At 36.6% G+C, this 57671-nt stretch carries 47 protein-coding genes, 4 tRNA genes and 2 pseudogenes (2 of these 53 cut by a window edge); 29 read left to right on the top strand and 24 right to left on the bottom strand.

Annotated elements, in window-relative coordinates; translation table 11 throughout:
• On the bottom strand, positions 1–211 hold the 5' end (the start) of the coding sequence (gene queA, locus H3T56_RS04690; RefSeq protein ID WP_034900861.1) for a tRNA preQ1(34) S-adenosylmethionine ribosyltransferase-isomerase QueA. It extends 821 nt beyond the left edge of the window; the window shows 211 of its 1032 coding nt (coding positions 1–211); its start codon is at positions 209–211; its stop codon lies off the left edge, out of view.
• A gap of 156 nt (positions 212–367) precedes the next feature.
• Between queA and H3T56_RS04695 the strand changes: the two genes are divergently transcribed.
• Positions 368–1126: a M48 family metallopeptidase gene (locus tag H3T56_RS04695; RefSeq protein ID WP_086320762.1), complete on the top strand. Its 759-nt coding sequence runs from the start codon at positions 368–370 to the stop codon at positions 1124–1126.
• 190 nt (positions 1127–1316) lie between these two features.
• Here H3T56_RS04695 and H3T56_RS04700 read toward each other — a convergent pair whose 3' ends face one another.
• Positions 1317–2534, bottom strand: a complete 1218-nt coding sequence (locus H3T56_RS04700) for a pyridoxal phosphate-dependent aminotransferase (RefSeq protein WP_198192147.1) — start codon at positions 2532–2534, stop codon at positions 1317–1319.
• Between the two features lie 143 nt (positions 2535–2677).
• On the opposite strand from H3T56_RS04700, the gene H3T56_RS04705 reads away from it, so the two are divergent.
• The 11 genes from H3T56_RS04705 to nusG all read left to right on the top strand — a co-directional run bounded on the left by H3T56_RS04705 (position 2678) and on the right by nusG (position 11742).
• The gene (locus H3T56_RS04705; RefSeq protein WP_086357127.1) at positions 2678–2947 is read left to right on the top strand and encodes an ACT domain-containing protein; all 270 of its coding nucleotides are present in this window, start codon (positions 2678–2680) and stop codon (positions 2945–2947) included.
• Positions 2948–2982: 35 nt separating this feature from the next.
• On the top strand, positions 2983–4338 hold the full coding sequence (locus H3T56_RS04710) for a PFL family protein (protein WP_198192148.1): 1356 nt from the start codon (positions 2983–2985) through the stop codon (positions 4336–4338).
• A gap of 387 nt (positions 4339–4725) precedes the next feature.
• Positions 4726–5520: a tRNA cyclic N6-threonylcarbamoyladenosine(37) synthase TcdA gene (tcdA, locus tag H3T56_RS04715; protein WP_065578305.1), complete on the top strand. Its 795-nt coding sequence runs from the start codon at positions 4726–4728 to the stop codon at positions 5518–5520.
• A gap of 298 nt (positions 5521–5818) precedes the next feature.
• Complete coding sequence (gene adhE, locus H3T56_RS04720) at positions 5819–8521, top strand: bifunctional acetaldehyde-CoA/alcohol dehydrogenase (protein WP_198192150.1); 2703 nt, start codon at positions 5819–5821, stop codon at positions 8519–8521.
• Between the two features lie 368 nt (positions 8522–8889).
• Positions 8890–8965, top strand: a tRNA-Thr gene (locus H3T56_RS04725).
• Positions 8966–8997: 32 nt separating this feature from the next.
• Positions 8998–9082 (top strand) — tRNA-Tyr (locus H3T56_RS04730).
• A 55-nt stretch (positions 9083–9137) separates the two neighbouring features.
• Positions 9138–9212: transfer RNA gene (locus H3T56_RS04735), tRNA-Gly, on the top strand.
• A 3-nt stretch (positions 9213–9215) separates the two neighbouring features.
• Positions 9216–9291: transfer RNA gene (locus H3T56_RS04740), tRNA-Thr, on the top strand.
• Between the two features lie 183 nt (positions 9292–9474).
• Entirely contained in the window at positions 9475–10659 is a 1185-nt protein-coding gene (gene tuf / locus H3T56_RS04745) for an elongation factor Tu (RefSeq protein WP_034900851.1), read from the top strand.
• Positions 10660–10793: 134 nt separating this feature from the next.
• The gene (gene secE, locus H3T56_RS04750) at positions 10794–11195 is read left to right on the top strand and encodes a preprotein translocase subunit SecE (protein ID WP_065577660.1); all 402 of its coding nucleotides are present in this window, start codon (positions 10794–10796) and stop codon (positions 11193–11195) included.
• Position 11196: 1 nt separating this feature from the next.
• Positions 11197–11742, top strand: coding sequence for a transcription termination/antitermination protein NusG (gene nusG / locus H3T56_RS04755; RefSeq protein ID WP_034900847.1), 546 nt, complete (start codon positions 11197–11199; stop codon positions 11740–11742).
• An 83-nt stretch (positions 11743–11825) separates the two neighbouring features.
• Here nusG and H3T56_RS04760 read toward each other — a convergent pair whose 3' ends face one another.
• Positions 11826–13748: an ABC transporter ATP-binding protein gene (locus H3T56_RS04760; RefSeq protein ID WP_198192151.1), complete on the bottom strand. Its 1923-nt coding sequence runs from the start codon at positions 13746–13748 to the stop codon at positions 11826–11828.
• Between the two features lie 90 nt (positions 13749–13838).
• Between H3T56_RS04760 and H3T56_RS04765 the strand changes: the two genes are divergently transcribed.
• The gene (locus tag H3T56_RS04765; RefSeq protein ID WP_065577679.1) at positions 13839–14999 is read left to right on the top strand and encodes a sugar diacid recognition domain-containing protein; all 1161 of its coding nucleotides are present in this window, start codon (positions 13839–13841) and stop codon (positions 14997–14999) included.
• An 86-nt stretch (positions 15000–15085) separates the two neighbouring features.
• Here the strand turns inward: H3T56_RS04765 and garD are convergent, their stop codons facing one another.
• The gene (gene garD, locus H3T56_RS04770) at positions 15086–16624 is read right to left on the bottom strand and encodes a galactarate dehydratase (protein ID WP_370545510.1); all 1539 of its coding nucleotides are present in this window, start codon (positions 16622–16624) and stop codon (positions 15086–15088) included.
• A gap of 454 nt (positions 16625–17078) precedes the next feature.
• On the opposite strand from garD, the gene H3T56_RS04775 reads away from it, so the two are divergent.
• The 6 genes from H3T56_RS04775 to H3T56_RS04800 all read left to right on the top strand — a co-directional run bounded on the left by H3T56_RS04775 (position 17079) and on the right by H3T56_RS04800 (position 24111).
• A complete protein-coding gene (locus tag H3T56_RS04775) occupies positions 17079–18410 on the top strand; it encodes an MFS transporter (RefSeq protein WP_065577658.1) in 1332 nt (443 codons plus the stop codon).
• A 39-nt stretch (positions 18411–18449) separates the two neighbouring features.
• Positions 18450–19787: an enolase C-terminal domain-like protein gene (locus H3T56_RS04780; protein ID WP_065577657.1), complete on the top strand. Its 1338-nt coding sequence runs from the start codon at positions 18450–18452 to the stop codon at positions 19785–19787.
• A gap of 42 nt (positions 19788–19829) precedes the next feature.
• On the top strand, positions 19830–21164 hold the full coding sequence (gene gudD / locus H3T56_RS04785; RefSeq protein ID WP_034900842.1) for a glucarate dehydratase: 1335 nt from the start codon (positions 19830–19832) through the stop codon (positions 21162–21164).
• 47 nt (positions 21165–21211) lie between these two features.
• Positions 21212–21982 carry a 2-dehydro-3-deoxyglucarate aldolase gene (gene garL / locus H3T56_RS04790; RefSeq protein WP_034900840.1) on the top strand — a complete coding sequence of 257 codons (771 nt, stop codon included), beginning with the start codon at positions 21212–21214 and terminating at the stop codon, positions 21980–21982.
• Between the two features lie 36 nt (positions 21983–22018).
• Complete coding sequence (garR, locus tag H3T56_RS04795) at positions 22019–22900, top strand: 2-hydroxy-3-oxopropionate reductase (RefSeq protein ID WP_065577656.1); 882 nt, start codon at positions 22019–22021, stop codon at positions 22898–22900.
• A 62-nt stretch (positions 22901–22962) separates the two neighbouring features.
• Positions 22963–24111, top strand: coding sequence for a glycerate kinase (locus H3T56_RS04800; RefSeq protein ID WP_065577655.1), 1149 nt, complete (start codon positions 22963–22965; stop codon positions 24109–24111).
• Positions 24112–24159: 48 nt separating this feature from the next.
• Here the strand turns inward: H3T56_RS04800 and H3T56_RS04805 are convergent, their stop codons facing one another.
• A complete protein-coding gene (locus tag H3T56_RS04805; RefSeq protein WP_065577654.1) occupies positions 24160–26163 on the bottom strand; it encodes an OPT family oligopeptide transporter in 2004 nt (667 codons plus the stop codon).
• A 226-nt stretch (positions 26164–26389) separates the two neighbouring features.
• Between H3T56_RS04805 and mazG the strand changes: the two genes are divergently transcribed.
• Together mazG and H3T56_RS04815 are read left to right on the top strand one after the other, a co-directional pair.
• The gene (gene mazG, locus H3T56_RS04810; protein WP_198192153.1) at positions 26390–27193 is read left to right on the top strand and encodes a nucleoside triphosphate pyrophosphohydrolase; all 804 of its coding nucleotides are present in this window, start codon (positions 26390–26392) and stop codon (positions 27191–27193) included.
• Complete coding sequence (locus tag H3T56_RS04815) at positions 27186–27626, top strand: hypothetical protein (protein ID WP_065577652.1); 441 nt, start codon at positions 27186–27188, stop codon at positions 27624–27626. The genes mazG and H3T56_RS04815 overlap by 8 nt, the downstream gene beginning before the upstream one ends.
• Before the next feature lie 78 nt (positions 27627–27704).
• On the opposite strand, the gene H3T56_RS04820 is transcribed toward H3T56_RS04815, so the two are convergent.
• Positions 27705–29117 carry an FAD-dependent oxidoreductase gene (locus H3T56_RS04820; RefSeq protein WP_198192154.1) on the bottom strand — a complete coding sequence of 471 codons (1413 nt, stop codon included), beginning with the start codon at positions 29115–29117 and terminating at the stop codon, positions 27705–27707.
• 14 nt (positions 29118–29131) lie between these two features.
• Entirely contained in the window at positions 29132–33589 is a 4458-nt protein-coding gene (gene gltB, locus H3T56_RS04825) for a glutamate synthase large subunit (RefSeq protein ID WP_198192155.1), read from the bottom strand.
• A gap of 395 nt (positions 33590–33984) precedes the next feature.
• On the opposite strand from gltB, the gene H3T56_RS04830 reads away from it, so the two are divergent.
• The gene (locus tag H3T56_RS04830; RefSeq protein ID WP_198192156.1) at positions 33985–35172 is read left to right on the top strand and encodes an NAD(P)/FAD-dependent oxidoreductase; all 1188 of its coding nucleotides are present in this window, start codon (positions 33985–33987) and stop codon (positions 35170–35172) included.
• On the opposite strand, the gene H3T56_RS04835 is transcribed toward H3T56_RS04830, so the two are convergent.
• Positions 35173–36606: a sigma-54-dependent Fis family transcriptional regulator gene (locus tag H3T56_RS04835; RefSeq protein ID WP_198192157.1), complete on the bottom strand. Its 1434-nt coding sequence runs from the start codon at positions 36604–36606 to the stop codon at positions 35173–35175. It lies immediately after the preceding gene.
• Positions 36607–36864: 258 nt separating this feature from the next.
• Here H3T56_RS04835 and lysA point away from each other — a divergent pair, with 258 nt between their 5' ends.
• Genes lysA through H3T56_RS04855 form a run of 4 tightly spaced genes read left to right on the top strand, consistent with a single transcriptional unit; the run spans position 36865 to position 42307 of the window.
• Positions 36865–38262 carry a diaminopimelate decarboxylase gene (lysA, locus tag H3T56_RS04840; RefSeq protein ID WP_198192158.1) on the top strand — a complete coding sequence of 466 codons (1398 nt, stop codon included), beginning with the start codon at positions 36865–36867 and terminating at the stop codon, positions 38260–38262.
• A gap of 55 nt (positions 38263–38317) precedes the next feature.
• Complete coding sequence (locus tag H3T56_RS04845) at positions 38318–39730, top strand: APC family permease (RefSeq protein WP_034900800.1); 1413 nt, start codon at positions 38318–38320, stop codon at positions 39728–39730.
• A gap of 18 nt (positions 39731–39748) precedes the next feature.
• Positions 39749–40855, top strand: coding sequence for an alanine/ornithine racemase family PLP-dependent enzyme (locus H3T56_RS04850; protein ID WP_034900798.1), 1107 nt, complete (start codon positions 39749–39751; stop codon positions 40853–40855).
• A gap of 54 nt (positions 40856–40909) precedes the next feature.
• On the top strand, positions 40910–42307 hold the full coding sequence (locus tag H3T56_RS04855; protein WP_198192159.1) for an amino acid permease: 1398 nt from the start codon (positions 40910–40912) through the stop codon (positions 42305–42307).
• Between the two features lie 110 nt (positions 42308–42417).
• Here the strand turns inward: H3T56_RS04855 and H3T56_RS04860 are convergent, their stop codons facing one another.
• The 13 genes and pseudogenes from H3T56_RS04860 to aas form a co-directional block, all read right to left on the bottom strand.
• Complete coding sequence (locus H3T56_RS04860) at positions 42418–43023, bottom strand: MarC family protein (protein WP_198192160.1); 606 nt, start codon at positions 43021–43023, stop codon at positions 42418–42420.
• A 157-nt stretch (positions 43024–43180) separates the two neighbouring features.
• Positions 43181–43531 (bottom strand): 50S ribosomal protein L19, encoded by a 351-nt coding sequence (gene rplS, locus H3T56_RS04865; protein ID WP_034900792.1) that lies wholly within the window; start codon positions 43529–43531, stop codon positions 43181–43183.
• Between the two features lie 31 nt (positions 43532–43562).
• A complete protein-coding gene (gene trmD / locus H3T56_RS04870; protein ID WP_065577644.1) occupies positions 43563–44315 on the bottom strand; it encodes a tRNA (guanosine(37)-N1)-methyltransferase TrmD in 753 nt (250 codons plus the stop codon).
• 16 nt (positions 44316–44331) lie between these two features.
• Positions 44332–44862, bottom strand: a complete 531-nt coding sequence (gene rimM / locus H3T56_RS04875) for a ribosome maturation factor RimM (protein WP_198192161.1) — start codon at positions 44860–44862, stop codon at positions 44332–44334.
• Positions 44863–44881: 19 nt separating this feature from the next.
• Positions 44882–45130, bottom strand: coding sequence for a 30S ribosomal protein S16 (rpsP, locus tag H3T56_RS04880; RefSeq protein ID WP_034900786.1), 249 nt, complete (start codon positions 45128–45130; stop codon positions 44882–44884).
• A 274-nt stretch (positions 45131–45404) separates the two neighbouring features.
• Positions 45405–45773 (bottom strand): DUF956 family protein, encoded by a 369-nt coding sequence (locus H3T56_RS04885; RefSeq protein WP_198192162.1) that lies wholly within the window; start codon positions 45771–45773, stop codon positions 45405–45407.
• Positions 45774–45922: 149 nt separating this feature from the next.
• The gene (locus H3T56_RS04890; RefSeq protein WP_065651528.1) at positions 45923–46834 is read right to left on the bottom strand and encodes a PTS system mannose/fructose/sorbose family transporter subunit IID; all 912 of its coding nucleotides are present in this window, start codon (positions 46832–46834) and stop codon (positions 45923–45925) included.
• A gap of 16 nt (positions 46835–46850) precedes the next feature.
• Positions 46851–47651, bottom strand: a complete 801-nt coding sequence (locus tag H3T56_RS04895) for a PTS mannose/fructose/sorbose transporter subunit IIC (protein ID WP_065577640.1) — start codon at positions 47649–47651, stop codon at positions 46851–46853.
• 21 nt (positions 47652–47672) lie between these two features.
• Positions 47673–48212: pseudogene (locus H3T56_RS11735) on the bottom strand (PTS system mannose/fructose/N-acetylgalactosamine-transporter subunit IIB); the annotation flags it as partial.
• A 65-nt stretch (positions 48213–48277) separates the two neighbouring features.
• Positions 48278–48644, bottom strand: a pseudogene (locus H3T56_RS11740) (PTS sugar transporter subunit IIA); the annotation flags it as partial.
• Between the two features lie 223 nt (positions 48645–48867).
• Positions 48868–49767, bottom strand: coding sequence for an N-acetylmuramic acid 6-phosphate etherase (gene murQ, locus H3T56_RS04905; RefSeq protein ID WP_199283280.1), 900 nt, complete (start codon positions 49765–49767; stop codon positions 48868–48870).
• Positions 49754–50941: a lysophospholipid transporter LplT gene (gene lplT / locus H3T56_RS04910; protein ID WP_198192164.1), complete on the bottom strand. Its 1188-nt coding sequence runs from the start codon at positions 50939–50941 to the stop codon at positions 49754–49756. The genes murQ and lplT overlap by 14 nt, the downstream gene beginning before the upstream one ends.
• Positions 50942–50956: 15 nt before the next feature.
• Positions 50957–53104, bottom strand: a complete 2148-nt coding sequence (gene aas / locus H3T56_RS04915; protein ID WP_198192165.1) for a bifunctional acyl-ACP--phospholipid O-acyltransferase/long-chain-fatty-acid--ACP ligase — start codon at positions 53102–53104, stop codon at positions 50957–50959.
• Between the two features lie 200 nt (positions 53105–53304).
• On the opposite strand from aas, the gene H3T56_RS04920 reads away from it, so the two are divergent.
• Positions 53305–54279 carry an ornithine cyclodeaminase family protein gene (locus H3T56_RS04920; protein WP_086361594.1) on the top strand — a complete coding sequence of 325 codons (975 nt, stop codon included), beginning with the start codon at positions 53305–53307 and terminating at the stop codon, positions 54277–54279.
• 251 nt (positions 54280–54530) lie between these two features.
• Here the strand turns inward: H3T56_RS04920 and gpsA are convergent, their stop codons facing one another.
• The 3 genes from gpsA to H3T56_RS04935 are packed head-to-tail and all read right to left on the bottom strand — an operon-like array spanning position 54531 to position 56535.
• Complete coding sequence (gpsA, locus tag H3T56_RS04925; RefSeq protein WP_198192166.1) at positions 54531–55544, bottom strand: NAD(P)H-dependent glycerol-3-phosphate dehydrogenase; 1014 nt, start codon at positions 55542–55544, stop codon at positions 54531–54533.
• 42 nt (positions 55545–55586) lie between these two features.
• Positions 55587–56069: a protein-export chaperone SecB gene (secB, locus tag H3T56_RS04930; RefSeq protein WP_086320457.1), complete on the bottom strand. Its 483-nt coding sequence runs from the start codon at positions 56067–56069 to the stop codon at positions 55587–55589.
• A 25-nt stretch (positions 56070–56094) separates the two neighbouring features.
• Positions 56095–56535 carry a rhodanese-like domain-containing protein gene (locus H3T56_RS04935; RefSeq protein WP_065651523.1) on the bottom strand — a complete coding sequence of 147 codons (441 nt, stop codon included), beginning with the start codon at positions 56533–56535 and terminating at the stop codon, positions 56095–56097.
• Positions 56536–56665: 130 nt separating this feature from the next.
• Between H3T56_RS04935 and H3T56_RS04940 the strand changes: the two genes are divergently transcribed.
• Both H3T56_RS04940 and glnA read left to right on the top strand, forming a co-directional pair.
• The gene (locus H3T56_RS04940) at positions 56666–57169 is read left to right on the top strand and encodes a DUF4952 domain-containing protein (RefSeq protein ID WP_198192167.1); all 504 of its coding nucleotides are present in this window, start codon (positions 56666–56668) and stop codon (positions 57167–57169) included.
• Between the two features lie 269 nt (positions 57170–57438).
• Positions 57439–57671, top strand: partial view of a glutamate--ammonia ligase gene (gene glnA, locus H3T56_RS04945; protein ID WP_198192168.1) — the start only. Its footprint extends 1177 nt past the window's final position; 233 of the gene's 1410 nt are visible here — the first part of the coding sequence; its start codon is at positions 57439–57441; its stop codon lies beyond the right edge, outside the window.

Raw genomic sequence — 57671 nt, forward strand, 5'->3', positions numbered from 1 at the left:
TTCCATATAACCGTGCAGGAATCACTTTAGTATTATTGAAAATGAGTAAATCACCAGCATTGATATAATCAACAATATCTGTAAATACTTTATCTTCAATTTTACCTGTATGTCCATCAAGTGCTAATAATCGACAAGAACTTCTTGTTTTTGAAGGGTATTTTGCTATCAGTTCTTTGGGGAGAGTAAAATTGAAATCAGACAGTTGCATAATTATGTTCCTCAAAAAATGAGGCACTAGTCTAAATGGCTAATTATCTCTAAGCAAGTAATTATTTGTTGATTATTATTAAAGTTGCGTTAAAATTCAATTTATCTAACATTTATGTTAGAAGAAAGTAAAGTCTGTTAATATAAGGAAAATATTATGAAAAAACATCAAAAAACATTGCTTGTTGCACTACCTTTAGTTGCAGCTATGTCTTTAGCTGGCTGTAAAAATATGAGTGCTAGTGATTTAACTAGTCTTGGTATGAAAGGTTTAAAAGCAGCAACACTCAGTGATAATGATGTGAAATCATTAAGCCAACAATCATGTGCGCAAATGGATGCTCAATCAAAAATTGCTCCAGCTAAAAGTGCTTATACTAAACGCTTAAATAAAATTGCTAAAGCTCTTGGTAATAATATCAATGGAACTCCAGTTAACTATAAAGTGTATATCACTAAAGATGTTAACGCTTGGGCAATGGCTAATGGTTGTGTTCGTGTTTACAGTGGTTTAATGGATATGATGACTGATAACGAAATTCAAGGCGTTTTAGGTCACGAATTAGGTCACGTAGCTTTAGGTCATAGTAAAAAAGCAATCCAAGTTGCTTATGCAACAGAAATTGCTCGTGATGCAGCGGCGGCATCAGGTAACAGTACTGTTGCAGCATTATCTAAATCTTCTTTAGGTGCTTTAGCTGAAGCTGTTATCAATGCTCAATTCTCTCAATCACAAGAACAAGACGCTGATGATTTCTCTTTTAATTATTTAGTTAAGAAAAAAATCAATCCAGCTGGTCTTGCAACTGCATTTGATAAATTAGGTGGTGGTGATGCATCAATTTTAAGTAGCCATCCATCTTCAGCAAAACGTGCTGAAAATATTCGTAATAAATTAGCTGAATTAAAAAGATAATTCATTTAAATAATTTATTAGAAAAAAAGCGCCTTTTTGGCGCTTTTTTATTGGTTACTGTTTATGATTAATAATCATAAATAACAAGCTTAAGCAACGATTAAGCAATTTAATACTTTGTTGAAATAAAAAATAGTTTTTAATAGTTGAATATCCCCCTATTGATAATTAGAGGGATATAGGAATTAAATTATGCTTGTTTATAGTTAGATAAAAAGTGTGCGAATCGAGCTATAGCGTCTTGTAGTTCTCCAGTATGAGGTAAAGCAACAATTCTAACATGATCTGGTTTATGCCAATTAAATCCACTTCCCTGAACTAACAGTACTTTTTCTTGTAACAAAAAGTCTAAAACTAATTTTTGATCGTTATGAATATTAAATTTTTTCTGATCCAGCTTAGGGAATAGATATAAAGCACCCTGAGGTTTGGTACAAGAAACGCCGGGAATATCATTTAATAAACGCCATGCCAACATACATTGATCATAGAGTCGACCGCCAGGCACAATAAATTCGTTAATACTTTGATAACCACCCAATGCACCTTGAATTGCATGTTGCAGTGGTACATTGGCACATAAACGCATTGAAGCTAACATATTTAGACCTTCAATATAGCCTTTAACATGTTGTTTGGGTCCACACAGTGCCATCCAACCTTGCCTAAAACCAGCAACTCGATAAGTTTTCGATAAACCACTCATAGTAATAACAAATAGATCTGGCGTTAAAGCTGCTATTGAATGATGTACTGCATCATCATATAAAATTTTATCGTAAATTTCGTCAGCAAAAATAATTAAATTATTTTGGCGTGCGATTTCCGCTATTTCGAGTAAAACTTCTTTACTATAAACTGCGCCAGTAGGATTATTTGGGTTAATAATCACAATTCCTTTTGTTTTAGGGGTGATTTTTTGTTTGATATCTTGTAAATCAGGTGACCAATTAGCTTCTTCATCACAAAGATAGTGAACCGCGTTACCACCAGATAAACTAACGGCAGCAGTCCAAAGTGGATAATCAGGCATTGGTACTAATATTTCATCACCACTATTAAGTAATGCTTGCATTGATTGAACAATTAACTCAGAAACACCATTACCAATATAGATATCTTCTACATCTAAATTAGTAATTCCTCTGGATTGATAATGCTGCATAATCGCTTTACGAGCAGAATAAAGACCTTTTGAATCACAATATCCTTGTGATGTTGGTAGGTTGCGAATAACATCCACTAATAGTTCATCTGGAGCAGTAAAACCGAAAGGGGCGGGATTTCCAATATTAAGTTTAAGAATGGTTTGACCTTCTTCTTCAAGCTTTTTTGCATGTTCAAGAATTGGTCCACGAATGTCATAACAAACATGATCCAATTTATTGGATTTTTGAAAATTCACCATAATAACGCCCTTTCATTTTATCTTTTTGTTTTTTATTTTGATTAAAAAAACAATCTACTCCTATTTAGATAATTTTTGAAGGTGTTATTATAAACAACTTAATAAATATTTTTTAAGTGTATAAAATTTGTGCGGAGAGTGTGATGAAAACAATTTTAACGGTAATAGGTAAGGACCAAACAGGAATTATTGCAGGGATAAGCCAAAAGTTATATGAATTAAATATTAATATTTTAGATGTTAGCCAAACTATCATGGATGAGTATTTTACCATGATTATGTTATTAGATTTATCTAAAATTAACACCACTTTTGATGAAGTTAAAAATACTTTAGTACATACCGGTGAGCAGTTAAAAGTTAAAGTGAATATACAACGAGAAGAAATTTTTGATGCAATGCATCGTTTATAAGCTCAATTTCATATTTTTACGAAAGGATAGAACTAATGGAAACAAAACAGATCCTCGAAACAATTAAAATGATAGAGGAAGAAAAACTTGATATCCGCACAATAACCATGGGTATATCTCTTCTTGATTGTATTGATAGTGATGGTGCAAAAGCGCGTCAAAAAATCTACGATAAAATTACGCGATTAGCGAAAGATTTAGTTAAAGTTGGCGATCAAATTACTTCTGAATTTGGTATCCCTATTATTAATAAGCGTATTTCGGTTACGCCTATATCATTGATTGCAGGTGCAAGTGACGATAAAGACTATGTTGCTTTTGCTAAAACACTCGATGAAGCAGCCAAAGCGGTTGGTGTTAATTTTATAGGTGGATTTTCTGCATTAGTGCAAAAAGGTTATCATAAAGGCGATGAAATTCTTATTAAATCAATCCCACAAGCATTAGCACAAACAGAACGAGTTTGTTCATCAGTTAATGTCGGTTCTACTCAAACTGGTATTAATATGGATGCAGTAAAGCAAATGGGACAAATTATTAAAGAAGCCGCAGCTTTAACCGCCGATAATAGTAGTATGGCTTGTGCGAAATTAGTGGTATTTGCTAATGCAGTTGAAGATAATCCATTTATGGCTGGTGCTTTTCATGGTGTTGGTGAAGCTGACTGTGTGATTAATGTCGGTGTGAGTGGACCGGGTGTAGTTAAGCTAGCGTTGGAAAAAGTTAAAGGTCAGCCTTTTGATGTTGTTGCTGAAACCATAAAAAAAACTGCCTTTAAAATAACTCGTATGGGGCAACTGGTAGGTAAAGAAGCGTCAGAACGTTTAGAGGTTAAATTTGGGATTGTTGATTTATCATTAGCACCAACTCCAGCTATCGGTGACTCAGTAGCACATATTTTAGAAGAAATGGGACTAGAAGTTGTTGGAACACATGGAACTACCGCTGCGCTAGCGATGCTGAATGATGCCGTGAAAAAAGGTGGCGTAATGGCTTGTGGCCATGTAGGTGGATTAAGTGGTGCATTTATTCCTGTCTCAGAAGATGCAGGTATGATTGATGCGGTAAACAATGGGGCACTAAACCTTGAAAAATTAGAGGCCATGACTTGCGTTTGCTCAGTGGGGCTAGATATGATTGCTATTCCTGGTGATACACCAGCTGAAACTATTTCAGCAATTATTGCTGATGAAGCAGCAATTGGCGTAATTAATCATAAAACTACGGCGGTCAGAATTATCCCTGCGGTAGGTTTGAAAGTAGGCGATAATATTGAATTTGGTGGTTTACTTGGCCATGCGCCAGTAATGCCTGTAAATAAATTTAGTTCATGTGATTTTATTAGTCGTGGTGGGCGTATTCCAGCTCCAATTCACTCCTTTAAAAATTAAGTTATTATGATTCTGCCTTAAATATTTATTTAGGGCAGAGTTACAAATTATTTCTCATCATAAAACATATCGATAACATAGATTCAATGTTTAGTGTGCTTATTCTAAATTGTTCATATATGCAATATTATTTGCTAATTAATTCTCGCTCTTGATTTATATTATAAAAAAACAACTAGTTAAACCAAATGCCATCAGGTTAATTGTCAATTATAGGGATGCCAATTAATATCAATAATTCTAAAGAAATTAATGTTTCACTCTTGAAAAGGTATAATAGGAATAATATTAATGGATAAGTTATCAATAAAAGAGAATAAATATTCTCATCTAAAAAGGTTTGAGGAGTATATGGTGTTTAAACATAAACACTATCAATAAATAATGATGAAAACAGAACTCTATTTTCAACGCTTTAGTGGTATCGCTAGACTTTATGGTGAACAGGCATTACAACGTTTCTCTCAAGCCCATATCTGTGTCATTGGTATTGGTGGTGTGGGGTCTTGGGTCGCTGAATCGCTTGCTCGAAGTGGTATTGGACAAATTACTTTGATAGATATGGATGATGTTTGTATTACCAATACTAATCGTCAAATTCATGCTTTAAAATCTAATATAGGTAAAGCAAAAACCTCGGTGATGGCAGAGCGAATCTTACAGATTAATCCTGAATGTATTGTTAATGAAATAGATGATTTTATTAATGCCGATAACGTTAATGATTATTTGGGGTCTAAACAACACCCTCGTTATAACTATATTATCGACGCAATTGACAGCGTCAAAGATAAAGCTGCTGTTTTGGCTTATTGTAAGCGACAAAAATTAAAGGTCATTACAATCGGGGGCGCGGGGGGGCAAAAAGATCCTACACAAATTAAAATTGCTGATTTAGCGAAAACAATACAAGATCCTTTAGCGGCTAAATTGCGTGAGCGATTGAAAAATGATTATAAACTTAACAAAGATAGTAAAGGCAAATTTACTATTCCATGTGTTTTTTCAACTGAACAATTGACTTATCCGGCATCTAATGGCCAAACTTGCTTAATGAAAAGCCAAGCACAAGGTGCAAAAAAAATGGATTGTGAATCAGGTTTTGGGACAATCACAACTGTTACGGCAACATTTGGTTTTGTGGCGGTTAGTTATGTGTTAAATAAGTTAAGTATTACATAATATTTATTATGTATTTACGCTAAAAAAATATATTTTTTTACTTTGTTGTAAATTGTTTTTTCTTGAAATGCTTTGATATTAAATTAATAGAATTTTGAATTTTAATCAGCAAAAAAACAATAAAAATATTTGCTCTTTTAAATAACATTCATTTTTTGTGAATATCTTATTGTGTAAAGTAAAAAACTGATTTACGATATCCAACAATTTCGTTTTGCTATTATAAATATGCTTTAAATATGTTCAAGGAAGACGCCAAACGATCCAAGTTTATTTTTTAATTTTCAAGGAGAAATCTATGGCAGTAACCAATATGAATGAGTTAAATGAGTTAATGACTCGAGTTAAAAAAGCTCAGGAAACTTATTCTACTTATACTCAAGAGCAAGTTGATAAAATCTTCGTGGCAGCAGCAACAGCCGCAGCCGCAGCTCGAATCCCTCTTGCACAGCAAGCTGTTGCTGAATCAGGAATGGGGATTGTAGAAGATAAAGTTATTAAAAACTTATTTGCTGCAGAGTATATTCTTAATAAATATCGCAATGACAAAACTTGTGGTGTTGTTGCTGAAAATGAGTCTTATGGTACCATTACAATAGCGGAGCCATTAGGGATTATTTGTGGAATCGTGCCAACTACAAACCCGACTTCAACCGCAATTTTTAAATCATTAATCAGTTTAAAAACTCGTAATGCTATTGTCTTTTCGCCACATCCACGCGCTAAAAAATCAACTATCGAAGCAGCCCGTATTGTATTAGATGCAGCAATTAAAGCTGGTGCGCCAAAAGATATCATTGGTTGGATTGATGAGCCATCTATCGAATTATCAAATGCTTTAATGCATCATGATGATGTTGCTGCAATTTTAGCAACTGGTGGTCCAGGTATGGTTAAAGCGGCTTACAGTTCTGGTAAACCAGCATTAGGTGTTGGAGCAGGTAATACCCCTGTAATTATCGATGAAACTGCCGATTTAAAACGTGCTGTTGCATCAGTACTTATGTCTAAAACTTTTGATAATGGTATGATCTGTGCTTCTGAGCAAGCTATCGTTGTTGTTGATTCAGTTTATGATGAAGTACGTAATTTATTGACTCAATATGGCGCTTATGTTTTAAATGCTAAAGAAACAAAAGCTGTTCAAGGTATCATCTTAAATGATAAAGGCGCTTTAAATGCTAATATCGTAGGTCAACCAGCAACTAAGATTGCAGAAATGGCCGGCATTAAAGTTCCTGCCGGTTCGAAAGTACTTGTTGGTGAAGTAAGTAAAGTGGATTTATCTGAACCATTTGCTCACGAAAAACTTTCACCAACATTAGCTATGTTTAAAGCTAAAGACTTTAAAGAAGCAGTAGATAAAGCTGAAAAACTTGTTGAAATGGGTGGTATGGGACATACCTCAGTACTTTATACTGATCAAGATAGCAATCGTGATCGTGTTGCTTATTTTGGCAGTAAAATGAAAACATGTCGTATTTTAATCAACCAACCAGCTGCTCACGGTGGTATCGGTGATTTGTATAACTTTGATTTAGCACCATCTTTAACATTAGGATGTGGTTCTTGGGGTGGTAACTCGGTCTCAGAAAATGTTGGTCCGAAACACTTAATTAACAAGAAAACAATCGCTAAGAGAGCAGAAAACATGTTATGGCACAAATTACCAAGTTCTATCTATTTTAAACGTGGCTCACTTCCAGTTGCTTTAAATGAAGTGATTGAGCAAGGTGCCAAACGAGTATTTTTAGTAACTGATAAATTCTTATTTAATAATGGTTACTCAAAACAAATTACTGATCAACTTGAAGCACAAGGTGTGATTTGTGAAACCTTCTTTGATGTTGAAGCTGACCCAACATTAAGTGTCGTCCGTAAAGGTACTGATTCAATGATAGCATTCCAACCGGATACTGTTATTGCTTTAGGTGGTGGTTCACCAATGGATGCGGCGAAAATTATGTGGGTTCTTTATGAACACCCAGAAACTAAATTTGACGAATTAGCATTGCGTTTTATGGATATTCGTAAACGTACTTGTCATTTCCCTAATATGGGTAAAAAAGCAAAACTAATTTGCGTGACAACCACATCAGGTACTGGTTCTGAAGTGACACCGTTTGCGGTAGTTACTGATGATGCAACTGGTCAAAAATATCCATTAGCTGATTACGCAATTACACCAAACATGGCAATTGTCGATGCTAACTTAGTTATGAATATGCCAAAATCACTTTGTGCTGCAGGTGGTTATGATGCGGTAACTCATGCTTTAGAAGCTTATGTGTCAATTATGGCAAGCGAGTTTTCTGATGGTCAAGCATTACAAGCATTAAGTTTATTAAAAGCTTACTTGCCAACAAGCTACAAAGAAGGAGCAAAAAATCCTATCGCTCGTGAAAAAGTGCATAATGCTGCAACTTTAGCTGGTGTTGCGTTTGCTCAATCATTCTTAGGTGTTTGCCACTCAATTGCCCATAAAATTGGTGCGGCATTCCACATTCCTCATGGTGTAGCGAATGCGATGTTAATTAGTAATGTTGTTCGCTTTAATGCAACGGATAAACCGACTAAACAAGGTACATTTAGCCAATATGGTTATCCTCAAGCTGTAAGACGTTATGCTGAGATTGCTGAACATCTTGGCTTAACTGTAGCAACAGATAAAGACGAGAAGAAAGTTGAGAAACTAATTGCTTGGTTAGATCAATTAAGAAAAGATCTAGATATTCCTTTCTCTATCAAAGAGTTTGGTGTAGATGAGAAAACTTTCTTAGCTCAAGTTGATCAACTTGCAGTTGATGCATTTGATGACCAATGTACTGGTGCTAATCCTCGCTATCCTTTAATTGCAGAATTAAAACAAATTCTACTTGATACTTACTATGGTCGTGCGTATCAAGATAAAGGTGATATTAGTGAAGATTTAGCTGTTCACACTGCCGCTAAAGGTGCAGCAGCAACGACAACTAAGAAAAAAGCGCCAAAAAAGAAATAATTTAAATATTATTCTTGATTAGCAAAAGCCTGAGATAGTTTATATCTCGGGCTTTTTTATTGTTTAATTTTATTAAACTTATAAATTCTGCTTGAAATTCGTTATGGTATTGCGTCAATATAAGGGCAATATTCATAATAATTTTGCTATTAATACCGTTTTTAAACAGTAGTTTGTAACTAAAACCAAGAAAAAAGCGTAAAAAAAAGAAATAATTTAACATATATTTTTTGATTAAAAAAAATTCTAAAATAGTTTATATCTCAGTCTTTTTTGGTTTTTTTGATTTTTTTTTAAGCAAACAATAAAAAAAATGTTTTTTTTGCTTGCAAGCTTAAATGTTCTAGTACATAATGCGCAGCACTTAGGCCGGCTTAGCTCAGTAGGTAGAGCAACTGACTTGTAATCAGTAGGTCGCCAGTTCGATTCCGGCAGCCGGCACCATTTTCCTAAGTAAACAGTTTATAATGATTCGGGGTGGGGTTCCCGAGCGGCCAAAGGGAGCAGACTGTAAATCTGCCGTGTCACACTTCGAAGGTTCGAATCCTTCCCCCACCACCATTATCTAACATTAGCAATTGCTAATTGAAGCATTTAGGTAGCCGAGTTTGAACATGCGGGCATCGTATAATGGCTATTACCTCAGCCTTCCAAGCTGATGATGCGGGTTCGATTCCCGCTGCCCGCTCCAATTGCTGATATAGCTCAGTTGGTAGAGCGCACCCTTGGTAAGGGTGAGGTCGGCAGTTCAAATCTGCCTATCAGCACCATTCTTGTTACTTTCCTAAACCTTCTAAAAAAATTAGATTTGACTGCTTTAGAGCTTGTCACTTGACGGCTTTATCTGGTATCATTCAGAGCTAATTTTAAGTTAGTATTATGTTAAAACTAAATATGATACTTGGTTAATGTGGTGAATTACCACCGATTTGTATTACATTGAGGGACGATAAATGTCTAAAGAAAAATTTGAACGTACAAAACCCCACGTTAACGTTGGTACAATCGGCCACGTTGACCATGGTAAAACAACTTTAACTGCAGCGATCACATCAGTATTATCTAAAAAATACGGTGGTCAAGCTCGTGCATTCGATCAAATCGATAACGCACCAGAAGAAAAAGCTCGTGGTATCACCATCAATACTTCACACGTTGAATACGATACACCAACTCGTCACTACGCACACGTAGACTGCCCAGGCCATGCTGACTATGTTAAAAACATGATCACTGGTGCGGCACAAATGGACGGTGCTATCTTAGTAGTAGCAGCAACTGATGGTCCAATGCCACAAACTCGTGAGCACATTCTTTTAGGTCGTCAAGTAGGTGTACCTTACATCATCGTATTCTTAAACAAATGTGATATGGTTGATGATGAAGAGTTATTAGAATTAGTTGAAATGGAAGTACGTGAACTTCTATCTCAATACGATTTCCCAGGTGACGATACACCAGTAATTCGTGGTTCAGCGCTTAAAGCGTTAGAAGGCGATGCAGCATGGGAAGACAAAATTGTAGAATTAGCAGAAGCATTAGACAGCTACATTCCAGAACCAGAGCGTGACATTGATAAACCATTCTTATTACCAATCGAAGACGTATTCTCAATCTCAGGCCGTGGTACAGTAGTAACAGGTCGTGTAGAGCGCGGTGTAATCAAAGTTGGTGAAGAAGTTGAAATCGTTGGTATCAAACCAACAACTAAAACAACTTGTACTGGTGTTGAAATGTTCCGTAAATTACTAGACGAAGGTCGTGCTGGTGAGAACGTAGGTGTATTATTACGTGGTACAAAACGTGAAGAAATCGAACGTGGTCAAGTATTAGCAAAACCAGGTTCAATCACTCCACATACAGATTTCGAATCAGAAGTGTATATTCTAAGTAAAGATGAAGGTGGTCGTCATACTCCATTCTTCAAAGGTTACCGTCCACAGTTCTACTTCCGTACAACTGACGTAACAGGTACTATTGAATTACCAGAAGGCGTAGAAATGGTAATGCCAGGTGATAACATCAAAATGACAGTATCATTAATTCACCCAATCGCAATGGCAGACGGTTTACGTTTCGCTATCCGTGAAGGTGGTCGTACTGTTGGTGCTGGTGTTGTTGCTAAGGTTATTAAATAATTTCAGCAATCGCGATCATAGAAAGGGTATCTTTTGATACCCTTTCTTACCTAGTCTGTTTAGCAAAATGTTTTTAGAGAAAGAGCATTTTGGAAAATGGATAATATTATAAATAACATAATCATAGGTTTTATATGCTAGTAAGTAACGAGAGTCAAGATACAAGCACTGTTCTAGACAAATTTAAATGGGTTTTGGTTCTAGTATTAATTGCGTTAATTGTTTGGGGAAATTCTTATTTCTCTGTACCTAATGATATATATCAACCAAATGCGATCGTTCGAATTATTGCAGTTGTTGTGGTTTCGCTTTTAACCTTATTTATTGCATTTACAACCACTAAAGGAAAATCGTTTATAACATTTCTGCAAGAATCACGAAAAGAACTAAGAAAAGTTGTATGGCCTACTCGTAAAGAAACTGTACAAACAACCTTATTAATCGCTGTTATTACCGTTATTGTTGGTACTGCGCTTTGGGGAATGGATTCTTTGTTCCGTTCAATCATCTTTTATCTAACTTCAATAGGGCGTTAATATGAGTGAAACACAACAAAAACGCTGGTATGTGATCCAAGCTTATTCTGGCTATGAAGCACGTGTTGCACAATCATTACGTGAATATATTAAATTACATAATATGGAAGATTCTTTTGGCGAAGTTTTAGTACCAACCGAAGAAGTTGTAGAAATGAAAAGTGGACAGCGCCGTAAAAGCGAACGTAAATTTTTCCCAGGTTATGTTTTAGTTGAAATGACGATGAACGATGCAACTTGGCATTTAGTTAAAAGTGTACCAAGAACAATGGGATTCATTGGTGGGACATCAGATAGACCAGCGCCAATTAGCCAACGTGAAGTTGATGCAATTATGAATCGTCTACAACAAGTTGGTGATAAACCACGTCCTAAAACCTTATTTGAGCCAGGTGAACTTGTTCGTGTTAACGAAGGTCCATTTGCTGACTTTAATGGTGTAGTTGAAGAAGTGGATTATGAAAAGAGCCGCTTAAAAGTATCGGTTTCTATTTTTGGTCGTTCTACGCCGGTTGAATTAGATTTTAGCCAAGTAGAAAAAAGTTAATCTATTTGTCATCTAATTAAAAAAATCACAGCTATATGCTGTGATTTTTTGTTTTAGGTGTTTAAATTTTGCTAAATTGATGGTTAACTTCCCTCGAACTCTTCCAATTGTTGCTGTAGCTCTAGCCATTTTGATTCTGATTCATCTAATTCAGCCTTTAAATTACTTTGATTAAGTAATAATTGTGTTAATTCTGATTTTTTATCCGTTTCGTAAATCGATGAATCAGCCAATTGCTCTTCAATCACTTTTAACTGATCATTTAAACGAGCAATAGTTTGTTCCTCTCTATGCAACTGTTTTTTCAATGGTTGTATTTGCGCTCTGGCTTCCGCATCCTTTCGTTTCTGTTCTTTACGTTCTTGTGCAGAAACTTTAGGCAACACTTCTTTTTTTACTGGTTTATCTTTTTCTTGTGGTTGATTTTCGGCCTTTTGCTCATCAGTCAACCATTTATGATAGTCATCAAGATCACCATTAAAAGGTTCGACTTTATGATCATGAACTAAGTAAAACTCATCAGTAGTAGAACGCAATAAATGTCTATCATGCGAGACCACAACTAACGCCCCCTCAAAATCGATTAATGCTTCAGTCAATGCTTGTCGCATATCTAAATCTAAGTGGTTTGTTGGTTCATCAAGCAACAGTAAATTTGGTTTTTGCCAAACAATTAACGCTAAAACTAATCGAGCCTTTTCACCACCAGAAAATGTTTTTACTGGTTCACTAACTTTATCACCATGAAAATCAAAACCTCCCAAATAATTACGTAATTCTTGTTCGGTATTTTTCGGCTCAGCAAGTTGTTTTAAATGCCATAAAGCTGATTCATCTGCTCGTAAATATTCTAATTGGTGTTGAGCAAAATAGCCAAGTTGTACCCCTTTAGCCAAGCTAACTTGACCTTGCATTGGTGGTAATTCGCCAGCTAGCAGTTTAATCAGTGTTGATTTACCAGCACCGTTACGACCTAACAAACCGATACGTGAGCCAGGTACTAAATTAAGTTTAATCTGCTCTAAAACAACTTTATCACCATATCCTGCAACGATATTTTCCATGGTTAATAAAGGACTAGGTAAGAATTCTGGTCGTCTAAATTTAAAATGAAAAGGATTGTCAACATGAGCTGGGGCAATCAATTCCATTCTTTCTAACATTTTTATTCGACTTTGAGCCTGTTTTGCTTTGGTTGCTTTAGCCCTAAAACGATCGATATAGCTTTGCAAATGAGCAACTTTAAGTTGCTGACTTTCATACATGGATTGTTGTTGCGCCAGTTTTGCCGAGCGCTGTGTCTCAAATGATGAATAGTTACCGGTGTATTCAAATAATTTCTTCTGTTCAATATGAATGATTTTATTAACCAATGGATCTAAGAAATCACGGTCATGTGAAATTAAAATAAGTGTACCTTGATAATTACTTAACCATTTTTCTAACCACATCACTGCGTCTAAATCAAGATGGTTGGTAGGTTCATCAAGAAGCAGTAAATCAGAACGGCACATTAACGCTTGCGCTAGATTAAGTCGCATACGCCAACCACCAGAGTAGGATTTAACCGGTAACGTTAATTGTTCATTGGAAAAACCTAAACCATGTAATAATGTTGCCGCCCGAGAGCGGATAGTCCAAGCATCAATGTTATCAAGTTTTTCATGAATAAGCGCAATTTGCTCGCCGTTATTTTTTTCGTAAGCAATCTCTAAATCTTGCTCTAATTTTCGAAACTCTCGATCACCATCAATAACATATTCAATAGCCGCTGTATCTAATGCTGGAGTTTCTTGATTTACCCATGCTAATTGCCATTGGGCAGGAATAAAAACACTGCCTGCATCTGTTTGAATTTCACCTTTAATTAAAGAAAAAAGTGTGGACTTACCACAGCCATTTTTACCGACTAATCCAACTTTCTGTTTAGGATTTATTGTTGCAGAGGCATTATCTAAAAGTAGATTAATACCTCTACGAATTTGGATAGAATCAAACACTATCATGACGAAGTCACCTATGATTCAATATAAAATGTGTTATGCTAACAAAAAATAAAGCGTATGCAAAATGATAATAGGAAATTTAACATGGTAATGAATTCTTATTGCCTAACCCCAAAAATTGCTCAACAGATTGTTGAAAGAACCATGAAAATTATTGATTGTAATATCAATGTAATGAATGGGGATGGTTGTATTATTGGTAGTGGTGATTTAGAACGTATTGGAGAATTACATGAAGGTGCAATACTGGCTATATCTCAAAAAAGGACTGTTTCAATTGATGGCACAATGGTTAAACGTCTGAAAGGCGTTAAACCGGGTATCAATTTACCATTAAAACTTAATAATCGTATCGTTGGCGTTATTGGTTTAACTGGTGAACCATCCGATATTCGACAATTTGGTGAATTGGTTTGTATGTCAGCAGAAATGATGATGGAACAAACCCAATTATTACAAGAATTATCTTATGATAATCGTTTAAAAGAAGAATTAATTCTTACTCTAATTGAAAAAGAAGTTTTGCCTGAAAGTATGGTGCAATGGGTTAAACGATTAGATATTAATTTACAGTTACCGCGAGTAGTATGCATGATTGAAGTCGATAGTGGCCAATTAGGCATTGATACTGCTATGAGCGAATTACAACATCTACAAAATCAAATACAACATGTTAGCCAACATAATTTAGTTGCGATTAAATCTATTACTGAGTTAGTTATTTTAATTCCTGCTTTAAATCGTTATGGTCGATGGGATTTACTAGAGCACAAAAAGAAATTAGAACAATTAGTAATTACAATCAAAGATTCCACTCATTTAGATATTCGAATTTCATTGGGTAATTATTTTGAACAACATCCTTATCCATTAGTTAAATCTTATCAAACCGCTAAAACAACTATGTTAATTGGTAAGCAAAGAATGCCGAATATCCGTAATTATTATTACCAAGAACTTATTCTTCCCGTTTTATTACATGGTTTAAGTTATGATTGGCAAGCTGAAGAATTATTATTACCTTTGAAAAAATTGAGGATGGGTGATAATAATGGCGTACTGCAAAAAACATTGCAAACATGGTTTAAGAATAATGTACAAAATGGTGATACGGCCAATGAGCTGTTTATTCATCGTAATACATTAGAATATCGATTAAATAAAATTGCTAATTTGACCGGTTTAAATCTAGCCAAATTTGACGATCGTTTATTATTATATATTGGATTACAGTTGGACAGAAACGAATAAATTCTAAATACACTTTTTATTTTTTAATAATTAAAGTGTATTTAGAATCATAATTCATAACATATTTATATGTGTTTTATTGTTTTTTAGGTCACTGGCGCCGGATTAAAAATAGCTAGTGGATTGTATAATTTCCAATGATCTGACCATGGTTGTTTGCGCCCACTAGCCACATCTAGGATTAAATGGAAAAGTCGCCAACCAATATCCTCAATAGTAGCTTCGCCTAAAGCAATATCTCCAGCACTAATATCAATAAGGTCGAACCATTGTTCTGCGACAATATTACGGCTAGACATTTTAATGACAGGTACCATCGCTAATCCATATGGTGTTCCACGGCCGGTAGTGAAAACTTGTAAGGTAATACCTGATGCAACTTGTTGAGCACCACACACAAAATCACTAGCTGGCGTTGCAGCAAAAATTAGGCCTTTTTTGGTAGGTCTTTGACCAGGAGATAACACTTCTACAATTGGACTTGTGCCTGATTTTGCAATTGATCCCATTGCTTTTTCAACTATGTTATTTAAGCCACCTTTCTTATTGCCTGGTGTAGTATTGGCGCTACGATCAACTTTTCCGGCAGCAAGATATTCATCATACCATTGCATTTCTCTAATTAGTGCTTTACCGACTTCTTCATCAGCTGCTCTTGGCGTCAGCAAATGAATACCATCACGAACTTCAGTTACTTCAGAAAACATAACTGTTGCTCCACATCTTACTAATAAGTCAGAAGCAAAGCCAACTGATGGATTAGAGGTAACACCTGAGAATGCATCACTACCTCCACATTGCATTCCGACGATTAATTCTGCTGCCGGCACAGTTTCACGTTTGCGTTGGTTTAGACGTTGTAAGTGTTTTTCTGCCACACGCAAAATATGATCAACCATGGCTTTAAACCCATGTTCATCTTGTAAAGTAACAAGGTCATCATCTTCTAATTTTATTGGAATAGTATCGTGAGTACCTTTAAGTAGTCTTTCAGGTTGTAACTTTTCACATCCTAAACTGATCACCATAATTTCGCCACCAAAATTAGGATTCTTAGCTAAGTTATGGATAGAACGAATTGGTACAATAGCTGCTGGAGCGTCAATAGCTACACCACAACCATATAAATGGGTCAGTGGCACGACGCCATCTACATTAGGGTATTTGGGTAATAAATCACGTTCAATAATTTTGGCAACATATTCAACAACGCCCGAAACACAATTAACACTCATAGTAATACCAAGTATATTTCTAGTACCTACCGAGCCATCTTTGTTGCGATAACCTTCAAAAGTATAACCTTCTAAAGGTGGTAATGGATCCGCTTTTTTAGTTGCTATTTCTAATTCATGCAATTCTGGCGCAGTTGGCATTAGTGTTACAGCTTCATTTATCCAGCTACCTTGTTTAATGTCTTTTTTAGCGTAACCAATGGTTTCACCATAACGTACTATAGCTTGTCCTTGGTTGATATCATTTAATGCAACTTTATGCCCTTGAGGTACATCTTCAATTAATTGTAATCCATTGTCAAAAATTGTACCTTTGGGTAATCCATTATTATTGACAACAATCGCAACATTATCAATTTCTTTAATTTTGATAAAGAGCGGCTTGTTAATTTGTTTCTCCATTACTCAACTCCCATTATGCTAATTAATTTTATATATTAATTAATAGCAAATTAAATTTTATAACATTTCTCATAATTTCTTCGTTATATCTTAAATCCGAATAAAATAAATAGCATTGTGCATATTCACAATTATAAGTTCATAAATTAGCTAAATATCATAAAAATACCCATAAAAGTCGCTTTGTATCACAAAATTTTGTAGTTTTATTAAATTTTTGTGAAGAAAGTAACATTTATTTGTGTATTTGCATATAAATAAATATGATTGGCGTGGATATTTTGTGTTTTTGCCCAATGATATTTTATGGTGAACCATCCATACTTACTCACCATTAGTGGATTATCTTAGAAACGTAAAAAAGTCTATTTATTTTCTACTTCAGCTATACCTTTTATATTTAATAATTAAATTTAGGAAATTATAAGTTTAGGAGCTAAACATGGAAATAAACAAAACTAAACAAAAAAGGACTAACGCCAGATGGATGACGGTTGTTTTTTTATTTATAGTTACAGCTATTAATTACGGCGATAGAGCAACATTAGGTATAGCTGGAAAAGCAATGTCGGGGGAACTAGGATTTGATGCAGCAGCCATGGGATGGGTGATGTCATCATTTGGTATTGCTTATGTAATAGGACAATTACCAGGAGGATGGTTGCTAGATAGATTCGGTTCTAAACGAGTTTATTTTTGTAGTATTTTATTTTGGTCTATTTTTACTCTATTACAAGGGACTGTGCACTTTTTTATTGGTGCTTGGGCACTAATTATGCTTTTTACCTTCCGTTTTTTAATGGGGCTTGCCGAAGCACCTTCATTCCCTGGAAACAGCCGTATTACTGCCGCGTGGTTTCCAGCCAAAGAAAGAGCAACGGCAGTTGCCATTTTTAACTCAGCACAATATTTTGCAACGGTTATTTTTGCACCAATTATGGGTTGGTTGACTCATGAGTATGGTTGGCAATCAGTATTCTTCTTTATGGGGGGATTGGGTATCTTTGTCAGTGCTGTTACTTTGTTTGTTATTCGCAACCCTAAAGATCATCCTTTAGCTAATCAAGCTGAAGTTGATTATATCGTTGAGGGTGGTGCTTTAGTTGATATGGATCAGAAGAAAGACAATGGTAAACAAGAAGGTCCAAAATTAGGTTATTTATTGCAATTATTGACTAATAGAATGTTGCTTGGTGTTTATTTAGGTCAATATTGTATTAACTGTTTAACATTTTTCTTTATTACTTGGTTCCCTATTTATTTAGCAACACAGCGTGGAATGAATATTAAAGAAGTAGGCTTTGCTGCTGCAGTTCCTGCTATTTGTGGCTTTATTGGTGGAATTAGTGGTGGGGTTATTTCTGATTTCATTATGCGCAAAACCAATTCTTTATCAATAGCCCGTAAAACACCAATCATTTTAGGCATGCTATTCTCAATGACTATGATTATGTGTAATTACGTTGATTCAATTGGACTAGTTATTTTATTTATGTCGATGGCTTTCTTCGGCAAAGGTGTTGGTGCGTTAGGTTGGGCAGTAATGGCAGATACAGCGCCAAAAGAGATGAGTGGTCTAGCCGGTGGTTTATTCAATATGTTTGGTAATGCATCAAGTATCATTTCTCCAATTATTATTGGTTATATTGTGGCATGGACAGGGCGCTTTGAATGGGCATTAGTATTTGTTGCCGGTCATGCGTTTGTTGCTGCATTTAGTTATTTAGTTCTTGTTGGTCCAATTAAACGAATGGAATTAAAGAAAAAGGATTAAATAATAAAAAAACAAATTTATGAAATGGAGAATCGTAATATGAATACTCAATCAGTGCCAATTATTACTTCAATGCAAGTTATACCTGTTGCAGGTTATGACAGTATGTTAATGAACATTGGTGGTGCTCACGGTCCATACTTTACCCGTAATATTGTTATATTAACAGATAATGCTGGTCATGTTGGTGTTGGTGAGGCTCCTGGTGGTTCAACAATTGAAAATGCATTGAAGGAAGCTTGTGCACATGTTGAAGGTAGACCTATTTCGATTCTTAACCGTATCGTAAATGATATGCATCAAGGCTATTTAGATTCTGATTATGATACTTTTGGTAAAGGTGCATGGACATTTGAACTACGAGTTAATGCTGTAGCAGCTTTGGAATCAGCACTGTTAGATTTAATGGGGCAATTTTTAAATGTGCCTGTGGCTGAATTATTGGGTGGTGGCAAACAAAGAGATGAAGTAACTGTTTTAGGCTATTTGTTTTATATTGGTGATGATAAGAAAACTGATCTACCTTATGACCAGCCACTCAAAAATGGTCATGAATGGTACAACATTCGACGCCGCGAAGCGATGACAGTTCAGTCGGTAATAGAATTAGCTGAAGTAGCAAAAGATCGCTATGGTTTTAAAGATTTTAAAATGAAAGGTGGTGTATTAGCTGGAGAAAAAGAGATTGAAACGGTCACTGAGCTAAAAAAACGTTTTTCAGATGCTAGAATTACTTTAGATCCTAATGGCGGTTGGTTATTGGAAGATGCTATACGATTATGTAAAGGGCTTAACCATGTCCTGACTTATGCCGAAGACCCTTGTGGTGCAGAAAATGGTTATTCGGGACGTGAAGTAATGGCAGAGTTTCGTCGTGCCACTGGTCTACCAACAGCAACGAATATGGTTGCAACTAACTGGCGAGAAATGTGTCACTCAATTATGTTACAAGCTGTTGATATACCTTTAGCAGATCCGCATTTTTGGACTTTAACTGGTGCAAGTCGGGTTGCTCAGCTTTGTCATGAATGGGGATTAACTTGGGGTTGCCATTCTAACAATCATTTTGATATCTCATTAGCGATGTTTAGTCATGTTGGTGCATCGGCACCAGGCAATCCAACTGCACTTGATACTCATTGGATATGGCAGGAAGGACAGGCCAGATTGACTAAAAATCCATTAGAAATAAGTAATGGCAAAATTAAACTGCATGATAAACCGGGATTAGGCATTGAATTAGATATGCAACAAATTATGAATGCTCATGAATTACATAAAAAATTAGCAAATGGTGCACGTAATGATGCTATTGCAATGCAGTATTTAATACCTGGTTGGCAGTTTGATCGTAAACGACCTTGCATGGTTCGTTAAAACAGAATTAGAGAAATACAAGAAATTTAAGAGGTTAATATTATGAGTTTATCAACGCCAATTATAACGGAAATGAATGTTTATCCTGTCGCTGGATATGACAGTATGCTACTTAATTTAAGTGGTGCACATTCACCGTATTTTACTCGAAATATTGTTATCCTAAAAGATAACTCAGGCAACATTGGTGTCGGCGAAGTACCGTGCGTCGGAACGGTTACTAAAACATTAGAAGATGCTAAATCATTAGTTGTTGGTCAATCTATTGGCCAATATAAAAATGTGATGAATCGAGTGCGTCTTCAATTTGCTGATCGTGATGTTGGTGGTCGAGGCAATCAGACATTTGATCAACGCTCAACAATTCACGTTGTTACTGCGATTGAAGCGGCAATGTTAGATCTACTTGGTAAACATTTAGGCGTTACCGTGGCATCATTACTTGGCGATGGTCAACAACGTGATGAAGTGGAAATGTTAGGATACTTATTTTATGTCGGTGATCGCAACAAAACAGATTTACCTTATCAAAGTCAAAATGATGAAAAATGTGATTGGTATCGCCTACGACATGAAGAAGCACTAACGCCTGAAAAAATTGCCCAATTGGCTGAAGCTACATATGAAAAATATGGTTTCCGCGATTTCAAATTAAAAGGCGGTGTTTTATCAGCAGAAGATGAAGCAGAAGCAGTAATAGCAATTAAAAAGAAATTCCCAGATGCTCGAGTAACACTTGACCCTAACGGAGGATGGTTATTAGAGGAAGCGATTCGTATTGGTAAATATTTGAAAAATACTTTGGCTTATGCAGAGGATCCTTGTGGTGCTGAACAAGGTTATTCAGGGCGAGAAGTCATGGCTGAATTTCGTCGGGCCACGGGTTTACCGACTGCTACCAACATGATTGCAACCGATTGGCGTCAAATGGGACATACATTATCGTTACAATCTGTTGATATTCCATTAGCTGATCCACATTTTTGGACCATGAATGGCTCAGTTCGTGTTGCACAAATGTGTCATGAATTTGGTTTAACATGGGGCTCACATTCTAATAACCATTTTGATATCTCTTTAGCTATGTTCACACACGTAGGTGCAGCAGCACCAGGCAATCCAACTGCACTGGATACTCATTGGATTTGGCAAGAAGGTAACCAACGTTTAACGAAAGAACCATTACAAATTATTAATGGTAAAATTAAGGTTCCTGAAAAACCAGGATTAGGCATTGAAATTGATATGGATCAAGTAATGAAAGCTCATGAGTTATTTAAGAAAATGGGTCTTGGTAACCGAAATGATGCAATGGCCATGCAATATTTAATTCCTGGCTGGCAGTTTGATAATAAAAAACCATGTTTGGTTAGATAATTGAACTATTATTATCAAAAATAACTCGAGAATTTAAAAGGTAAATTATGAAAAAAATAACCTGCCACAACCAATTTAAGCAAGATATGTTAGAACGTAAAAAACTTATTGGTTGTTGGGCTGCTTTAGGAAATCCAATTTCAACAGAAATACTTGGTTTAGCTGGTTTTGATTGGTTGTTGCTAGATGGTGAGCATGCGATTAATGATGTTACCACGTTTGTACCGCAATTGATGGCATTAAAAGATAGTAGTAGTGCACCAATAGTTCGTCCTGCTTGGAATGATCAAGTTTTAATTAAGCGATTACTTGATATTGGGTTTTATAATTTCTTAATCCCATATGTAGAAACAGTAGAACAAGCCAAATCAGCAGTAGCTTATACCCGCTATCCACCTGAGGGGGTAAGAGGAGTTTCTGTTTCTCATCGTAGTAATGGCTTTGGCACTATTACTGATTATTTTACTAAAATTAATCAAAATATTTGTGTTGTGGTACAAATTGAAACTCAACAAGCAGTTAATAATGTTGAAGCAATAACTGCAGTTGATGGTATTGATGGTATTTTTGTTGGACCGAGTGATCTCTCTGCTTCATTAGGCCATTTTGGTAATCCTAAGCACCCTGAAGTGCAAGCAGCAATAAAACATGTTTTTGATGTTGCTAAAGCACAAGGTAAAGCATGCGGTATTTTGGCACCAATAGAAGCTGATGTTCATCATTATATTGATATGGGGGCAACATTCGTTGCTGTAGGTAATGATCTAGGTTTATTAAGAAGTTCAACCCAAGCGCTAGCAGATAAGTTTTTAAAGTAACGAATACTATTTTAGTCGTAAAAAAAGGAGAGTAAAATGAAAATTGGTTTTATTGGTTTAGGTATTATGGGTAAACCGATGAGCAAGAACCTGTTAAAAGCAGGTTATTCATTAGTCGTTTGTGATAAAAATCAATCTGCAGTGGATGAAGTAGTGGCTGCAGGGGCACAAAGTGCCGTAAATGCTAAAGAAGTTGCTAAACTTTGTGATGTGATTATTACCATGTTACCAAATTCACCACATGTAAAAGAGGTTGTATTAGGTGAAGATGGGATAATTGATGGTGCTAAATCTGGTACTACGATTATTGATATGAGTTCAATTGCGCCGTTAGCAAGCCGTGAAATTCATGATGAAGTCGTTAAAAAAGGATTGGCAATGTTAGATGCGCCAGTGAGTGGTGGAGAACCTAAAGCAATTGATGGTACTTTATCGGTCATGGTAGGTGGTGATAAAGCTATCTTTGATAAACATTATGACATAATGAAAGCCATGGCTGGTTCAGTGGTTTACACTGGTGAAATTGGTGCTGGTAATGTAACTAAATTAGCTAATCAGGTCATTGTTGCTTTGAACATTGCGGCTATGTCAGAGGCATTAGTCTTAGCAACTAAAGCTGGTGTAAATCCAGAGTTAGTTTATCAAGCAATTCGTGGTGGATTAGCAGGAAGTACTGTACTAGATGCTAAAGCACCAATGGTTTTAAATCGTAATTTTAAACCTGGTTTCAGAATTGATTTACATATCAAAGATTTACAAAATGCTTTAGATACTTCGCATGGTGTTGGAACATCATTACCATTAACTGCAGCTGTAATGGAAATGATGCAAGCCCTAAAAACTGATGGTCTGGGTGATTGTGATCATAGTGCATTAGCACGTTACTATGAATCTTTAGCAAAAATAGAAATTAAATAATTAAGGTTAAGATTGAGTATGGCGACATACTCAATACTTTGACTAATTGCATAAGGATAAATATGAAAATTGTCATTGCTCCTGATTCTTTTAAAGAAAGCCTAAGTGCTATTGAGGTTGCTAATATAATTAAAAAGGGATTTTTAAACGTATACCCAAAGGCTGAATACTTTTTGATTCCAGTTGCTGATGGTGGTGAAGGTACTGTTGATGCAATGGTTGATGCATTAAATGGAAATAAAATCACAGTATCGATTACTGACCCATTAGGTGAAAAAGGTTTGGCTTTTTATGGTATTTCAGGAGATGGACAAACAGCGGTAATTGAAATGGCCGCAGCAAGCGGTCTTGAAAGAGTTCCTGTTACTAAGCGAGATGCGAAAATTACGACTTCATATGGTACTGGAGAATTAATCAAAGATGCACTAGATAAAGGTTGTAAAAAATTTATTATTGGCATTGGCGGGAGTGCTACCAATGACGGTGGCGCTGGCATGTTACAGGCTCTAGGTGTCAAGCTTCTTGATAAAGCCGGTAACCAAATTGGTTATGGTGGAGCTTCATTAAGCGAGCTTGATAAAATTGACATTAGTGAAATTGACCACAGAATTAAATTCTGTGATTTCGAAGTTGCTTGTGATGTTACTAATCCTTTGACTGGTGCGAATGGTGCTTCATTTATATTTGGTCCGCAAAAAGGCGCGACACAAGATGATGTTCGTTTACTTGATGAAAATCTGAAACATTTTGCTCAAGTAATAAAACGTAGCTTTAATATGGATATTGAGTTTATCCCAGGGACGGGAGCTGCTGGTGGAATGGGGGCTGCTTTATTAGCGTTTATGAATGCTAAATTAAGGCCTGGAATTGAAATTATTACTGAAGCACTAAATCTAGATAAGCTTATTTCTAATGCAGATTTAGTTATTACCGGTGAAGGGCGATTAGATTACCAAAGTATCAATGGTAAAGTACCAGTAGGGGTTGCTAGTATTGCCAAAAAATACCAAAAACCAGTAATTGCTATTGTTGGTAGTTTGGGTGACAAGGCTGAAACCATTTATCCTTATGGTATTAATGCCATGTTTAGTATTTTAAGTAAAGTTGCGACTTTGTCTGAAGTACTAGAATCAGCAACGGCAAAAGCAAATCTTTATCAAACCTCAATGAATATTGCCTTAACACTTAATTTAGGCCGTAACCTTAAATAGTCATAAATACCCTTTATCAGTATCCTGATAAAGGGCATCATAATCATATTATCGTTTAAGTGCTGACAAAGATCTGCGAATAATAAGACAACAGATCGTAATGAAAACAAATAATCCTAAATATTGAGACATATTGCCTAAGTCAGGGAATATTGCCAGAGGTGCATCTCCACCACCATTAGTGACACTAATGACAATCACAATGGCAAGTATAACACCAACTAAACTTTCACCGACGATTAAACCTGATGCAATTAAGGATGCTTTACGATCTACTTTTTTGAATTCAGTTTCTGGATCTAAATTTAGTTTTTCTGCTTTCACATATGCCTGACGTTTTACTATCCATGATAATAATGAACCGATAAATATAGCCATTGTAATACTTGGTGGTAAGTAAATACCTAGTCCGACAGCTAAAGCAGGTAGACGGAATTTAGTTTTCTTTTTGGCTAAAATTAGGTCAATGATGATAACTGTTGCGCCTACCGCTAAACCTATCAAGATCATTGTCCAATCTAGATTATGAGAAAAAATTCCTTTAGCAATGGTTGTCATCAAAGTTGCTTGAGGTGCAGCCAATACTTGGGTAGGGTCCATATTTGGACGAGGAACCGCACCAGTAAAACCATAAGCGTTATAGAGTATTTCAAGAATAGGGGCAATGACAATTGCACCAACAACACAACCAATCAAAAGTGCTACTTGTTGTCGCCATGGCGTAGCATGAACTAAATAACCTGTTTTCAAATCTTGTAAATTATCATTCGAAATACATGCAATTGATAGCACAACACTAGTTGTGAATAGGGCTAATGCAGTGATAAAGTCAGTTCCTTCTACAGAGGATAACATACCATGTGTTTCACTTAAGCCAAGTAATATTAGTGAAATAGCTATAGCAGCAACAATGGCAATACCTGATATAGGACTGGCTGAAGAACCAACTAAACCAGCCATATAACCACAGGCAGCGGCAACTAAAAATCCCATAACAAACGCAAATAAAACTGCACAAATGACTAGCAACCAAGCAATACCAGTTGATAAACCACTATCAGAAATAAAAGAGTAAAATGTTGCAACTAAGATAATTAACATGCCAGCCATAATCATAAAAATAGTTTTTGGTGACAAGTCTCTATCTGTTCGATCAATATCGTTTACAGAAATATCTGAGCGAAGTGTTTTTAACGATGTTTTTAAACCTTCAATAACTGGTTTGATTAAAGTCAGTAATGTCCAGACTGCGGCAATTGCTATGGTACCTGCACCGATAAAACGAATATCTGTGGCCCACAATCCCATTGCAATTTTAGATAGAGGTTGGGATGTATCATAATCGGTAAGAGCACTTAGGATAGGAATACCAAATCCCCAAGCTATAATTGTTCCGATTAATACCGCAATTCCTGAAATAATACCAATTAGATAGCCAGCACTTAGTAATGCTAATGAAAATCCCATTGGGATCTGAAATATTGATTTACCACCAGTAAACCAATAAGCAGTGCTATCAGATAATAAACGAAATCCATTAGTAAATAAGCTCACTGTAGAGGCAATAATACCGCCAAATACGATATCCTTTAATCCATCATTTGCTTCTTTATCGTTAGTTTTCGAACCAGCTTTTAATATTTCAGCAGCAGCGACACCTTCTGGATAAGGTAAATCACTTTTCACTACCATAACATGACGTAATGGAATAGAAAATAATACCCCTAACATGCCGCCAGCAGCGCAAACTGAAAAGGTTAGCCAGAAAGGAAAATTACTCCAATATCCCATCATTAATAAACCAGGCATAACGAAAATAACAGAAGATAAAGTTCCTGCAGCGGAAGCTTGAGTTTGCACCATATTATTTTCTAAAATTGTCGATCCCGAAAATAATCGTAAAATAGCCATGGAAATGACGGCGGCAGGAATGGCAGATGAAAAAGTTAATCCGACTTTCAAGCCCAAATAGACATTGGAGGCTGTAAAGACAATAGTAATTAAAGCACCAAGAATGGTACCGCGTAGTGTAAGTTCTCGTAAATTATTCATACTACCTATATATTAAAGTTAAATTGATAGCCTGTTATTATATACTTAATTATGCTTTATCTGCCATTAATTCTACAATTAAGTTCATATTTTGCCTATTTTTCTTGATTTATTTGCTGTAAGTTATTTTTATTCTTAAACAATAAAATTTGTATATTAAAGATTAGTCACAGCGTAATTATGCTATGCTGGTCATATTCTTAATCATTAACCAATTGTGAGAAAAATGTTAAGAGAATTAAAACGATTGCAGGATATTACTAAAAAGTTGCGTAACCCTATTGGTGGCTGTGAATGGGACAGCAAACAAACTTTTGACTCGTTAAAATCTTATACTTTAGAAGAGACCTATGAAGTCTTAGATGCAATTGAAAGACAAGATATGGTTGAACTTAAAAGTGAATTGGGCGACTTACTGTTTCAGATTGTGTTTTATGCGGATTTAGCGAGTGAACAAGGTTTGTTTAATTTTGATGATATTTGTCAGACAGTCGCTGATAAGCTGGTCAGTCGTCATCCGCATGTTTTTTCTAATAATACGACTATTAAACCAAATTGGGAACAGCTTAAACAACAAGAACGTGATAAGCGGGAGCAATATTCGCTATTAGATGATATTCCCACCGCAATCCCAGCATTAATGAAGGCTGAAAAAATCCAAAAACGTTGTGCGTCAGTTGGATTTGATTGGAATGAACTACAACCGGTTATTGCTAAAGTTAAAGAAGAAATCAATGAAGTTGAACAAGAGTTAGTACAATCAACTATTGATGATCAATCAAAAGTTGAGGAAGAAATCGGCGACCTATTGTTTGCTACCGTCAATTTAGCAAGACATCTAAAAGTTAAATCGGAGTTAAGCTTACAAAATGCTAACAACAAGTTTATTAGGCGTTTTAAACAGGTTGAATTATTACTAAAGCAAAAAAATCGCAATTTAGTTGATGCAACACTTGAAGAAATGGAAGATGCATGGCAAATTGTCAAGCGAACAGAAAAATCAACTAGCGAAGTAAATAAAAATGACTGAACAAAAAAATGAATTATATCAAGAAATAGAGGCTTGGTCTCAAAATGCTATTTTACATAGCCCAACTTGGAGTATTAATCAATTAGATTACTCGGAAAAGAGTATTACTGTTGTTGAAATGATTATTGGTGAAATGGCAGATAAAAGCTTTGGTCTTCCTGAAGAACAACTCAATATGATATCACAAGAATATGGCTGTTATTTATTATTAACTGCACATAAATTATATGGTGGTCAGTTCTTTTGGAATCAGGAATTTGAACAACCAATGTTAATTTGTTGTGAGCCCGACGCCACTATTGCGTTATTAACATGGAATAAAGTAAAAGGACGTTTATTGGGTGATAAAACCGATCATATTGCTTATTTTTTGGATGAATTTGGTAAAGCTACTTTTCAACCAGAAAAAGGCACTCAACGTGTTTATTTATAAAAAATTACTTATATTTCATAAATAAACCCGCCATAAATTAGCGGGTTTAAATGTTGAATTGGAATTCAAGCGTCGTTTTTAAACTTCTAAGTAATCTAAAATACCTTCAGCAGCTTTGCGTCCTTCACTAATTGCGGTGACGACTAAATCAGAACCACGTACAGCATCCCCGCCAGCAAAGATTTTGGCATTCGAGGTTTGATAACCTTTGCTTTCGGGGGCAATTATCCGTCCTCTATCGTCAAAATCAACCCCATGTTCAGCTAACCATGGCATAGCATGTGGTTTAAAACCAAATGCCATAACTACCGCATCAGCGGGAAGTACAAATTCTGAGCCTTCAATAATCACTGGTGAGCGACGACCTTTCGCATCGGGTTCGCCAAGCTCGGTTCTTACCATTTTTACGCCAGTAACATGCCCTACATTGTTAATTTCAATGCTCAGCGGTTGTACATTGAATTGGAACTGCACGCCTTCTTCTTTGGCATTTTTAACTTCACGTTTAGAACCAGGCATATTGGCTTCATCACGGCGATATGCACACGTCACTTCAGTAGCACCTTGACGGATAGAGGTTCTTACGCAGTCCATGGCTGTATCACCACCGCCTAATACCACGACACGTTTATTTTTCATATCTACATAATGCGCATCGTCAGTTTGTTGGTGCTGCATAATATGTTTAGTATTAGCAATTAAAAATGGTAATGCATCATAGACACCATCAGCATCTTCATTTTCAAGGCCGGCACGCATTGATTGATAAGTACCAGCTCCAACAAAAACGGCAGCAAACTCAGCAAGAAGATCGGCTAATTGTACTGTTTTACCCACTTCAGTATTAAGGCGGAACTCAACACCCATTTCGCTAAAGACATGTCTCCGATGAACTAAGACCTCTTTATCTAATTTGAAGGCTGGAATACCGAATGTTAATAAACCACCAATTTCAGGATGGCGATCAAAAACGACAGGGGTGACACCATTACGTACTAAAACATCAGCACAAGCCAAGCCGGCCGGGCCAGCGCCAATAATTGCGACTCTCAACCCGGTTTTTTCCACGTTAGAGAGATTTGGTCTCCAACCCATTTTAAAGGCTTCATCGGTAATATAACGCTCAATACTACCAATAGTTACCGCACCAAATTCAGCATTCAAAGTACAAGATCCTTCACACAGACGATCTTGTGGACAAACTCGACCACATACCTCAGGTAAACTATTAGTTTGATGAGATAATTCAACTGCTTCTAAAATTTTGCCTTCATTGATTAATTTTAACCAATTTGGAATATAGTTATGTACCGGACAGCGCCATTCACAATAAGGGTTGCCACAAGCAAGGCAACGATCTGCCTGAGCTTGTGATTGTGAGGCGGAAAATCCCTCATAAATTTCAACAAATTCAATTTTACGGACGTTTAGCGATTTTTTAGGCGGATCAACACGTTGTAAATCGATAAACTGATAAACATTCTGACTCATATCGTGTTCTCCCCTTACTGTGCTTGCACGCGAAGCTCTGCTGATGAGCGGCTACGGTGACCTAACAATGCTTTAACATCACTAGATTTTGGTTTAACTAAGATAAATTGTTTAGCAAAGCCTTCCCAGTTAGCTAATATCTCTTCAGCCCAAGATGAGTGAGTTAACTGAGCGTGTTCCATGATTAAACCTCGTAAGTGCTCTTCATGAATTGAATAGTCAGCAACATCTAACATTTCGACCAACTCTTTATTGATTCGCTTATGTAAATCACCATCAGTATCTAAAATATAAGCAAAACCACCGGTCATACCTGCACCAAAGTTAACGCCTGTTTTACCTAAAACACAGACAATACCGCCAGTCATATATTCACAGCCATTATCACCAATGCCTTCAACCACACTTATAGCACCTGAGTTACGCACTGCAAAACGTTCACCTGCTCGGCCAGCAGCAAATAATTTACCTCCAGTGGCACCATACAAACAGGTATTACCAGCAATGGTCGCTTCATGACTTAAAAATGCCGAGCCTTGCGGTGGACGAATCACAATGCGACCGCCAGCCATACCTTTACCAACATAGTCGTTGGCATCGCCAGTAAGCGTTAAATCAACACCGCCTGCATTCCATACACCAAAGCTTTGTCCGGCAGTACCGTTGAAATTCAATGAAATAGGGGACGTGACTAAGCCTTGATCGCCATATTTTTTAGCAATATAACCAGATAAAGTTGTACCAACAGAACGATCAGTATTTTGAATGTCAAAGTAGAAACTTTTACTTTGACGATTATCCACTGCTTGTTGTGCTTGGGTTATAATCTCTTTATTTAGCACACCTTTATCAAATGGTTTATTGTCTTCAATACAGTGAACCGGTTTACCTTCTATTGGGGTTGCCGTTTCAAGCAAGCTTGATAGATCCAATTTCTGTTGTTTTGCTGTAATGCCATCAAGTTCAAGAAGTAAATCAGTACGACCGATCAAATCAACGATTCGACTAACGCCTAGTTCTGCCATAACTTCACGAGTATTACGAGCAATAAAACGGAAATAGTTCATCGCTTTTTCTGGTAGACCGTGATAATGCTCACTACGTAACTTCTCATCTTGAGTGGCAACACCGGTTGCACAGTTATTAAGATGACAAATACGGAGATATTTACAACCCAATGCCACCATTGGTCCAGTACCAAAACCAAAGCTTTCAGCACCTAAAATTGCCGCTTTAACAATATCGGCACCAGTTTTTAGGCCTCCGTCAACTTGTAAGCGTATTTTATGACGTAAACCATTAGCAACTAATGATTGTTGGGTCTCAACTAGACCAAGTTCCCAAGGAGAGCCGGCATATTTAACCGAAGTTAATGGACTGGCCCCAGTACCACCGTCGTAACCTGAAATAGTGATTAAATCAGCATAGGCTTTGGCAACACCGGTTGCGATAGTACCTACTCCCGGTTCAGAAACTAACTTAACCGAAATCATGGCAGTTGGATTAATCTGTTTCAGGTCAAAAATCAATTGCGCTAAGTCTTCAATTGAATAAATATCATGATGCGGTGGTGGTGAAATTAATGTCACACCCGGTACAGAAAAACGTAATTTTGCAATATAAGGTGTTACTTTATCACCTGGTAATTGACCACCTTCACCTGGTTTTGCACCTTGAGCAACTTTGATTTGAATCACGTCAGCACTCATTAAGTAACCCGGTGTTACACCAAATCGACCGGAAGCCACTTGTTTGATACGTGATACTTTGACGGTGTTATAACGGGCAGGATCTTCACCGCCTTCACCAGAATTAGAAAAACCACCTAAGGTGTTCATGGCTTCGGCTAATGATTCATGTGCTTCTGGACTTAACGCACCAATTGACATAGCTGCCGAGTCAAATCGTTTAAATAATGACTCTTCTGGTTCCACCTCATCAAGTGCGATAGCTGCGTTTTCAGGTGGATTAAGTTTTAACAGATCTCGCAAGGTTGCAGCTGGTCGATTATTTACGATATCCACATAGCGCTTATAATCTTCATAATTACCATTATTTACCGCTTTTTGTAGTGATTGTACTACATCAGGATTGTAAGCATGGTATTCACCACCATGCACAAATTTCAACAATCCACCTTGTTCTAATGGTTTACGCCGTAGCCATGCTTTCTTAGAAAGATTGAACTGATTTTGAGCAAAATCATCAAAATTGGCACCACTAATACGGCTTGTTACCCCTTGGAAGCAAAGTTCAACTACTTCTTCATTTAGACCTACGGCCTCAAATAGTTTAGAACAGCGGTAAGAGGCAACAGTTGAAATGCCCATTTTGGACATGATTTTGTATAAGCCTTTATTAATACCATTGCGATAATTAAGAATTGCTTCTCGATAAGACTTATTTATTGTGCGATTATCCACCATTTGCGCTAAGGTTTCATAGGCTAAGTATGGATAGATTGCCGTCGCTCCAAAGCCTAATAAAACAGCAAACTGATGCGGATCGCGACAGCTTGCGGTTTCAACAATGATGTTAGCATCACAGCGTAAACTTTTTTCAACTAAACGTTGTTGTACCGCACCAACAGCCATAGGTGCCGGAATTGGCAGGCGATCAGGTGCAATATTTCTATCGGATAAAATGAGTAATACCGTTCCCTCACGAACTTTCTCTTCGGCATCACCACATAACTGTTCAATTGCGTCACGTAAACTACCGTCAATCTCATATGTGATATCAAGCGTTTCTGATTTGTAATAACGTGATTCTAAAGTAGTTAATTGTTTAAAATCCGAATGAACTAATACTGGATATTTAAATGCAACCCGATGCGCTTGACCTTCAGCTTCGGCAAACACATTCATTTCACGCCCAATGCTGGTTGAAAGAGACATAACGTGTGCTTCACGCAATGGATCGATAGGTGGGTTAGTTACTTGAGCAAATTTTTGTCGGAAGTAATCATAAATTAAGCGCGGACGGCTTGATAGCACGGCAAATGGTGTATCATCACCCATTGAGCCAGTTGCTTCTTGACCGTTTTCACCTAAAACGCGAATACATTGGTCGAGCTCTTCGGCACTATAACCAAATTGTTTTTGGTAAGTAGCGAGTAAAGTGTCGTCATAATCACGAGAACCGATATCATCATCAGGAAGATCTTCAAATGGGATCAGACGTTTTACATTTTTAGCCATCCACTCTTTATATGGATGACGTTTTTGTAGATCATTATCGGTTTCTGAAGATTGTAAAATGCGACCTTCTTCAGTATCAATTACCAGTAATTCGCCCGGACCAACTCGCCCTTTGCTGACGACTTCATCGGGTTGATAGTCCCAAATACCGATTTCTGAAGCACAAGTGATGAGTTTATCTGTAGTAATAACATAACGAGCAGGACGTAAACCATTACGGTCTAAGTTACACGCAGCATAACGACCATCTGACATAACGATACCAGCAGGCCCGTCCCATGGTTCCATATGCATGGAGTTAAAATCAAAGAAAGCTCGTAAATCCTCATTCATATCTGGATTGTTTTGCCATGCTGGTGGTACTAGTAAACGCATCGCACGGACAATATCCATACCACCGACTAAAAATAGTTCCAGCATATTATCTAGCGAGCTTGAATCAGAACCGGTGACATTAACAAATGGTGCCGCATCTTGTAGATCGGGAATCAATGGTGTTTTAAATTTGTAAGATCGCGCTTTTGCCCATTGCCGATTACCTTCAATAGTATTGATCTCACCATTATGGGCTAAATGTCTAAATGGTTGCGCCAGTGGCCAACGCGGTACAGTATTGGTTGAGAAACGTTGATGGAATAAACAGATTGCTGTTTCCATACGAATATCAGCCAAATCTAAATAGAATCGAGGTAAATCTTTTGGCATACATAAGCCTTTATAGATATTAACCTGATTTGAAAAGCTACAGACATAAAACGTATCATCTTGTACTCGTTTTTCAATACGACGGCGTACCATATACAAGCGACGTTCTAAATCGATTTTGGTCCAGCCGGCAGGTGCATTGACAAATACTTGCTCAATTCTTGGTAGTGATGAGAGTGCGATTTCACCAAGCACAATTTTATCAATTGGTACTTCTCGCCAACCTAAAACATATAAGGTTTCTTCTGCTAGCTCTTCTTCGACAATTTTACGGCTAGCTTGCGCTTCTTTTTCATCTTGACTTAAAAATAGCATGCCAACGGCATAATTAGCTGCTAAGCGCCAACCTGCGTCCTCGGCGACTAATCGGAAAAATCGATCTGGTTTTTGCATTAAAAGACCACAGCCATCACCGGTTTTACCATCCGATAATATGGCACCACGGTGTTGCATGCGAGCAAGTCCGTGAATTGCGGTACGCACCACTTTGTGACTTGGTTGCCCTTCAATGTGAGCAATTAAACCAAATCCGCAGTTATCTTTTTCATGATGCTGGTTATATAACATATCATTGCCTCAAATTCATCGTTATTATTTTTTGTGAAGGTATAGGCATTAATCCCATATTAGGTGTGAAGGTAATTAAAAATAGGTTTTAGGTCAAATAAATATTATTTATAAGTCAATATTTTAATCACTTAGCCTATATATATTAATGAAGCTTATATCTTGTATTAACCAATTGTTTTTATTGGTTTTAATTTTTTTTTAAGATTAATGCCCTTCAATTTAAAAATTTTTTCATAATAAGAATTAATATCTGATTAAAAAAAGTTTGAGGAAAGGGGTTTTTTAGCTATAAAAATTGATTATATTTGCTGATTTTTTCCAAAATCAGGGAGTTATAATCACCAGATTTATGCTGTTATAATAGATTATCGATTATTGGTTATAGATGAAATATGCAAACTAAAATTACAATTATAGGTGCTGGCGCTGCAGGGCTTTTTTGTGCTGGTCTGTTGGGACAACAAGGTCATGATGTTACTGTAATTGATAACGGTAAAAAATTAGGTCGTAAAATCTTAATGTCTGGCGGTGGTAAATGTAATTTTACCAATCTTAATGTCGAAGCAAATCATTATATTTCTCAAAATCGCCATTTTTGTAAATCTGCTTTAAAACGGTTTAGCCAATGGGATTTTATCCAACTGGTTAATCAATATGCTATTGCCTATCATGAAAAAGATCATGGTCAGCTATTTTGTGATAATTCAGCGCAAGATATTGTCGATATGTTGGTCAAAGAATGCCAAAAAGGACAAGTTAAATTTATGTTAAAAACACAACTTGAAGATGTTGATGCAGAACAACAAGGATTTAAGTTATCTACTTCACAGGGTTGTGTTTATACTGATAAATTAATTGTGGCAACGGGTGGACAATCTATGCCTGCACTCGGTATGACTGCTATTGGTTATAAAATTGCTGAAAAATTTTCTATCCCAGTTGTGCCTGTAAAAGCAGGGCTAGTGCCGTTTACCTTACATAAACCTTTGTTAGCTGTATTATCGACGTTAGCAGGAATTGCTCTACCAGTTGAAGTATCTAATAAACGTATCAGTTTTAAAGAAAACCTACTATTTACTCATCGAGGATTATCTGGGCCAGCCATTTTACAAATCTCCAGTTATTGGCAAGCAGGAGAAGCCATTACGATCAATTTATTGCCTGACTTTAACTTTGAGGATGATTTTAAACCTCTGTTAGATAATAATCGTAATCAAAGTCTCAAAAATTGTTTAGCACAAATATTACCTAAGCGGTTAATTGAAGCGTTAATGCAACTAAATTTGATTGTTGATTCAACTGTTAAACAGTTAACTCCTACTCAGCAACAAGCGCTGTATCAAACATTAACAACATGGAATGTAATACCAAATGGAACGGAAGGTTATCGCACCGCAGAAGTAACTTTAGGCGGAGTGAGTTGCGATGCGTTATCTTCAAAAACCATGGCCGCACAAAAACAACCTAATCTTTATTTTATTGGTGAAGTTGTAGATGTAGCCGGTTGGCTTGGTGGTTATAATTTCCAATGGGCTTGGAGCAGCGCATTTGCCTGCGCGCAAGCCTTGAGTCAAGTATAATCAACTATCAATAACACCCATTTGGATATGATATTTTTTTACTTTATATTGTAACGTTGTTCGTGAGACATTGAGCAGTTTCGCCGCAGTAATAATTTTACCATTGGCTTGATTTAATGCATCAATGATAAGTTGCTTTTCATAATGTTCAACTTGTTCGATTAGATTATGATTACCCGTTAACTCGTTAATACTTGGTTTTTCTATCTTATTTTCAAGTTGATCTTGAGGATAAGGACTATGAATATCAAATAGTTCTTCATCGAGAATAATCTTTTGTAATTCACCAGGTTCATTTTGTAATACCATACTGCGGACAATCGCATTTTCCAGCATTCGTACATTACCTGGCCACGGTGCTGACATTAATTGCTGCAACGCATGTTCACTGATACCGGTGATCACTATATTGACATCAGTTTTATGTTTATCGATAAAATATCGTGCCAATACAGGGATATCTTCTTGTCTTTCTCGTAAGGCTGGAAGTTTGATTAAACCAACATTTAATCGATAAAATAGGTCACTGCGCATTTTACCTGATTTTAGCAATTCGGCCGGTGATTCATTCATCGCCGCCACAATTCGCACATCGGCATGTTGCTCTTTATTACCGCCTAACGGCCAATAAGTTTTTTCTTGCAAAAAGCGTAATAGTTTGCTTTGCATTTCAAGAGGCATTGCATTAAGTTCATCAAGAAATAAGGTTCCACCATTGGCAAGTTCAAGATAACCTTGACGATTTTCAGCACCGGTAAAGGCCCCTTTGACTGTCCCAAATAACGTACTTTCAATCAAGGAGGTTGGTAAAGCACTACAGTTTAGTGAAATAAACGCCTTATCGCGGCGATGGCTGGTTTGATGAATTAATCTGGCAAATAGCTCTTTCCCTGTACCAGTTTCACCAACAATTAATACCGGTACATCATTACTGCCTAAAATATTGGTCTGATCGATAACTTCTTGCATTTTTTTCGAAGCAAAAATGATTTCCGGCAGTGGTTGTTCTTTATTGTGGTATAACTTTCTATTCAGGCGAAAAACCTGATCTTGTAACTGCCTAACATTGGATATATTTCGACCTATTTCAACCGCACCGATAATCTCTTTATTATGATTATAAAGCGGTACCGTTGTATGTTGATAATCGACTAACTTGCCCACATGATTAAAGTAAGTTTGATAGGTATCTTGATACTCCTTACCATGTAAAGCTTGTAGCATAGTACTATCTTCTTTTTTCAAATTAGGGTAAACTTTAAGCATTGGTTTACCGATGGCTTGCTCCATTGAATAACCATCAAGTTCTGCGCTTTCCTGATTGTAGTAAATATATTTACCTTCTTTATCAATAATGGCCATTGGCTGATGTATTAAATCAAAAAAATGTTTAAATATTTCCAATGCTTGTAATAATTCAGGATCAATTATCATGATTCTAAAGCCTTTTAAAAATTGGATTATTGTTAAGTATAGCTAGCGTTGATTTAAATATCTTTCAAGTATTACTAAAGATAGTGACAAATTTTCGTCAGAAAAACATATTTCTTACTAAATGACTAGTATTTTATTTGTAATTATTTTGTTAAGATCTTGATTATTTGTATTTTTATAAGTTGGCACGTTGATTGCATTGTAAGTGAGTAATCTTTTTTACTTACCTTTTTTATGTACTAATTAACTGGAGGTCATATGTCCGACACAATTATGTCAAATTATAACAAATTACGTACCGATCTAATAACAAAAGATCGTCGTTTTAGTGTGCAAAACGGCAAACTTTGTTTTGATGGTGTGAATTTGGAAGAATTAGCCAAGAAATATCCAACACCTTTTTATGTATTTTCTGAAAAAGAAATCGATCGTAATATTCAGGAAATCAAAGATTCGTTCAAAGCTCATCCAAACACTAAGATTTTCTATGCGTCAAAAACCTGTTCAGTAATGGGTGTTCTTAAAGCGATTAAAGATGCAGGTATCTATGCAGAAGCGAACTCAATGTTTGAAGTGCGTAAATGTTTAGAAATCGGTTTTCCAGGTAGTCAAATTGTTTTCAACGGTGTGGTTAAAAAACCGGTTGATTTAGAATTTGCCATCCAAAACGATCTTTACATCATCAACGTTGATAGCTTATATGAATTAGATATCATCGATGAAATTTCACGTCGCTTAAAGAAAGTAGCCAATGTTTGTGTGCGTGTTGAACCAAATGTTCCATCAGCAACTCATGCAGAATTAGTTACTGCTTATCACGCTAAATCAGGTATCGATTTAGAACAAGCTGAAGAAACTTGTCGTCGTATTCTTGAAATGCCTTATGTACATTTACGTGGTTTACATATGCACGTGGGTGATCAAGTGCCAGAAGCAGAACCATTTGCTAAAGCAACCAAAGTATTAGTTGATGAATCACGCCGTTTAGAAGAAGTTTTAGGCATTAAATTTGATTTAATCAACGTAGGTGGTGGTATTCCAGTTCCTTATAAATACGATGATGAAAATGGTAATCCATTACAAGACAACATGTATGCCGGTATTACAGCACAAGATTTCGCTGATGCGGTAATTAGTGAAGTTCACAAATGGCGTACAGACGTTGAAATTTGTATCGAACCAGGTCGTAAAGTTACCGGTTCAGCAGGTGTGCTTTTAACTGAAGTTGCTTGTGAAAAACGTAAAACTAACTACGATTTAGACGGTAACATTGAAGAACATGTTGAATGGAAATTTGTTGATGCTGGTTATAGCGTATTATCTGACAGCCAACACTTTGATTGGTTCTTCTATGTTTATGATGCGTCAAAAATTACTGAACAACATGATGAGTACATTAAATTAGCTGGTCCATTATGTGATGGTGGTGACTATTTCCATGTTGGTGTTAAAGGTGAAGAATTCTTATTACCTAAAGACACTGAGATTGGCGATATCATTGCTTTCCTTGATGCTGGTGCTTATACCATTGAAAGCCAAACAGTTTATAACAATCGCCCACGTACGGCTGTTGTTATGATCGATAAAGAAGGCAAAGACCGATTGATTCGCCGTGAAGACACTTACGAGGATATGGTTGGATACGACGTGTATTAATCATGAGCTATCTGGGGCACTTAGTGCTCCAGATATTATAATGTGAGGTTATTTTATGAGTGATTCTAAAGATTCAAGTTTACTTGGTATTAAAGACATTGTGTTTATGAATGTCATTGCGATTCTAAGTTTACGTCAAATTCCTAATGTGGCTCCTTATGGAGCGTCAGCAATGGTCCTTTGGCTACTTGCTGCATTTTGTCTGTTTTTCCCATTAGCTATGGTTTGTGGTGAGCTTTCTACTGGTTGGCCAAAAGATGGTGGGATATTTGTTTGGGTAAAAGAAGCGTTTGGTAAACGAATTGGCTGGATAGTAGTCGTTTGTTTCCTATTTTCATGCGTGCTTTTCTTCCCACTTATGTTGCAATTTGGTTTTACTGCAATTGGTTACATGTTTAGTCCTGAATTAGCGCAAAATCAGGTGTTTATTGGTGTTGGCTCCATGGTGGTATTCTGGGTCTTAACATTAATGAATATCAAAGGGATGAAATGGACTAAAATCATTAACAGTGTTAGTGCTTGGTTAGGGGTATTTATTCCTGCTGCTATTATCGTGTTATTAGCTATTGTCTGGTTAATGACAGGTCACCCAATGGCAACTGATTATAGTCATGTTAGTGATTGGATTCCAGATTTAAGTAGCTGGGATACTATTGTATTTTTATCAAGCATGATGTTCGCTTTTGCTGGACTTGAAGTTGCACCAATGATTGCTGGTCGTACTCGTGATCCACAACGTGACTTCCCTAAAGCAATGGCAGTATCTGCAATTGTTATTGTCGGTATCTATATGATTGGTACTTGGGCAATTAATACCTTATTACCTGCTGCTGATACTGATATTGTCGCCGGTGTAATGCAAGCGATGGAAGCTGCCGCTCAAGAGTTACATATGCCTTGGTTATTACCTGTAATGGCAATCTGTTTATTCTTTGGTGCATTAGGTCAAATTAACTCATGGTTAGTTGGTCCTATCTATATGTTACAAGAAGCATCAAAAGAAGATAATTTACTTGGCGAACGTATTGGTCGTTTACATCCTGTATATCAAACACCAGCATTTGCTTTAGTTATCCAAGCAATCATTGTAACGGTACTTTGTTTCTCAACATTCGTATCACCAAGTATTGCTGCTGCATATTGGATGTTAACTGCATTAACAACCATTTGTTACTTTATCCCTTATTTAGTGATGTTTATTGCTTACTATCGCTTACGTATTACTCAACCAGATGTACCACGTAGCTTTAAGATCCCAGGTAAAGTATTACCAATTGTTTTACCAGGTTTAGGATTCTTATCTACATTATTTGCGGTGATCTTAGTCTTTATTCCACCAGCACAAATCGATATGGGTGGATATGTTGAGTACATCGCGAAAATTGTTGGTGGTGCAGTGCTTGCAATTGTGTTAGCTGAATGGATATACCATCGCGCACAAAAACGTAATCGCTTGCAACAACAATAAGATATAGAGGAGTAATTTATGTACAAACCTATATTAGAAATTGATTTAGGTAAATTAAAAGACAATGCTCGTGTTGAAAAAGAGCTATTAGCTAAACACGGCATTGAAGTGATGGCTGTAAATAAAGTTTTTGATGGTTGCGTTGAAACTGCCAAAGCAGTTCTTGATGGTGGTATTGATGTTATTGCTGAATCAAGAACCTACAATTTGAAGAAACTTAAAGATGCATTAAATTGTAAAACTTGCCTATTACGCAGCCCTTGTTTAAGTGAAATCAGTGAAGTTGTTAAGTATGCTGATATCAGTTTAAATAGTGAAAAACAAGTTATTCAAGCACTTTCTGATGAAGCGGTAAAACAGCAAAAAGTCCATCAAGTTTTATTAATGGTGGATATGGGTGATTTACGCGAAGGGATTTGGTTTGAACATGTAGACGATATTATTGAAACGGTCAAACTGATCCTTTCTTTACCCGGTGTTGAGCTTTATGGGCTTGGTACTAACTTTAACTGCTATGGAACTGTGCTACCGACAGTGAAAAATGGCGTAGATTTTTTACACATAGCACGCAAAGTAGAAGAAGCTTGTAATATCAAAATCAAATATCTATCTGCTGGTAACTGTACAAGTTACCATCTACTTGATAAAGGGATCTGGCCAGAAGGGCTTAATCACATTCGTATTGGTGGTTTACATGAGTTTGGTATTGAGTATGTGGATATGAAATATCTTGATGAATTTCATCACTCAAACAAACCTGTCGAGAAAGCTTGTAGTGACATGTATAAATTATATGCACAAGTTATCGAGCTTAATAGTAAACCTACCGTGCCTGTTGGTGAATTAGGTGTTGATGCCTTTTTGAACAGCAAAACCTTTGTTGATCACGGTACTCGTAAACGAGCTTTACTTGCTTTTGGTCGTCAAGATGTGCCGGCGGAAAGCTGTGTACCGGTTAATGATAACATTACGGTATTAGGTCAAACGAGTGATCATACTATCGTTGATATTGAAGATGTTTCTGAAACATTGCGAGTTGGCGATATGATTGTTTTTGAGCTTGATTACACAGCTCTGCTTATGGCTTGCCAAACCAACGGCGTAGAAAAACGATTTGTTTATTAATATATAACTGCTGCTGGGCAACCAGCAGCTATTATTGATTACTAGGCGGTTTACATGGCAACATCAGAACCTCAAGAAAGTCCTTATCCCAGTACTTTAAAGAAAAACTTAAAGAATCGTCATTTATTGATGATTTCATTAGGTGGTTCAATTGGTACCGGATTATTTATTGGTATTGCAGCGCCACTTAGCACGGTTGGGCCTTTAGGGACCATTATCGCGTATCTACTTGCCGGCAGTATTATGCTGTCAACCATGCTTTGCTTAGGTGAACTTTCTTGTGCATTCCCTCATGCAGGGTCTTTCCAGCATTATGCATTAATGTTTATTCCACATCCTATCTGGAGTTATACTATTGGCTGGTTATATTGGTTAAGCTGGGTACTATCTATGGCTGCTGACTTAACAGCGGCGTCTATGATTGCTCATCAAGTTTTTTCCTCTATTCCTATCTACATTCTTAGTCTAATTATTCTAACTGTTATCACTTGTGTTCATTTAACCTCTGTTCGTGCTTTTGGTGAAAGTGAATACTGGTTTTCAACGATTAAAGTATTAGCTATTATTGCGTTTATTGCAGTTGGTATATATCTACTTTATCAACAATATAATCAAACGCATGAGTTACCTACCTTTAAAACCGATCAAGGTTGGTTCCCTAATGGCTTTTTATCCATCTTTGTCTGTATGACGATTGTTACCTATTCATTTCAGGGAGTCGAATTAATCGGTAGTGCTGCCGGTGAAGCGCAATCACCACAAACGGTATTACCGAAAATTATTACTGGTGTGGCGTTTCGTATCATCTTGTTTTATGTGTTAGCGATAGCCGTATTAGCACTGATTTATCCTTATGGTACAACACATGATGAAATTAGCCCATTTGTTTGGGTATTTAATAAAGCGGGAATTAACTTTGCTTCCTATGCGATGCTGTTTGTTATCTTTTGCGCGGCGATTTCGGCTGCTAATTCGGCGGTTTATGCCAGTTCACGAATGCTATGGTCGATGGCTCAGGATAACTTAGCGCCAAAATCTTTTTCAAAAGTGAATAAACGCGGCGTGCCAACCAAAGGAATATTATTTATTGCCATTATTGCCTTAGTTTCACTATTTTCGAAATATATCGCGGCTGAAAAATTATATCTCTATTTAGTGGCAAGTACTGGACAAGTTGGTTGTTTTGCGTGGATAATTATTGCTTGGTGTCAGTACCAATTTCGCAAAGGTGTGAATCAAGGTAAATACAGTAAAGATATGATTAAATTTAAATCCCCACTATTTCCTTGGTTAGCGATGATCTCCATTACCGTTAACATTATTATTATTGTTGGCGTCTGGTTTGGTGAGTCAGGGCATTTTATTTTATTATCAGAAGTGCTTTTAATTTTTGTTATCTTAGTTTCATACTACTTTTTTAAAAAACGACATTTAACTAATAAATTAAATTAATCTTATTCTTTATTTATGTAATCACCTAAACTCTCAATTAAAGGTGATTACATACTATCAGTGATAACTTTCTCTATCTTTATTTCTATCTGAAAGAGGGCTAGCCTGACTTATTTTAGGAATGCAGCAACGCCAGTAAAAACAACTTGTGCCGCAATCGCTGATATTAATAATCCGGTGAGTTTTGACAAAATGGCAATACCGGTATTTTTTAACACTTTAGCAATGCTTTTGGCACATAGTAACATGGCGTAAATACCACTTGAGGCAATCAATAACGAAAGCGCGCCAATAAGATTTTGCATAATACCAACTGAACTCGTCCCCATAACAATAATGGTACCGATGGATGCCGGCCCCATACATAATGGTATTGCTAGTGGTACGACACTAATATCATCATCGTCACTATGAATTTTATTTTTTTCCGGTGAATCATTCATTAATGTCACCGCGGTAATAAACAGTAATGCTCCCGAGCCAATTCTAAATGCGTCAAGTGTAAAACCAAACACACTAAACATCGCATTACCAAAAAAGAATAGCACAATACCAATAATAAATACCGCACACGATGTTTTAAGTGCCGTTTTACGGCGTTGTGCTTCATCATACTGCTTAGTGCCACTTAAAAATGCACTTAGCACAGCTGGTGGCGTCATCAATGCAAATAACTTGGTTGTGGTGGCAAGAATCTCAACAAGATAGTTGTCCATAGTGTTACCTTTTTTTATCACTAGATGTTGCTTGAAATGTGTCAACGATTGTTGGCGGGAATGAACATTTACTATACACATAAAAACGGTCACCATAAAGGTGACCATTTTAATTGGATATATTTTAATTAGTTTATTAAATATGAACCAATTGGAATTAGTTAAGGCGCTCTTTGATACGAGCAGCTTTACCACGAAGTTCGCGTAAGTAGTAAAGTTTAGCTTGACGTACTTGACCACGACGTTTCACAGTAATTGAATCAACAATTGGTGAGTGAGTTTGGAATACTCGTTCAACACCTTCGCCATTCGAAATTTTACGTACTGTAAATGCAGAATGTAAACCACGATTACGAATAGCTATAACTACACCTTCATATGCTTGAAGACGTTTTTTGTTACCTTCAACAACCCATACTTTAACTTCTACCGTATCACCCGGGCGAAAAGACGGGATGTCTTTTTTCATTTGTTCTTGTTCTAATTGCTGAATAATTGCATTTTTCATAATTTTGTCTCTTACTAGTTATACTGAAATATTATTGGCTCGGTTTATCACGATATTCCTGTTGGAATTCAGCGAGTAAACGTTGCTCTTCATCAGTCAGAGCTAGATTTTCAAGAAGATCTTCTCTTCTCAACCAAGTTCGTCCTAGTGATTGTTTTAACCGCCAACGACGAATCGCTTCATGGTGACCAGACATTAATACATCGGGCACCGCCATTCCATCTAACACCTCTGGACGAGTATAGTGAGGGCAATCAAGTAAACCGTTAGCAAAAGAGTCTTCTTCTGCTGATGATTCATGATTTAACACGCCAGGGATAAACCTTGCTAATGCATCAATCATTGTCATCGCCGGTAATTCACCGCCACTTAACACGTAATCCCCAATTGACCATTCTTCATCAATTTCGGTTTGGATAACGCGTTCATCTATACCTTCGTATCGTCCACAAATCAAAATCAATTTTTGATATTGTGACAACTCGCAAACTCCCTGTTGGTTTAATTTGCGCCCTTGTGGGGAAAGATAGATTACTTTAGTATCTTCACCAGCTACAGCTTTGGCTGCATGAATCGCATCTCTAAGTGGTTGTACCATCATTAACATGCCTGGACCACCACCATAAGGCCTATCGTCGACAGTCTTATGCTTATCATGCGCAAAATCGCGCGGGTTCCAATAATCTACTGTTAACAGCCCATTTTTAACGGCTCGACCAGTTACGCCATAACAGGTAATAGCTTGGAACATTTCGGGAAAAAGGCTAATTACGCCAATCCACATATTCTTACCTTACCAATTAAAAAGCGGGATCCCAATCGACCACAATCATTTTTGTTGTTAAATCAACTTGTTTAATAAATTGTTCTTCAACAAAAGGGATTAAACGTTCTGTTGCTCCAAATGCATCTTTTAGATTTGCTTTAACGACCAATACATCATTAGAACCGGTTTCCATTAAATCAGTTACCTGACCTAAGTCATAACCATTAACTGTTTTTACTCGACAGCCAATGAGATCTTTCCAATAAAAATCACCTTGATTTAATTCAGGCAATTTTTCTGCATCAACAAATACTTCAGCATTGGTTAACGCATTAGCTTGGTCGCGATCATCAATGCCTTTGAGTTTGACAATCATGTCCTGATTATGCGGTTTAAAGCTCTCAACGATTACTTCTTGCCATTTACCAGCACGCTGGATATACCAAGGTTTGTAATCAAAGATACTATCTGGAAATTCTGTAAACGAAAAAATTCTGAGCCATCCACGAATGCCGTAGCTTGAACCAAGTTTACCAACAATAATTAGATTCTCAGTATTCATCATCACAGTTACTATTACTTAATTAAGCAGCTTTTTGTGCTTGTTTGATCAATGCATTAACACGATCAGAAACAGTTGCACCTAAACCAACCCAATGATTTACGCGATCAAGATCTAAACGTAATTCTTCTGCTTTACCTTGTGCAATTGGATTAAAAAAGCCAACGCGCTCAATAAAACGACCATCACGTGGGTTACGGCTATCAGTGACAACTACTTGATAAAAAGGGCGCTTTTTAGAGCCACCACGAGCTAAACGAATAGTTACCATAACATCCTCTTAAATTAAAAAATAATCTTTCTTTTGCCCAACATGGACAAAATCAAAGCCCCAGAATTATACTCTTTCTAGCAAAAAGTGCAATGATTGATTGAGTGTGAAAAAGCTTGGTGGATTCGGTTATTGGCAAGTTTTGTGATGAATGAATATAAATTAATCTTTTAACCAATTTATATTATAGATAATAAGCTTAAGCTATGTTGGTTAATTAGCTGAATTATAATATTGCGATAGTTAGCCTTTTAAATAGCTGTTTGCCCAATAATTAAGACTTTTTACGCCTAAATGCGCGAATTAAAACATCAAAAAAACCTAATGATTTAACCATTCTCTGACCATCAACATATACTCGGATAGCTCTTAATACTTGTTTGGGATCTTTAGATGCAAAGGTAAATGTACCATCTCTTTTGGTTTGTATGGAGTACCGAGATATCCATCTTCCTTTAAAAAATACCGATGCGATGACATAATCGACTTCTTCCCAAGGTATTTGAATATATTTGCGCGGATCTCGCTGATGATAAAATTCGAACGCTTTATCGCCAATCATAATATGACCGTATTCTGAAAGTCCTGAAAAAGCAGTCGCTTTTACGGTTAAATCTATTTTGCTATTTAATGACTGAACCATTTAGTTGTTTGTATCCCTGATGCAAATTTGATTTACTCATTACACCCTTTTTCGATTATTTTGAAAAAGGGTGATTAATGTTTGAGGAAAGCGACAATTTTTGCTTTAAAAAGTGCTCTCCTCAATTTTTTTAGTCAAAACGATTATTTCTATAAAAGACCAACAACGTGACCAATAATACCGACTAAAAATAGTCCAAGAATAATTAAAATTGGTGATACTTTTTTACGAAGCAACCACATACATAAGAAAGTTAATAATAATGGCACCAGTCCAGGTATTAACTGATCTAAGTTATTTTGTAAGGTGGTGACTTTTTCTTGGTTAAGCGCTAATCCACTTTGCATTTGAATCAATGCTTGGTGAATACCTTCGGCACCAGCTGGAAGGGAATTCCAATCGATAAATGCACCATTATCTAATTTAACTGTCGATACAATTGGTTGGAATTTTATTGAAACCCATCTTTGCACTAATGCTGCTAGTACAAACATCCCCAAGATAGATGCACCTTTGGTGATTTTTTGTAGCAAACCACCACCTAAATTATCGGTAATTTTTGAACCAGTACGGTACCCGAATTCTTGGGTAAACCACATAAAGCTCCAACGAATAATATTCCAAAATAAGAAGAATAAAATTGGTCCTAAAATGTTACCGCTTAGGGCGAGTGATGCACCAAGTGCGCCGAGCATCGGACGAACAGTAAACCAGAACACAGGATCACCTACACCGGCTAAAGGTCCCATCATGCCCACTTTTACCCCTTGAATTGCAACATCATCAACCGGTGCACCATTAGCTCGTTCTTCTTCTAAAGCTAGAGTTACACCTAGTACTGGTGATGCTAAATAAGGGTGAGTATTAAAAAATTCTAAATGGCGTTTCAAAGCTGCTGAACGGTCTTCTTTTGTAGTATATAATTTTTTGATAGCCGGAATCATTGAATAGGCCCAACCACCATTTTGCATACGTTCATAATTCCAAGAACCTTGGAGGAAAGTTGAACGCCAAGCTACCGCTAAACGGTCTTTTTTGCTTAATTGAATTCGATCTGTCATGTTCTTCTCCAAGTTCCTAGTAATCATTCAAAATATCATCAAGTGGATCGCCTTTACTTCCACCGTTTGATGAATTGCCACGTTCAGAAAGGTTTATATAAATCAGTGCTAAAGCGATACCTAAGGCACCGAGTGCAATTAAAGTTAATTGTGATATTGCCGCAACCACAAAACCGATAATGAAAAATGGCCAAACTTCGCGGTTTGCCATCATATTGATTACCATAGCATAACCAACGGCAACCACCATTCCACCACCAATAGCCATACCAGTTGTTAACCATTCAGGCATTGCGTTTAACGCTTCTTTGACGGCTTCAGCAGGAATAAATAATAATGCAGCAGCTGGAATAGCAATACGTAGACCTTGTAAACAAACACCTAACATTTGTAGCCATTCTATTTTGCGAATATTACCTTCTTCAGCCGCAGCATCCATTAAGTGTACTAAAGGTACTGCAATTGTTCGCACAATCATAGTTAAAAACAGGCCAGCAACAGCAAGTGGAATTGCGACGGCAATCGCAGTTGATACACCTGCAACACCTTGACCACCAAGCACTAAGATAATCGATGAAGCTACAGCAGCAAGAGCTGCATCAGGTGCTACTGCTGCACCAATATTCGCCCAACCTAATGCAATCATCTGTAATGATCCACCAAGTACGACGCCTGCTTCTAGATTACCTGTTACCAGACCAATTAATGAACAAGCAACCAATGGTTGGTGGAATTGGAATTGATCCAAAATACCTTCCATCCCGGCTAAAAAAGCAATAACTATCACTAGAATGATAGCAACAATTGATAAAGTCATAATAATAACCCCTTAATTAAACTAGTTTTGTTCAGCTAATTCTTGTTTCGCTTTTTTTAATAATTCATCCATATTATCGTTTGAATCATTAGGCACTTTGCGAACGTCAAATTTCACATTTTTCGCTTTCAATTTTTCGAATGCATCAACATCTTGAGCGCTCATTGATAACACTTTATTGACCATTACTTTGCCAACTGAATGTGCCATTGAACCCACATTTAATGTTTCAATATCGACACCACCGTCTAAAGCACGCAGTACATCTTCAGGGTTTTCGAACAGTAATAAGGCTTTGGTATTGCCAAAACGCGGATCATGGGCAACTTGAATAATCTTTTTAATTGGCACAACATTGGCTTTAACACCAGGAGGAGCAGCCTCTTCAATCAGTTTTTTCCGTAATTCATCTTTGGCTACTGAATCAGAAACCACGATAATCCGGTTAGGATTAGTTGCTTTAGTCCAAGACGTCGCCACCTGACCATGTAATAAGCGCGAATCAACACGAGCTAATACTATTTTCAACTTACCATCACCTAACACAGTACCTTCTGGGATAGTATTTGATTGTTGGTTGTTTACTTGTGGTTTAGCCGCAATTTCAACAGTTGTTCGAATTCCTTCCTGAGCTGACTCTATAATTGCTGCAGCCACTTGTTTGGCACTATCCATGGATAAACGTGATGAATAGGCTTCGATCAGCATGGAAAGGTTCAAGCCAGCAACGATAGCCCAATTTGGGTGTTGGCCACAGAGTGTATTGGCTTGATTAAATGGCGTTCCACCCCATAAATCAACTAAAAACAGTACTTCGTTTTGGTTATCGAAAGTAGCTATTGCTGCTAGCATCCGTTCTTTTAAACTATCTGGACTATCACTTGGGTGCAAGGTAACGGCTTTAACGTTTTCTTGCTCGCCAAATATCATCGTCCCTGATTGTAAAATACCTTCAGCAAACTCACCATGAGTTGCTAGGATAATTCCAACCATAACGTACCTCCTAGGTTTCTATATTATTGCTAATATAAAGTTAATAAAATAAAGCAAAGTAATTTTATTTTAGTTAACAAAATAAGCTATTACCTTGATCTGTATCAAAGATTAATAACAATAATTGTCAACTGATTAAATAATCTTCATTTAACTAACATATAAAAATTATGTCATGCTTTCTAAGACTACTGTTCAATAAGAGAATAAATTAGGTATTATTTTATACTAATGCTTTACGAATGAAGCCATTATTTTGTTCTAGTTTTGTTTTTGCTTGCTGAGCGGTTAGTCCGGCAAGAATCATTAAAATAGCTGTTTTACAATGTTGATTACATTGATTTAACGTTGTTATAGCTGTATCTCGGTTGCAATCGGTGGCTTGCATAACAATTGATATTTGCCTTTCAACAAGCTTAGCATTAGTGGCTTCAACATCAACCATTAAATTACCATAAACTTTGCCGATTTTAATCATACTGGCTGTTGTTAACATATTGAGGATCATCTTTTGTGCAGTGCCGGCTTTCATTCTTGATGAACCGGTAATGACTTCGGCTCCGACAATAGGGGTAATAGCAATATTAGCCAAATTAATCATTGGTGCATTAGGGTTGCAACATAAACTTACCACTGTAGCGCCAAGTGATTTTGCATATTGCATGCCGCCAATAACATAAGGTGTGCGCCCACTAGCAGCGATACCAACTAAAATATCTTTAGCACTAAAATTAATGTGTTTTAGATCATTAATTGCCAATTCGGGTGAATCTTCTGCATTTTCGACAGCTTTAAATATGGCAGGATGCCCACCAGCGATTAATCCAACCACTTGTTCAGGAGCTGTTCCATAAGTAGGCGGACACTCGCTGGCATCTAAAATTCCCAATCGACCTGAGGTGCCGGCACCAAGGTAGATTAAACGGCCATGATTTAGGAATGCATCGCTAATTGCATCCACGGCATTAGCGATGTAGGTAAGTTGTTTTTCGACTGCAAGTGCTACTTGTTTATCTTCATTATTGATAATTTGCAGAATTTCAAGTGTCGATGCACAGTCAATATTTTCGCTCGCACTGTTGCGATTCTCAGTAATCATTACTGATAAATTAATGTTTGGCATGTGATTTTAATCCTAACCATACAAAAGCAATAAGAATGGCAAATAGCATACCAAAACCGACGCCAATTGTAATGACTGATAATCCACCAGCGACAGCTAAAGTATAAGCACTAAGCATAATCATCATTGCACTATACTCACTTAAGTTCTGTATCGAAATAACACTACCTGCACCGATAAGCTCTTTACCTATTTTTTGAATTGACGCATTTAGTGGAACTAAAAAATAACCGCCTAATGCACCAATCACAACTAATAATATATAAGAACTAATCATATTACTTTGTAGCGTGAATGCGATAACCGCCAATCCCATTAATATTCCTGCTGGAATACAGCGAAAGGTATTGGATATTGAAACCGTCGCACTAGCAAGCCCTGCGCCAACAACAATACCTATTGCCACAACCGCATTTAGATTTGTTGGCGTTGAATTGTCGGTAATACCTAAAACAAAGGGTACCCAGCTGATTAATAAGAAACGCAGAGTAATGCCGGCGCCCCAAAATAGGCTGGTACCAAACAAAGTATAAAGTGCTTGTTTAGTGTTAAAGATGATTTTAAATGTCTTAGCAAAATCTTTTATCATACTCATAAAATTCCACTCAATATCTTGTCGAGCAGCAGGTAATTTGGGGATAAAAATATTTGCTATCATCGCCAGCCCATACATAACAACACAAGTAAGCAATGCTAATGTAATATCTAAATCAGCAATATGGCCACCGGCAAGTGAACCAAGTAAAATAGCTGCAATGGTTGACGCTTCTATTAAGCCATTCGCTTTAACTAAATTATCGCCGGAAGTAAGTTCTCCTAAAATACCATATTTTGCTGGCGAGTAACCGGCAGCGCCAACACCGACCAAAAAATAACCTAAAAATGGATTGATATTTAAGCAGATAAGCGCTGCACCTAATAATTTAACCCCATTTGCAATCATCATCGCTTTGCCTTTCGACATACTGTCAGCAAATTGACCAACAAAAGGTGAAAGAAGGATAAAAGGAATTACAAAACCGATTTGCAATGCTGATTGGCTCCATTCTGGATAATGGAGCTGCTTAATAAAAGCAAGGATAGCAAAAAAAATTGCATTGTCAGCAAAGGCTGAAAAAAACTGCGCTAGCATGGTCGCAGCCATGCCAACTGATAACAATGGTTGTTTAGACATATCGAATCCTTGCTGTTATTGATTCTCATCGGCCATTTTGCGTAAGGTAATAAAATCGATTTTACCTGTACCCAATAATGGTAACTCTTTAACAACACGAATATCTCGAGGGATCGCTAATGCAGGGATACCTAAATCCTGCGCTGCTTGATTCAGCTGTTCCCTAGTTAATTTAGTCGAGGTTGTAAATAGCACAATAGCCTCTCCTTTGGCTGCATCGGCTTTTACTGTTGCGCCATGCATGGCATCAACATCGACCTTTTTAGCTAAAGCTTCAACACTTTCAAGTGAGACCATTTCGCCAGCAATTTTTGCAAAACGTTTTAATCGTCCTTTGATAGTTAAAAATTCATCTTTATCAATTGCAACGATATCTCCGGTATCATACCAACCCTTGTCCACATTACCATTTTCATCAATAGCAACAGGCTCTTCAAGTGCCCCTGGTTTTTCAACCCGTAAGTACCCCTTCATTACGTTAGGGCCTTTAAGTTGTAGCTCTCCGCCATTGCTAATACCTGGAACGGGTATTAATCTTGACTCCATGCCCGGTAATAAACGACCAACAGTACCAGCTTTAAATGCCATCGGTACATTAAGAGCAACAACTGGTGCACATTCGGTTACACCATAACCTTCTAAGATTCGAATACCGTATTTATCTTTCCATTGTTCACGCACCGCATCAGAAAGTTTTTCAGCACCAGCAACTACGTAGCGTAAACGCATAAAATCGTATGGATGTGCATAACGGGCGTAGTTGGCTAAAAATGTAGGTGTGCCAAATAACACGGTACAGTTTTGGTCATAAATGATTTCCGGTACCATACGATAATGTAATGGGTTTGGATATAGAAACGTACGACTGCCAGAGAACAACGGTAAAAATAAGCCTGCAGTGATGCCAAAAGCGTGGAAAAGAGGTAACGCTGACATAAAACGGTCTGCAGGCGTTGGATCGATAACAGTACGAATTTGTTCGACATTAGCCAATAAACTGCCATGGCTATGCACAACGCCTTTCGGATTACCTTCTGAGCCTGAAGTAAATAGAACTAATGCCTCGTCTTGACTTGATTGTCGTCGTTTAACTAATCGAGGAATGTATTGATGTACGGCAACGTATAGTTTATCAAAAAAGTTCAAACTGCTACGCAAATCTTCAAGGAAATACCAATTTACATCGTTAATTTCTTCTAATAAGTGATCAAGCTTCCCTTTTTTAATAAATTTACGTGAAGTAATAATGGTTTTTATTTCAGCTGCAGTAATTGCACAGGTTAATCCTTTAGTACCAGCCGTGTAGTTGAGCATTGCTGGAATACGATTTTTAACTGATAAACCAAAAATAGTGGCAACAGTAATTGTTGCATTAGGTAGTAATAGGCCAACTCGTTCTTTCGGTTTGGTAATTTTAGAAATAATGCAACTTACACCGATGATCTGCTTAAGTAAGTTTCGATAGGAGGCTTCATGAGTGGTAGGGTCTTGAACCATTCGTGATTTTACGCCATAACGCACTTGAGCTTCAAGTAGAGCCTCAAAAAGGGTTAATTTAGGGCGACTTGCCATTCTGGCATTCATCATAATTTGATGTAATTTTTCACCAGCAATATATCTTCGATCACTTGCTTTTGCTGCGTCAGGCATTGGGATTGATTTTGGTTCCAATACATGAATAGTAATTTTTGGAAATAGACGACGTTTAAATAGGCCTTTTAAGCGACTGGTTAAGGTAAATTCGGCACCTTCTATCCAAACAGGTACAATGGTCGCCTGAGAACGTGCCGCAACAAATGCCGCACCGTCATAAATCTTCATTAATGATCCGGTTATGGTGATTCGACCTTCCGGAAAAATAACAATTGGTCGGCCTTTTTCAATTTCACGGACCAATTTTTTTATTGCCATAGGACTTAATGGATCCATTGGCACAAAATCGACATAGCGTTTGGCTAAACGAACTAGCCAGTGATTAATATATCCTGCATAGATAGCAAATACTGGTTTTACTGGTAAAAATACACCGATTAAAACGCCATCTAGAAAGGAAACATGATTAGGGGTGATAAGAAGTCTGTCTTGTTTTAGGTTATCAAGATTACCTTGAATCTTGACATGGAATAAAATCTTTAAAAAAAATTTTAATATTTTAAATAACATCTGATTTCTCAATTTCCGTGCAAAATTGCACTCTGTCATAATAGTGAAAATAATTACAATATACAAGAAGCTAAATTTCAATTGAATTTAATTTAAATTAAACAATTTGTTATGCGAATTCTTCTAGTTTGAAATATTAATTAATAGACAATAAATAGTAAAAAAGTAAAATAAAAGTTAAATAACTGTAAGGAATGAAAATGTTAGTTTTAACAGCTCAAGATATCCAACAATTTTATACCATGAAAGATGCTGTAGCAGCAGATAAGCAAGCATTAAAAATTTATACTCAAGGTAATAGTGAAGTGCCTTTACGTATTAATTTTGATATGCAAAAAGGACAATGCCTAGTTATGCCTGCCCATATTAAAGAAAACGATGTTGTTGGTTTAAAGATTGTCTCGGTTTTTCCTGATAATCCTAAATTGGGCAAACCATCAGTTCCGGCACAAGTGTTTATGATCGATCCTCAAACGGGCGAAGTTTGTGCGATATTAGATGGCACATTTGTTACGCAATTGCGAACCGGTGCGGTACAAGGTGCTGCTACGGATTTATTAGCTAAAAAAGATGCTAAACGAGCAGTATTAATTGGTACTGGTGGGCAAGCAGCGGCACAATTAGAAGCTATGTTAACGGTACGGCAGTTAACCGATGTAGCTATTTATGGACTTGATGCCAAAAAAGGCAAGCAGTTTACTGAAGAGATGAAACAACGATTTGGCCATTTTTCGGCTAACCTCTATTTTTCACAAGATTTGGATGAAGATATTCGCCATGCTGATATTATTACTTCAGTGACTACATCAAAAGAAGTGACTTTCAATGGTGAGCTAGTTAAACCCGGAACTCATATCAATGGTGTAGGTGCTTACACACCTGAAATGCACGAAATCCCAAGTAATATAGTGGCAAAAGCAGATATTCGTGTACTTGATACTAAAGATGGTGTATTTGCTGAAGCTGGTGATATTATCGACCCAATTAATCAAAATTTAGTCACAAAACAAGATTTTTATGAATTGGGAGATTTAGTTATCGACCCGCAAAAATGTCGTCAAAACGATCAGCAAATCACGTTATTTAAAACAGTGGGAACAGCAGTTTTAGATGTCTATGTCGGTTATGATATTTATCAGAAAGCTAAACAAAAGGGTATTGGAACTACTATCTAATAATTCTTTTAAACCCCAAATCACCCCTTAACCAAAAATTTGAGGAAAGGGGTTTTTTAATGTCTAAAATTGGCATTAATAATGCTTCTTATGAGCATTAACAATAAACTAGTTCTATAAAATAAAAAATTTGATGAAAGCGTTTTTTAGCGCTTAAAATTGTCGTTAATGGTACTACTTATTAAAACCAACAATAGATTAGCTATTATTAATAAAATAATGCGAGTTAAGGGCGGTTCTAAGATCGAAACTTAGCTTTTCAGCTCTTCTTTTTGTGAGCGACCCAGTAATGACATGGCTGCCTGTTTTGGATCTTTATATTCGTAAAGTACTTTATAGATTTGTTCAGTAATAGGCATATCGACATGATATTTTTGTGCTAATGACCAGACTTCTTTGGTATTTCTACAGCCTTCAACCACTTGAGCAATGATCTCTTGTGCTTCTTGAATTGATTTGTTTTGACCCAGTAAAATACCAAAACGACGATTACGAGATTGATTATCGGTACATGTCAGCACCAAATCGCCTAATCCTGCCATCCCCATAAAAGTGGCGGGATCGGCACCAAGTGCTTCGCCTAATCGCATCATTTCAGCCAATCCTCGAGTGATTAATGCTGTTCTGGCATTAGCACCAAAACCAAGCCCATCCGACAATCCAGCACCAATGGCGATCACATTTTTGACTGCTCCACCAAGTTGAACACCGATAAAATCTTTACTGCTATAGACTCGAAACGATTTACTACAGTGGAATAAATTTTGTAGTTCTGTTAAAAATTGTTCATCAGTTGAGGCAACAGTAACTGCAGTGGGTAAACCAGATGCCACTTCTTTAGCAAATGTAGGACCAGAAATAACCGCTAATGGAATTTTGTCACCTAAAACTTCGCGTGCAACATCTTGTAATAATCGTCCAGTATCAACTTCAAGACCTTTTGTTGCCCAAACAATTTTACTATCCTTTCTTAACAATGGTTTTATTTGTTTAAGAATACTACCAAACGCATGGCTAGGTACAACAATAAGTAAAATAGGTGCAGCAGCAACAGCAGTGGCTAAATCAGCTTCAATTTGCAGTTGCTCAGGGAAAGGGATATCAGGCAAAAACTGTCTATTTTGTCTATCATGCTGCAAAATAGCCATCTTATCTGGGTTATGTCCCCATAATAAGGTTTCATGGCCATTACGTGCTAGTAATATAGCTAGCGAGGTTCCATAAGAACCGGCGCCAATTACAGTCACTGCAGCATCTTTACTCATATATAATCCAATAGACTCGATTAATCAACCAAACAATTACAATTATTGTAAGGTTTCAGTTGCACTATTTTGCGCTTGTTGTTCTTGTTGTTGTAAATAGTTAATGAACAATGCTTCAAAATTTACTGGTTCTAAATTAAGCTGTGGGAATGTTCCTTTATTCACTAGGCTTGAAATAACTTCACGCGCATAAGGGAATAAAATATTTGGACAATAAGCACCAACACAATGTTGAATTTGTGCATCATCAAAACCAATAAGCGAGAAAATTCCTGATTGAGTAACTTCACAAATATACACAACTTCTTCTTGCTGTTTTACCGTTACGGTAACACGTAAAGAAACTTCATGCACTTCATCACTTAATGCTTGTGATGCTGAATTTAGCTCTAAATTCATTTCTGGTTGCCACTGCTTAGTAAAAATTTCAGGGACATTATTGGTTTCAAAAGAAACATCTTTAGTGTAAATACGTTGAATTGCAAATTGTGTTTCAGGTTGTTGTGTATTGTTTTGTTCTGTCATGATAAAACCTTATTTTAAAATTATATTATTTTCTAACCAATGGTAAGTTTTCGCCGTTCCAACCAGCAATACCATCTTTTAATGTAAATACATGTAAAAAACCTTGTTTGACTAATACTTCACCAATACCTGCTGATGTTAAGCCATTTTCATCAATCACAATAATGATGTTTTCTTTAAATTTTTCAATAGTTTTCGCACTAGCATTTTTAATATCAACGGGTAGAATGTTGTGTGATTCAGTAATATGCCCTTTTTTGAAGCTATCTGCTGAACGAATATCAACAATAACCGCATTTTGTTTATTGATCATATTAATTGCTTGCGCGTTATTAATTATTTTCACTTTTGACAATTTAATTTTTACGGTTAATACAATGATTGCAACAAATAACACAATCCAACCTAATGAAAGTAAATGATGATTTTTGACAAAAGGTATAATTTCGAGCGTAACAAAGTCCATACTTTTATGATTACCTAATTTATTAAAAATAAGATAAGATTATAACGATATTGTCTACTGAAATACAGATCTAAAGGGAGAAATCTTATTTTAAGTTGATAAGATCTAAAGAATTCTAAGGAGAGAATTAATGTTATTTAAACGATTTATCTTACTGCCATTACTTTTGATTACTGTAATCCCGTCAGTTTTAGCCGATCTAAATAATTCAGCGACAAATAAAACCGCAAATCTAGATAAAAATATGCAAATAACCGGTGAGCCATTACTGTTTGACCCAAATTTAACCTGTCGAGATTTTTTTCAGGAAATTGATGCTAATGCACCTGATTATTTTCAATATTATGATTGTCAAATGCAAGATGAAGGTCAAACATGGCCGATAACAGTAATTTATAAAGTTGACGGTAAATATGCTAAGCAAGCCCACCAATATTTGATTAAAACTATGGGAATGGGGGATCTGAAATATTTATGCTGTTATTGGCATCAACAAAAACCAGTAATGATCGTTAATCCAAAGGATAACTTATTATATGAGGCGTCGTTTTCTTCAGGTGAAACACTCAAACGTGATTGGGATGAAACGACTTTTTATTTAACCATAACCGGTTTTCGAAAATACGATATTTAAATCGACAACACTTTTTAGCAAATTAATGATGTTCAAGTTCAGCAAAAATGTAGCATAAGTAATTTTATGTTACATTTTGGTGCGTTATTTTGGTGCTTTATGCATTATTTTGGTGCATTAATGTTATTTTTTGCTATTATCTAACCAATAACAACCATGCAAAAATAGTGGTTAACAAATTGGCATCATATTTGCATATCATTTAATAAATAGGCAAATCGGCCTTTAAACTGAACACTTATATTATATGTCCTTAATGGAGAAGCTACATGTCTACACAAAAAGTTTTAACGCTAATAAAAGAAAACGATGTTAAGTTTGTTGATTTACGTTTTACTGATACTAAAGGTAAAGAACAACACGTTACCATTCCTGTTAGTCAAATCGACGCTGATTTTTTTGAAGATGGTAAAATGTTTGATGGCTCTTCCATTGCTGGTTGGAAAGGGATTAACGAATCAGATATGGTGTTAATGCCAGATGCATCAAGCGCAGTGATTGA

Source organism: Gilliamella sp. W8123, from assembly GCF_016101085.1.
Lineage (GTDB): Bacteria > Pseudomonadota > Gammaproteobacteria > Enterobacterales > Orbaceae > Gilliamella > Gilliamella apis.

Excerpts from the sequence above, each read along its gene's own strand:
- garR (WP_065577656.1), top strand. The coding sequence starts at position 22,019 with ATGAAAATTGGTTTTATTGGTTTAGGTATTATGGGTAAACCGATGAGC.
- H3T56_RS04860 (WP_198192160.1), bottom strand. The coding sequence starts at position 43,023 with ATGGACAACTATCTTGTTGAGATTCTTGCCACCACAACCAAGTTATTT.
- secE (WP_065577660.1), top strand. The coding sequence starts at position 10,794 with ATGCTAGTAAGTAACGAGAGTCAAGATACAAGCACTGTTCTAGACAAA.
- gpsA (WP_198192166.1), bottom strand. The coding sequence starts at position 55,544 with ATGAGTAAAGATGCTGCAGTGACTGTAATTGGCGCCGGTTCTTATGGA.
- H3T56_RS04940 (WP_198192167.1), top strand. The coding sequence starts at position 56,666 with ATGTTATTTAAACGATTTATCTTACTGCCATTACTTTTGATTACTGTA.
- nusG (WP_034900847.1), top strand. The coding sequence starts at position 11,197 with ATGAGTGAAACACAACAAAAACGCTGGTATGTGATCCAAGCTTATTCT.
- H3T56_RS04845 (WP_034900800.1), top strand. The coding sequence starts at position 38,318 with ATGAGTGATTCTAAAGATTCAAGTTTACTTGGTATTAAAGACATTGTG.
- gudD (WP_034900842.1), top strand. The coding sequence starts at position 19,830 with ATGAGTTTATCAACGCCAATTATAACGGAAATGAATGTTTATCCTGTC.
- H3T56_RS04850 (WP_034900798.1), top strand. The coding sequence starts at position 39,749 with ATGTACAAACCTATATTAGAAATTGATTTAGGTAAATTAAAAGACAAT.
- murQ (WP_199283280.1), bottom strand. The coding sequence starts at position 49,767 with ATGCCAAACATTAATTTATCAGTAATGATTACTGAGAATCGCAACAGT.
- mazG (WP_198192153.1), top strand. The coding sequence starts at position 26,390 with ATGTTAAGAGAATTAAAACGATTGCAGGATATTACTAAAAAGTTGCGT.
- secB (WP_086320457.1), bottom strand. The coding sequence starts at position 56,069 with ATGACAGAACAAAACAATACACAACAACCTGAAACACAATTTGCAATT.
- garL (WP_034900840.1), top strand. The coding sequence starts at position 21,212 with ATGAAAAAAATAACCTGCCACAACCAATTTAAGCAAGATATGTTAGAA.
- H3T56_RS04895 (WP_065577640.1), bottom strand. The coding sequence starts at position 47,651 with ATGACTTTATCAATTGTTGCTATCATTCTAGTGATAGTTATTGCTTTT.
- rplS (WP_034900792.1), bottom strand. The coding sequence starts at position 43,531 with ATGAAAAATGCAATTATTCAGCAATTAGAACAAGAACAAATGAAAAAA.
- H3T56_RS04765 (WP_065577679.1), top strand. The coding sequence starts at position 13,839 with ATGAATTCTTATTGCCTAACCCCAAAAATTGCTCAACAGATTGTTGAA.
- H3T56_RS04920 (WP_086361594.1), top strand. The coding sequence starts at position 53,305 with ATGTTAGTTTTAACAGCTCAAGATATCCAACAATTTTATACCATGAAA.
- H3T56_RS04710 (WP_198192148.1), top strand. The coding sequence starts at position 2,983 with ATGGAAACAAAACAGATCCTCGAAACAATTAAAATGATAGAGGAAGAA.
- H3T56_RS04835 (WP_198192157.1), bottom strand. The coding sequence starts at position 36,606 with ATGATAATTGATCCTGAATTATTACAAGCATTGGAAATATTTAAACAT.
- H3T56_RS04830 (WP_198192156.1), top strand. The coding sequence starts at position 33,985 with ATGCAAACTAAAATTACAATTATAGGTGCTGGCGCTGCAGGGCTTTTT.
- H3T56_RS04760 (WP_198192151.1), bottom strand. The coding sequence starts at position 13,748 with ATGATAGTGTTTGATTCTATCCAAATTCGTAGAGGTATTAATCTACTT.
- H3T56_RS04705 (WP_086357127.1), top strand. The coding sequence starts at position 2,678 with ATGAAAACAATTTTAACGGTAATAGGTAAGGACCAAACAGGAATTATT.
- rpsP (WP_034900786.1), bottom strand. The coding sequence starts at position 45,130 with ATGGTAACTATTCGTTTAGCTCGTGGTGGCTCTAAAAAGCGCCCTTTT.
- gltB (WP_198192155.1), bottom strand. The coding sequence starts at position 33,589 with ATGTTATATAACCAGCATCATGAAAAAGATAACTGCGGATTTGGTTTA.
- H3T56_RS04780 (WP_065577657.1), top strand. The coding sequence starts at position 18,450 with ATGAATACTCAATCAGTGCCAATTATTACTTCAATGCAAGTTATACCT.
- rimM (WP_198192161.1), bottom strand. The coding sequence starts at position 44,862 with ATGATGAATACTGAGAATCTAATTATTGTTGGTAAACTTGGTTCAAGC.
- H3T56_RS04890 (WP_065651528.1), bottom strand. The coding sequence starts at position 46,834 with ATGACAGATCGAATTCAATTAAGCAAAAAAGACCGTTTAGCGGTAGCT.
- H3T56_RS04805 (WP_065577654.1), bottom strand. The coding sequence starts at position 26,163 with ATGAATAATTTACGAGAACTTACACTACGCGGTACCATTCTTGGTGCT.
- trmD (WP_065577644.1), bottom strand. The coding sequence starts at position 44,315 with ATGTGGATTGGCGTAATTAGCCTTTTTCCCGAAATGTTCCAAGCTATT.
- H3T56_RS04935 (WP_065651523.1), bottom strand. The coding sequence starts at position 56,535 with ATGGACTTTGTTACGCTCGAAATTATACCTTTTGTCAAAAATCATCAT.
- tuf (WP_034900851.1), top strand. The coding sequence starts at position 9,475 with ATGTCTAAAGAAAAATTTGAACGTACAAAACCCCACGTTAACGTTGGT.
- lysA (WP_198192158.1), top strand. The coding sequence starts at position 36,865 with ATGTCCGACACAATTATGTCAAATTATAACAAATTACGTACCGATCTA.
- aas (WP_198192165.1), bottom strand. The coding sequence starts at position 53,104 with ATGTTATTTAAAATATTAAAATTTTTTTTAAAGATTTTATTCCATGTC.
- tcdA (WP_065578305.1), top strand. The coding sequence starts at position 4,726 with ATGAAAACAGAACTCTATTTTCAACGCTTTAGTGGTATCGCTAGACTT.
- H3T56_RS04855 (WP_198192159.1), top strand. The coding sequence starts at position 40,910 with ATGGCAACATCAGAACCTCAAGAAAGTCCTTATCCCAGTACTTTAAAG.
- H3T56_RS04700 (WP_198192147.1), bottom strand. The coding sequence starts at position 2,534 with ATGGTGAATTTTCAAAAATCCAATAAATTGGATCATGTTTGTTATGAC.
- H3T56_RS04800 (WP_065577655.1), top strand. The coding sequence starts at position 22,963 with ATGAAAATTGTCATTGCTCCTGATTCTTTTAAAGAAAGCCTAAGTGCT.
- lplT (WP_198192164.1), bottom strand. The coding sequence starts at position 50,941 with ATGTCTAAACAACCATTGTTATCAGTTGGCATGGCTGCGACCATGCTA.
- H3T56_RS04695 (WP_086320762.1), top strand. The coding sequence starts at position 368 with ATGAAAAAACATCAAAAAACATTGCTTGTTGCACTACCTTTAGTTGCA.
- H3T56_RS04820 (WP_198192154.1), bottom strand. The coding sequence starts at position 29,117 with ATGAGTCAGAATGTTTATCAGTTTATCGATTTACAACGTGTTGATCCG.
- H3T56_RS04885 (WP_198192162.1), bottom strand. The coding sequence starts at position 45,773 with ATGGTTCAGTCATTAAATAGCAAAATAGATTTAACCGTAAAAGCGACT.
- H3T56_RS04775 (WP_065577658.1), top strand. The coding sequence starts at position 17,079 with ATGGAAATAAACAAAACTAAACAAAAAAGGACTAACGCCAGATGGATG.
- adhE (WP_198192150.1), top strand. The coding sequence starts at position 5,819 with ATGGCAGTAACCAATATGAATGAGTTAAATGAGTTAATGACTCGAGTT.
- H3T56_RS04815 (WP_065577652.1), top strand. The coding sequence starts at position 27,186 with ATGACTGAACAAAAAAATGAATTATATCAAGAAATAGAGGCTTGGTCT.